Origin of the sequence: Hymenobacter glacieicola (assembly GCF_014640315.1) — a bacterium.
In the GTDB taxonomy this organism is placed as follows: Bacteria; Bacteroidota; Bacteroidia; order Cytophagales; family Hymenobacteraceae; genus Hymenobacter; species Hymenobacter glacieicola.
In genome coordinates this window covers 159,313-216,983 of record NZ_BMGS01000002.1, presented here as the reverse complement: position 1 = coordinate 216,983, position 57,671 = coordinate 159,313, and the positions used below count along the sequence as shown (strand labels likewise).

Here is a 57,671-nt window from a genome sequence, read left to right as displayed (position 1 = left end):
CTGTAGCTGGCGGGCTTGGGTGTCTTCCTGCACGGCCCGCATGTAGATGCTCCAGGCGGTTTTCTTTTCCTGTCGCAGGGTGGAGAGCAGCAGGCCGGCCTGCTCTGCTGCGGTGCCTGCTAGGGCGTGCTGCGTCAACAGGTGGTCGTAGAGGTGCTGCGCCCCAGCGTGCCGGTTGGCAGCCTGGTAGTACTCGGCGCGGGCAGTGGTGAGCTTGTTGGAGAGCATGGCAGTGAAGGATGAAGGGTGAAGGATTAGGCCGTGGCGCGGCACAGAAAGCGCCAGCCGCTCAGACCCTGTATTTCGTAGTTGGCAGTCACGATGCGGTAGCACAAGCGACCTTTAAAATCAATGAATAGGGCAGTCTGGACAGTCATAATTCAAGCGGCTTCTTTATCGTAGTGAGCGGATTGTTGTAGCGTAATTGCTTTTTCCAGGCGGGTGTATTCCCAGTCGATTTCGGCCCCGCGGAGCCGGACTAAATGCGGCTTCAAGCCTACCCGCTCATCCCGGCTTACCCGCTTGTCTCGAATGAGCGTGAGCAGACGGTTGTAGCCAGGCCCATCCAGTGGCTGATTCATCCGACTGGCTCGAACCTGCTCTTTTAGCCGATGCACCAGGGCCTGCTTTTCGGCAATGCCCAGGAAGGGCAGCCGCTCCCGGGTGGCCTCTACCCGGCCGGCCGGCAGCAGCGGATTGCTCAGCCAATAGGTCAGGGCGGCATCCGTCTGGGAATAGGTGCAGGGCACGGAGACTTGCTGAGCAGGGTCAAGGGCGGAAGCGAGACGCATGGAGTTAAGAGGCTATCCGCATCGGGGCGGCTGGGTACTTGTTGAGGCGCAAGGCTTGCTTATAGTCGATGCAGGACTTGCGGGAATAGCTCACTGATCGGCCGTGGGTGCTGTACTTGAGCAGGGTGCCAGGGCGCTTGCGCTCCTCAATGAGGGTAGTGCGCGACTTAATGCCGGTGAGCTTGAGGGCCGTAGTGGTATCTACCTCGTCATCAGTAGTTTCCACATAAGCTTTTAACCTTTCTGCTAGCTCATCTACGCGGGTAGATAGCTGCTGAAATTCTTCTGGGGTGACGAAGGAGAGAGTAGCCATTAGGGAGAGGCTTAAGCGTTGATCTTCTTTTTGGAAGTGCGGCGGTGTAACTCTTTCTGCACTACAAAGCGGGTTTCATCAGCCAATTCAGGCTCTTCTTGCACGATTTCGTGTGCGCGGCGGTGTAGCTCTGCTTCTGGAGCGAGTTGCACCGCATGGGGCGGCAAGTGCTTAGTTTCCACCTCCGTCAACTGGGAAAGATTAACACGTCCAGTTAGGTGGGGCAGGCTATTCACGCAGTAAGCAGGGTTAGCGAACTGCCGAATTGCTTCCTCAGAAACAATGATTTTACCATCTACAACCGCGGCTTTTAAACGGCCGATGGAAACATACTTTTTGATGGTGTTCTTGCTCAGCTTGAGGCGTTTCTGCAAACGATCATCGTAGTCCAAGCCAGGAGTCATCTTATCCGAGAGATAGAAAAGCCGCCCGAGCACTTCCTCTTTGGCAATCCGATCAAGCATAGAAGCATGCTGCTCAGTAGCTGGGATGAGGTCGAAGCCAGGCGAACTGGCGGAGAGAGCGAGAGCAGTCATCATGAAAAAGGAGTAATGAGTTGGAGACGCTTTGTGATTATTGGAGAAAGTTGGAGATACAGGGCAAAAAAATTAAGCAGCTCGCTCCACTTGGGCAGCCTTTTCAATTAGCCATTCCTTGTGAATATCCTTCATAGTTACCTTTTCACCATTCAACTGACGACGAAGGCATTCATTCCGAATAGCCTTGTTGACTTGCTCCGGTACCTCCACCTTCATGATGATAGGCTTGTCTACTTCTAAGGTTCCCATGATGGTCTATTTTGGTTTGGTTTGACAAGTTTATTGGTAATACTTGGAAATACCTAGTAATGTTTGGAAGTAATTTCTAATAACTCCAAGTTATCTCTAGCATTGCGAAGGCATACCCCCGCTTTCGCCATGAAAACACTAGACGAACACTCTACACAAGCGACACGACTAAAACAGCTACGCCGCCTAGCAGGGCTATCCCAAGAGGCTGCAGCAAGGCAAGTAGGCGTTTCTGACGCATCTATATCCTTATATGAGAAGGAAGAAACGATGCAGATTAAAATGCCAGTCCTGAAGAAGCTGGCAGAGATTTATCATACCACGCCTGAGTACATTGAAACCGGAGTACGGACGGGCAAAGAATCCTTTAATAGTATGCCTACACGCATTCTTATCAAAGACCAACGAAATAACCCTCTAATACTGCTAGTGCCACATAAAGCGGAGGCTGGTTATCGGCAGAATATGAATGACGAGAAGTATCTAGGTCAGCTGGATACTATTTCTCTACCAGGCTTTACCGGAGGTGATTTCCGTGCTTTCGAAGTAAGTGGCACCAGTATGGAGCCAACCTTCAGCCCTGGCGACTTGGTTATCTGTGAGCACATTGAACGGCCTGAAGACATTCAAGATGGTCAGGTATATGTCCTGGTGACCACCGAGGGCATTTGCATCAAGCGCGTAACTAACCTAGTTACCAAAAAAGGCTATCTCATTATTGAGTCAGATAATCCACAGTTTAAACCTGACATCATTCAACCCGAAGAAGTGCTGGAGATGTGGTTGTACCGAAAGAAATTGACAGTTTAGATTGTTATATATGACTCTACTGCAAGTAACGTCTGCTGATATAATTGTTTGGAGGGATATACTACTGCCAATATTTTATGTTGGCGGTGTTATATATGGATCTATAATACTAACTAAACAGGTAGCAGCTCTGAAAGAGCAAGTAAACTCTCAAAAGGAAATTATTGATAGAACGAAAACTTATTTCGAAATATTCGATCTCAATAAGATAAAAGAGTATGCTAAGCTAACTGAAGAGAACGCACAACTCAAAACCGACAAGGTATTGGAGGAGTTGAACAAGAAGATAGAAGAGAAGGAACAGCGGGCCAATGAGCTAGAGGAGAAGCATTCTATACTTTTGACTTCTAATCAGAAGCTTGAAGAAGAGCTATATACGCGAAGGCAAAAGATGGAGAATGCTTTGTCAGAAATGGGGAGGAGGATGTTAGAAGTTGAACTGAGAAGTACATTTCCTGAATTTTATGCTATAACTCCATATTCGAATTGGCAGCAGGATACAGGAGGTAGATTCGGCAAGGATGTTCAGTCCTTAGTTTGCCAGTTCATAGATGAAACATTTCCGAACGAAGACAATGTACTTACACCTGTAATAGATCAAAATAATAGATTGTTCAACTATGTAAAGGATAGAAATGAATTCTTTGCTGATTGCTATAATAAAGATTCGAAAAACTTAGAACGTGCGTTAGTTCAACGTGTCTATTTTCAGAAGCTTACGCAATGGGCTGCTGATTATTTGAAAATTAGGAAGTTTCTAAAAGAGCAAAGTATCTGATGCCGGCTACTTTCAAAATAACGCTGGCTCACAAAGCCAACGCCGATGGGCTATTCCCGGTGTGGCTGCGCATCACGGCCAACCGAATCGTGCGGTATGCCCCCGTAGGCATTGAACTACTGGAAAAGCAGTGGAACCCTGCCGGCAAGCTGGAGAAGGAGAACTGGATCAAGACCAGCCACCGGGAGGCTAGCCAGTTGAACGAAGACCTGGTGCAGGTGCTGGCTGATGCCAAGCGCCTAGCCAAGGAGAACCCTACGGCCACCGCTGACGAGCTAAAGCAACTCTTTCTTACCCGGCATCAACCGAAACCCCAAGCTCCTGCTGTTACCACTGACTTTGTAGCCTTCATGCAGCAGAGCTTAGAGCAGGTAGACAAGAAACTATTTGCCCCAGCTACCTACGAGGCCCGCGCAGTAGTCATTAATAAGCTGGCGCAGTGGCGCCCAGTGCTGCCCTTTGCTGACCTCTCGGAAGAGTTGATGGCTGAGTATGAGGAACACCTGAAGGAACTGGGCAACAACCCCACCACGCGGAAAAAGAACCTGAAGATGGTGCGGCTCTACATCAAACGCGCCATCAAGCAGAAGCTGCTCAGCCGGGACCAGGACCCGTTGGAAGACTACGTGATGCCCAAGGCTACCCCGAAGCGCGTGTGGCTGACGGACCAGGAGCTAGCTGCCTACGAGCGGGTACACTTGCCTCAGATGCAGCACCTGGCCCGGCTCACGTACCTGATGTGCTTTTACCTGCATGGGAGTAGGGTAGGGGCCGTGCTGCGCTTGAAGTGGAAAGACCGGCAGTTCGGCCGGGTATACTTCACCATGGATAAAGGCGACACGGAGAAGTCCGTAGCGGAGTCGGCCCAGCTCACGGCCATTCTGGATTCCTTGGTGCCGGAAGGGGGAGCCAACCCCAACGCCTACATTCTGCCCTGGTTGGATAGCAACTACGACCAGCTGCCCGAGCGGGACCAACTGCAGCGCATGAAGAAGGCCACGTCCAAGCTCAATAAGAATATCAAGATGGGAGCCGAGAAAACCGGCATCACCAAAAAGCTCAGCACGCACTCTTCCCGTCGTACCTTGGCCACGGAATCCGACCGGGCCAACGGCGGCGACCTGGGCAAAGTCGGTGCCATGCTCGGGCACAAGCAGCGTAGCACCACCGAAATCTACGTGGACCGCTACAACAATGCGGAAGTGGATGAGGCCGCCGAGAACGTGTACAAGCGCCGGCCCATGCCGCTGCTTAAGGCTGGGTAAAACAAACAGGTAAAACAGGGGTAAAACAAACCCTGAACACCACCGAACACCAAGGGCTAACTCGAGCCGCGAACCTTCGTCGAGTACCTGAACACGGCATGTTCAGTAGGGATGTTCAAATCGAGTGGTACAGTTGGGCCCACCAAACCGGACTTACCACGCTTTGCTGTGGTAAGTCCGGTTTTATGTTTGCTGCTGGTAGCTGATAACGAGGAGATTACAGCGAGAATTGTGTTTTGGCGCCCGGTTCGATAAAGGCCAATTTCAGGTGCGAAGGCAATGCCGTTTGGATGGACCATGTGTTGGAGTTTTTGGCGGGTAATCAAATCTGATTTCTCCCACATAATGAGTAGGTTAGCCGTCATTTCGACAGCGAAATCAGTGTAATTTTCCAGGTTCGATAAGTTTGAGCCCAAGCTTTGGTAAGTAGCTTGCAAAGGCTCTAGTTCCTCGGCTATAAGTTTGCGGCTGTACTTCTGGTAAGTAGCCTGGTCGAGTTCCCCGAGTGCGTAGCGATTTTCCATCTTCTCCAGCTTGTTTTGAGCTTGCTTAAGGGAAGTTTCTATTGCTTTCCTCTCTAGCGCGCCTTCTTGGTTAAGCTGGGTAAAGACTGTAACCGTTAAGGCTTTTAGGGGCGCTATCAAATGCGGGAGGAGCGTATACTCGCGAAGGAGGTCCCGATAGGCCGTATGAAGTTGACGGGCACCAATGTTGAGCTTGCACCCAACTGTATTGCATTTGTAGTACCAAAGCTTTTTTGCTTTGACTTCATACCCGGTGAGCGGTTTGCCGCACCGATGGCAGCGCACATGATGCTTCAGTGGCAATGGCGAAATCTCCTTCGCGTGTGCATGCCCATTCTCCCATTGTTTTTGAAGCCTGTTCAGTTGGAGAAACCGTTCAGGCGTAATCAGGGCAGGGTGACGTCCTTCGATTACGGCGCCATCAAGGCTACTATGGCGGATATAGCCGCAGTAAAAGGGATTTCGGAAGGTTTGTCCCAATAGGCCCTTCGACATCTTTACACCCCGCTTACGCAACCAGGCTAGTAATTGCGTGTTGCTGAGGCCATCTAGTAGATTCTCCTAAACTGGATTTGACAAATCTTGCTGGATGACAACTGCAAGCCCGTAGCATTTACCCTAGAAGAATAATCGATACACAAAGTTACCTTCGCTACGTAGTTGCTCTCATCACCCCATATTACTCTTTAGTGAGAATTTTTCAGTTCATCTTCCTACTATTGGCCATGCCGCTAAGTGGGAAAGCGTTCGTTAGCGACAGCCTACTTACTGAACTGAACCAGGAGTTGGCGCGCCGGCCACAATACGACCGACAGTACTGGGAGCATATTACCAAGCTAACTACTGACTTCTACGCGCACCGACCAGTAGATGCCACGAAATTCCAGCTAGGCCAGCGGGTATATGAAGCGTATAGCGCCTTCAAGCACGATTCCGCTTTTGCCTACTCTCAGCACCTTATGCGCATCGCGCAGCAGCTTAATAACCGGGAAAAGTTGGTAGCAGCGAAGCTTAAGCTGATAAACACACAGCTCTCGGCCGGCTTGTTTAAAGAAACATTTGATATTCTGGCACCTATCCGCTCCCGCGACCTGACAGTGGCGGAAAGGTTGGAGTTTTACGCGCTGAATGTACGGGCCTACAATGAGTTAGGCAGTTACAACCAAGATGAGGTGTACCAACCCATCTATCGGGTGAAAGCGCGGGCTTATACGGATAGTATGCTGCAGATTAGCCCAGCCGGCTCTTACGAAAGCCTGACCGCTCAACTCTATCTGGCCAAACAGGCAAACGACTTACCGACCGGCAGCACGGTGTATCGGCAATTACGGCAGCTACCAAACCTTACCCTGCACCAATTAGCCATTAGCGCGACCAATACAGCCACCCTCTACCAAAGTGTTGGCCAGGAAGATAAAGCCTTCGAGTTACTCTTGGTAGCAGCCATTGCCGATATCAAATCGTCAACCAAAGAAACGGCTGCTCTGGCTCTAGTAGCTAATTACAGCTACCAAAAGGGCGACCTTACCAATGCGTACGCTTTTATCAAAGCCGCTCAGGAAGACGCTGCTTTCTATAACGCCCGTCAGCGCCAGTTGCAGAACAACAAGTTTGCCGCCGTCATCGACGGGCGCAAGGTGGACATCATAGAGAATCAACGAAAGTCCTTAAAAACATACGCCTTACTGGCCACTGGCCTGGCTGGGCTGGTTGCTGCGTTTGCGTTCGTTATTTTCACCCAGTTGAGTAAGCTGCGCAAAGCCAGTCGGCTAATTGCGGCCACGGTGCAGGAACTGCGGGACCGTAACAGCGTTCAGCAACAGCTAAACCTTGAATTAAACCAGTCTAACAGCAACCTCGCGGCCGCGAACGCCAAATTGGTGGAAGACAATAAAATCAAAGAAGAGTATATAGGCTATTATTTTCACTACAACACCCACTATCTCAACGAACGGGAAGCCCTCAAAAAGAAGCTAGCGACTTTGCTAGAAACCAAACAATTAGCGGGCATTCAGCGGCTTATTGATGGTATTAATGTCAAACGGGAGCGGGGGGAGTTGTTCAAGGACTTCGACGCCAGCTTCTTGCGGCTATTTCCCGATTTCATCAAGCAGTTTAATACTTTATTTAAGGAAGAAGACCGCGCTCAACCAGATGAAGGGCAGTTACTCACGGCGGAACTAAGGATTTTTGCCTTGATACGTCTCGGTATACAAGACAGTGAGCAAATTAGCCGCATGTTAGGCTACTCGATTAATACGATATACGTCTATAAGACCCGGGTGAAAAACCGCGCCATCGTGCCTAAAGAGGAATTCGAAGCCCGAATTCAGGCCATTCAAGCCTTTTGACCCAAGGAGGTAGGCTCCTAACCCGATACTACGTTGAGTAACAGCCAAGGGCTGTGCCTGGAAAAAGTACAATAGTTATATAGCAGCCCGTAATTAGCGGCTAGAGTTTACATGAACCAGTCAGCCTTAACGACTCACGCTGTGCTCCTCCACCTAGGGCAAAGGGATTAGTAAATTACTTACCGTTAAAATCAATGAGCCTACCGGCCGGCATCGCGGTACCCCTAGCCGGATGACTACTGAATCTGTTCCTGCCCTGGACTCTGCCAGTCGTATCGTTACCCCATCCGTTGCTCACTCCTGCATCTCTTCTTTGCCGATAGTCTACGCATAGTAGGGCTCTAATTTGCAGGGAGCTTGCGCCGACGCACCCGGCTCCTTGGTCCGACATTCCAGGTCGGGTGACGGCTATGTGAGAGGGCTTTACCTTCCCCCTGCTACCTCCGGGCATCGGTATTTACATGACACCTAACCTGTGTAATTACTGCCCTACCAGGAAGAAATCCTGACCTTACTTTTTTGTAAGCGCTATTACGCAACTTGTTGATTTACAATATAATTACATAGAAAGATGCCTATATTTTCTATACTTTACCCTTACTGTTTCTTAGTGATTCGCGTGGAAGCTTGATTTGTATAAGTAGAGCAGCCGATAGGAAGGCCATTGGTTCCAGACCGTGCGCCGCCTGGCAAAAAATGCCTCGTACTGTCCAGTCCTACTGGCTGCCCTTGATGCTCACTACGTTTCGGCCTTCCCTGTCCATCTGGCTTTTTCATCTCCTTCTGGCTACTGCTATCCCTACTACCTGGACTGGCTGAGAGCGCTTCTCTTCAACGCGTTGTAGTACCCTCGGATTGAGTGTGAAAAGGGGAGGGCTGCGTTAGACTTTTGCCTGGTCACCTCAATTATTTCTCAGAATTCCCTTGGTGCTGACTGTGGAAAAAACAATGGTAGCGGTCAAGCAAGCCGCGGAAATGCTAACGGCGGAACAGAGGCTCTGATATTAACTGCCGAAGGGGTATTTCCTGGTAAAGTACAGAATGTAGAGACTCATCGCGGTCAGTTGATTTCAAAATAATTGCCCCACACCTAGCCCTTAGTATTCCCACCTCCAATTCCCCCACCAATGAAAAAGAACCAGTACTACTTGCGAGCCGGAGCACCTCTTAAGGTATTCGCGCTCTTGGTTCCACTGGCACTGCCCCAGGCCATACTAGCAACGCCCGCCCGGAGTACTAAGCTACCGGCTCTGACGGTAACCTCCCGTTCGGCGGCAGATATACCAGTTTCGGGTCGGGTTACCCAAGCCAACGGGCAAGCTCTACCCGGCGTAACCGTGGTGGCGAAAGGTACTGCGCTGGGCGCTTCCACTGACGGCAACGGCAACTTCTCGCTGACTGTACCAGAGGGTAGCGTGCTGGTGTTCAGCTCCATTGGCTTTGCCTCGCGAGAAGTGACGGTAACAGGTCCGACGCTAAACGTGGTGCTGCAGGAAGACACTCAGTCGCTGAAGGAAGTGGTGGTGGTAGGCTACGGCACCCAGCGCCGCGAGGATGTAACCGGCGCTATTGCCTCGGTAACCGAGCAGGAAATCAAAACCCAGCCTGTAACGGGCCTCGATCAAGCCATGCAGGGCCGGGCCGCCGGCGTGCAGGTGTCGCAAAACAGCGGGGCACCGGGCGGCGGGGTATCCATCCGGGTGCGGGGCGTGGGCACCGTGGGCAACTCCGAGCCGCTGTACGTGGTGGACGGGGTGCCCTTTTACAGCGACGGGGACGGTCAGAACGGCAACTATCTGAACCTGATCAACCCCAACGACATTGCCTCCATCGATATTCTGAAGGATGCTTCGGCTACCGCTATCTACGGCTCGCGGGGCGCCAACGGCGTCGTGATTATCACCACCAAGCGGGGCAAGGCCGGCCGCACCAACATCAACCTTGATGCTTATTACGGGGTGCAGCAGGTGGCTCGCCGCGTGCCCCTGCTCAACGCGGCCCAGTTTGCGGAGCTGAGTAATGAGCTGCTGACCAATGGTGGGCAGCAGGTGAACAGCCAAGCCTCGGCCGGTAGCGCGGCCACCACCCCCGATTACAGCAACCCGGCCGCGCTAGGCCAGGGCACGGACTGGCTAAAGGAGATTTTCCGCACCGCACCTATTCAGAACTACAACCTGAACATCAACGGCGGTAACGAGAAAACGCAGTTTGCGCTGTCGGGCGGATTTTTCCAGCAGGACGGCACCATTATCGGCTCCAACTTCAAGCGCTACTCCCTGCGCCTGAACCTGGACCACCAGCTTAGCACTCGCATCAAAATAGGCAGCAGCCTGGGCCTGAGCCGCACGGAGTCGCGCATCGTGACCACCGACGAAGACACCCAGAGCGGCCTCGTATTCTTGGCGCAAACCCAGCTGCCTACCTTGCCCGTGTACCGCAACGGCACGTTTGCCGGGCCGGTGGGGCGCATTCAGTTCGTGGGCGACCGGTCGAACCCCGTGGGCCGGGCCCTGACGCTCGACAACAACCTGTACCGGAACCGGCTGCTGGGCAACACCTACGGCGAGCTGGAAATTGTGAAGGGGCTGCGGTTCCGGACCAACCTGGGCATTGATGCCTCCTTCCGGGAAAACTCATTTTTCGAGCCTTCCTACACCTGGGGTAGCATCGTGCACCCCACGGCCTCGCTGGGCCAGGGCCAGGCGCGCGAGCTGGTGTGGCTGACGGAAAACACCCTCACCTACAACCGCACCATTGGCGACCGACACGCCCTGACGCTGCTGCTGGGGCAGTCGGCCCAGAACTCGGAAAACCGCTACCTCAACGGCTCCGACAATGCCTACCCCTACAACACCTTGCAAGCCCTGAGCTCCGGCAGCGGCACGTACTCGGCTTCCTCGGGTGAGTTTGGCTGGTCGTTGGTGTCTTACATGGCCCGCGTCAACTACAGCTTCGCCGATAAATACCTGTTTACGGGTACCGTGCGGGCCGACGGCTCCTCGCGCTTCGGGCCGGAAAACAAGTACGGCGTGTTCCCATCGGGCTCGGTGGCTTGGCGCGTGAGCCAGGAAGAGTTTCTCAAGGACGTAAGCCAACTCAGCGACCTGAAGCTGCGGGTAAGTTACGGCGTAACGGGCAACCAGAACATTGGGCTCTACGAGTACGCTACCCTGCTCAGCGGCACGCAGCGCTACGTGCAGGGCAACAACATCGTGCCGGGCGTGGTGCCTACATCTTTGCCCAACCCCAACGTGCAGTGGGAACCCAACAAGCAGCTAGACTTCGGCCTGGACCTCGGCCTGCTGGACAACCGCATCGTGTTTACCGGCGACATCTACGACCGCCTGACCACCAAAATGCTGCTGAATCCGCCCGTAACGCCCTCTAGTGGCTACCTGGGCGCGGCCACGGTAAATGCCGGCAAAGTGCGCAACCAGGGCTTGGAGCTGGCCCTGAATACACGCAACCTGACGGGGCCTTTCACCTGGAATACCAACGCCAACATCAGCTTCACCCGCAACAAAGTGCTGGAGCTGATCAACAACCGGCCTATCATTTCGGGCGGCATTCTCACCCAGTCGGTAACGCGCACGGCGGTGGGCCAGCCCATTGGGGCCTTCTTTGGCTACGTGACGGATGGCATCTTTCAGACCACCGACGAGGTGCGCACCCACGCCATCCAGCAGCCGGGCACGGCCGCCGGCGACATCCGCTTCAAGGACCTCAACAACGACGGCATTATCAACGACCAGGACCGCGCTTACATCGGCAGCCCCATCCCGAAGTTCACGGCCGGCCTGACCAACACGTTTGCCTACAAAGGCTTCGATTTGAGCGTGTTCCTGTACGGGGTGTACGGCAACAAGCTGTTCAACGCCAACCGCATCTTCACCGAGGCCATGTCGGGGGCGGCCAACCAAACCACCCAGGTGCTGGACCGCTGGAAGTCGGCTGCCGAGCCCGGCGACGGTCAGACGCCGCGGGCCGTCTTCGGCGACCCCAACATCAACTCTCGCGTGTCGGACCGCTACATCGAGGACGGCTCCTTCCTGCGCGTGAAGAACGTGGCCCTGGGCTACACCTTCCCGGCCAAGTGGCTGGGCACTAGCACGGTGCACGCCCAAAGCCTGCGCCTCTACGCCACGGCCCAGAACCTGCTCACCTTCACCAAGTACTCGGGCTTCGACCCGGAGGTCGGCTCGTTTGGCCAGAGCAGCCTGCAAACGGGCGTCGATAATGGCGCCTACCCCGTGTCGCGCACCTTCACCGTGGGCCTCAATGTGGGCTTCTAATCTTCCCAATTCCCACCCCGCACTTGCTTACTGACATGAAAAAGATAGTTCCCCTTTTCGGCCTGGGCTTGCTGCTGCTAAGCACTGGCTGCGACAAGGACTTTATTGAAAAGCAGCCGGCCAACGACCTGGCGGCGGAAAACTTCTACAAAGACGAAGCCGACGCCCAGCGCGCCCTCAATGGCGCCTACCACGGCCTGCAGAAGTCGGGCTGCTACCGCTTGCGCCTGTGGACCCTGGACATTATGGCCGGCAACAGCATCGTGGGCGCCGGTGGGGCTAGTGATGGCCTCGAAACCCAACAGTTGGCCAACTTCTCGACCACCACCTCCAACCCCGGCGTGGCCGATATCTGGGGTACGCACTACCAAACCATTCTGGCCGTGAACGTGGTGCTGGAGCGGGTGCCGACCATCAGCATGGACGCCGCCAAGCGCGACATTATTCTGGGTGAAGCACGCTTCCTGCGGGCCTTGTCTTACTTCAACCTGGTGCGGCTGTTCGGCAACGTCCCCCTGATTCTAACCCAGCAAACCACCCGCGAGAGCCTGAACGTGCCCCGCTCGCCGGTGGCGGACGTGTACCGTCAGATTGAACAGGACCTCACGGCGGCCGAGCAGGTGTTGCCCGTCACGGCGGCCATCGTAGGCCACGCCACGCAAGGAGCCGCCAAGGGCCTGCTGACTAAGGTGTACCTGACCCAGAGCAAGTGGGCCGAGGCCGCCACCAAGGCCCAGGAGGTAATAGGCCTAGGGAAGTATTCCCTAAATTCCTCGTTCTCCGCCAACTTCGACCCCAATGCCGAAAACGGCTCGGAGTCGTTGTTCGAGGTGCAGTACGCCTACGACCCCAACAGCAACGGTTTCAGTGGGGCTGCCGTGTGCAACATGCGCAGCGAGTTCATGGCCCCGCGCAGCTCCAATATCACCTCGGGCGGGGGCTTCGGCTGGAACCAGCCCACAGCCGAGTTCGTGAGCCAGTTTGAGGCCGGCGACCGTCGCAAGGCCCTCACGGTTTTCTCCAACGGCGACCAGCTGGGCAGCTACACTTATTCCGCCAACAGCTCTATCACGGGCTTCAACACCCGCAAGTTCGTGGTGCCGCTGAGTTCGGGCGTGCAAACCGGCTTTGCAAACGACCCCCTGAATACGGTGGTGCTGCGCTACGCCGACGTGCTGCTGATGCAGGCCGAAGCGCTCAACGAGCAGGGCCAAACTGCCGCTGCCCGCACGCCTCTCAACCAGGTGCGCGCCCGCGCCGGCCTGCTGCCCCTGACCACCGCCAGCCAGACTACCCTGCGTGACGCCATTATGAAGGAGCGCCGCCTTGAATTAGCCTTCGAGAACGGGGAGCGGTGGTTTGATTTGATTCGCTCCAAGGACAACAGCGGCCAGATTCGGGCCCTGTCCTTCCTGCGCTCCTTGGGCTCGCCCAACGACCAGTACGGCGTGGGCCGGGGCAACATCAGCGAGAAGTATCTGCTGCTGCCCATCCCGCAGAATGAGCGCGACAACAACTCAGCCATCGACCAGAACCCTGGCTATTAAGCATCTGGCGGTCAGCCCGGCCATTCCCTGGTTTTTCGGAGGTGGGACAACGAAGAACCGGCCCGTGGGAGTGCGTCGGCTGGCTTAGCCATTCTTTTCTCTTCTTATGCTGAAGTATGTACGCGGCACCATGCTGCTCCTGGGGTGGCTGGCGGCTACTGCCGGGCAGGCAGCTCCGGGCGGAATTATCGGCCGCCTCGACACGGACAAGGCAGCCTACGCCCCCGGCGCACCGGTCCGTTTTACAGCCGACCTCCAGCCTGCCGGCGTCACGCAGCTGGTGGTGAGCTACTACCACCTGAGTACGCTCCTGAACCAGCAGCGCGTAGCCGTGGGCGGCCGCAGCGCCCAGTGGACCTGGCAGCCACCGAAAACCGACTACCAAGGCTACTTGGTGAAGGTGGAAGCCCGCAACGGCGCGCAGGTGCTGGACCAGGCTACCACGGCCGTAGATGTCTCCTCAGATTGGCGGCGGTTTCCGCGCTACGGCTTTTTGTCGAAGTTCGGGAAACTGTCGGCTGGCCGGATGGACAGCGTGATGCAGCAGCTGACGCGCTACCACCTCAACGGCCTGCAGTTTTACGACTGGGGCGACAAGCACCACCAGTCGCTGGCCGGCACCCCGGCCGCCCCCGCCCCCGAGTGGCGCGACCTGGCCAACCGGCCTACCTACCTAGCCACGGTGCAGGGCTACATCGAGCGGGCCCACCGGGCGGGCATGAAAGCCATGTTCTACAACTTGCTCTACGGAGCCTACCCCAATGCCGCGGCCGATGGCGTGCGCCCCGAGTGGGGCCTCTATAAGGACAGCCTGCACGCGAAGCGGTACGCCTTCGATGGGTTTCCCAAGGGCTGGGAAGCGACGGGCCTCGACATGCAGGACCCTGGCAACGCCGGCTGGCAGCGCTACCTCCTCGCCGAGATGGACAAGGTGTACGCCGCCCAAGGCCTGCACTTCGACGGCTGGCACGTGGACCAGGTGGGCGACCCGGGCCGACTCTACACCTACGCCGGCCAGCATACGGACCCCAGCAAAGCCTTCGGCGCTTTCCTGGTGGAGGCGAAAAAGGCCCAGCCCACGCGCCCCCTGGTGATGAATGCTGTGAACCAGTGGGGCCAGGGGCAGATAGCCCAGGCGCCGGTGGAGTTTCTGTACTCGGAGTTGTGGACGGGCAACGAGCAGTACCGCAGCCTAGGCCAGGCCATTCAGTACAATGACTCGTTGGCACCGGGCAAGCGCACGGTGCTGGCGGCCTACATCAACCGCGACAAATCCAAGCAGGCGGGCTTGTTCAATCCCGCTAGCGTGCTGCTGGCTGACGCCGTAATTTTTGCCTTCGGAGGGGCTCACATCGAGCTGGGGGAGCACATGCTCGACACGGAATACTTCCCCAACAGCAAGCTGCAGCTCACGCCCCAACTGCAACGCCAGGTGCAGGCCTACTACGATTTCGCGGTGGCTTACGAAACCCTGCTGCGTGGGCCCAGCCGGACGTTCACCCCCGTGGCTATTGGCGGCGACGCGGCCCTGGCCGCTTGGCCGCCACAGTTCGGGCACGTGGCTGCCGTCGGGGCTAGGGCTGAGGGCCGGCGGGTAGTGCACCTGCTCAACTTTACCAATGCTACTACCCTGGAGTGGCGCGACAACCAAGCCCAACAGCCCGTACCCACCCTGCGCCGCAACGTGGCGGTGCAGCTGGCGGCTCCCACGAAAATCACCAAAATCTGGGCTGCCTCCCCCGACTCGGGGCAGGGGGTTCCGCAGTCCATTCCCTTCACGCAGCAAAACGGGCAGGTGCGCTTCACGGTGCCCAGCCTGCAGTACTGGACCATGCTGGTCCTAGAATCTTAGCTCTAACCAATTCTCACCCGCATTTCCCACCTCATTTTCATTTGGTCTCATGAACACCCGGTTGATTTCCTCCAGCAGCCTCTCGCGCCTGCTGTCCCTGAGCACCGCCTTGCTGATCCTGCTGGTCACGGGCCTGCTGGCCAGCTGCCAGCAGTACGATGACTACGCGCCCGCGCCCGCCACGGTGCAGACGCTGAGCGTGTCGACCACTACGCCCACCCTCAACCAGGCCAACGCCGACAATCAGGCCATTGCCTTTACCTGGACCACGGGCACCAACGAGGGCACGGGCGCTGCCATCGACTACACCCTGCAGCTGGCCGTAAAGGGCACCAACTTCGCCAGCCCCGTGGAAGTGCCCATGGCCCGCGGTACTACCTCGCAGGCCTACACCAGCAACGCCTTCAGCACCCTGCTGCTCAACCGCCTGAACCTGGCCGCTGGTACCAGCCGCGAGATTGAAGTGCGCGTGAAGGGCCAGGAAGCCAGCAACCAGAAAGCCCCGACGTACTCCAACGTGGTTACCGTTACGGCTACGCCCTACCAGCCCCTGACCAACCTCTGGATTGTGGGTGACGCCACGCCCAACGGCTGGGATATCGGCAACGCCACGCCCCTGGTGCGCAGCAGCACCGATGCCTCGGTGTTCACCTACACGGGCAACCTGAAGGCTGGCGAGTTCAAGATTGCCACGGCCAAGGACTTCAACGCCCCGTTCTACCGCCCCACCACCAACCACCCGCCGCTGACGGCCACCGCCGTGCAGCTCTCGGCCGGCAACCCCGATAACAAGTGGGAAATTACCACCGCCGGGGCCTACACCATCACGCTCAATGTGCGGACCATGACCATTTCCATCGTGGGCTTCACGCCACCCACGGCCCTGTGGATGGTGGGCGACGCCACGCCGGCCGGCTGGAACATCAACGCGCCGACCCCCATGACGCGCAGCAGCACCAACCCCAACGTCTTCACCTACACGGGCCCCTTAACGCCCGGCGAGTTTAAGTTTCCGGTGGCTACCGGCAACTGGGGCACCGACTACTACATGCCCCTGGTAGACCAGCAGCCCCTGACTGACACCGGCGTGGACTTCGTGCGCGGCGGTAGCCCCGACAAGAAGTGGCGCGTGACCGTGGCCCGCACCTACACAATTACCCTCGACACGTTCGCCAAGACTATCATTATTAAGTAGTCTATCAGGCAGCAGCTCTTGCGTGTCAGGAGCTGCTGCCTATCTAGTTTCCACCCAAGTTTGCTACTCCTATGCCAGCTTCTACCCTAAGAACTTCCCCCGTGCCGCTTCCCGTCTGGCGGCGCGCCTTGTGTGGGGCTGCGCTCCTGCTCAGCACAGCTGGCGCCCACGCGCAAACTATTAGCGCGGTGCAGTCGGACAAAGCTCGGTACGCGCCGGGTCAGGCCGTAGCATTCAACGCGACCATCGACGCGCCTCAAGCAGGCCTTACACTGGAAGTAAAGTATCTGCATGGCCTAGGCGTAGTAGCGCAGCAAACCGTAACCGCGGCCAACAGCTCGGCCACGTGGTCGTGGACGCCGCCCGCCACCGACTACCAGGGCTACCTGGTGGCCCTGACCCTGAAAAACGGCGCTACGGTGCTGGACGAAACTACGCTGGGCGTGGACGTGTCGTCGGATTGGGCGCGCTTTCCGCGTTATGGCTTTCTCTCCGAGTTTGGTCCGAAAACCAGCGCCCAGCTGGATGCCATGGTGCAGCAACTCAACCGCTACCACCTCAATGGCTTGCAGTTTTACGACTGGATGGATCAGCACCACCGGCCTCTGCCCGGCACGGCGTCAGTTCCCGCCACCTGGAACGACCTGGCCAACCGCCCCACGGCGCTGGCTACCCTGGCCGGCTACATCGACCGGGGCCACGCCCGGAACATGAAATCGTTGTTCTACAACCTGGTATACGGAGCCTACCCCAGCGCTGCGGCCGATGGCGTGAGCGACACCTGGGGCCTCTACCGCGACGCTAGCCACGCCAACCGCTACACTATTGGCGGGCTGCCGGGTAGCTGGGAGGCCAGCAGCCTCAACGTTCTGGACCCGGCCAATGCGGCCTGGCAGAACTATCTGCTCAACGAGCACGGTAAGGTATATGACGCTACCAGGCTGAGTTTCGATGGCTGGCACATGGACCAGGTAGGCGACCCGGGCACCGTGTACACCTACGGCGGGCAGGTAGCTAACCTGCCCACGGGTTTCCGGAGCATGATCGACGCCGCCAAAGCGGCCCGGCCAGCCAAATCCTTGGTGATGAATGCGGTAAACCAGTTCGGCCAGAGCCAGATTGCGCCCGGCCCGGTAGATATCGTGTACACGGAAATGTGGACCGGCAACGAAGAATACAGCAGCCTTGGGCAGGTGATTCGGGATAACGAAGCCGCGGCGCCCGGCAAGCGCAGCGTGCTGGCCGCCTACGTCAACCGGGGCCGCTCGGGTAGCACGGGCTTTTTCAACGATGCCAGTGTGCTGCTGGCCGACGCGGTGATTTTCGCCCACGGCGGATCCCACATTGAGCTGGGGGAGCACCTGCTCGGCAACGAGTATTTTCCCAACAATAACCTGCAGATGTCGGCCCTGCTGCAGTACAACCTCACCGCTTATTACGACTTCCTGACGGCCTACCAGAACCTGCTGCGCGGGCCCGACCGCACCTTTGCCTCCGTGGCCCTGACCGGCACCAACGTGCAGGCCTGGCCACCGGCGCTGGGTAAGGTAGCCGCCCTGAGCACCACCGTCGGCGGCAGTCAGGTATTTCACCTGCTCAACTTCCGTGATGCCCGCACCCTCAACTGGCGCGACGACAACCAGGTGCAGCCCATTCCTACCCCCGTCACCAACCTCAACCTCAGCTTTCCGCTGGGCACGGCCGTTACCAAGCTCTGGGTGGCCTCGCCTGATATTAACCGCGGCCTGCCCCGCCAGCTCACCTTCACGCAATCGGGCGGCACGGTTTCTTTCCAACTCCCAGAGTTGAACTACTGGACCATGGTAGTAGCGGAAACGGGCACCGTAACGGCCGCTGCGCCCGCGCCTAAGCCGGAGCTGGCCTTCACCGCTGCCCCCAACCCCTTCCACGGCACAACCACCCTCCGCTTCACCCTACCTAAAACCGAAGCCATCGAGCTGAGCGTGTACGATTTGCGCGGGCGGCTAGTCGCCCGGCTGCGGCAGGGTATGCTGGCGGCCGGAGCCCATGAGGTAGCCGTGCCGGCCGAGGCCGTGGCGGCCGGCGTGTACGTGTGCCGGCTGCAGGCGGCCTCCGGCACGGTTACCCAGCGGCTGGTCAAGCTCGACTAGCCGCGGATTTCTTCGTCGCACCGGCGCCGAGGGCTTTTGCGCCAGTAGGCCGGGTGCTTTCACGCAGTTGCTTATTCATGAAATACTCCTTTTTGTCGGCTGGCTTGGCGCTGGGGCTAGTGCAGCTTATGGCCTGCCAGACCCCCAAACCCATGGGAAAATCTACTGCAGCCCAGCCCGGGGCGTCGCCACCCGCCCCGGCCGCGCCCATCTGGCAGTCGGCGGCCTACGCCCTGTATCCGGATAGCGTGGTGCAGGGCCAGTTTGTGGCGCGGGCCCAGTCGCGCACGGCCCTGACTTCCAACTACCAAAGCCCCACCAATGCTTTCCAGGACCCGCGCGTGACGTTCAAGTTCAGCCTCAATGGCAAGGACAACGAAATGGCGCCCGGCCAGGACCACCTGGTAGTGGCCCTGCCCCAAGCCGGTAGCGCCGCCGTGGAAACCCCGCTGCTCACCTTCGGAACGCGCTTCATAGACCAGACGCTGGTACCCGCCAACACCTACCTGGCCCCGAACACTCCGCTGAAAATCCGCCTCGACCTGCGCCCGGTGCTGATGGCTTTTCGGGAGCATGGTTATTACACCACTTACAAGGGCGAAAAACTCTATCAGCAGGATTTCAAAAAGGTGTTTGTGGCGGGCTCCGTGGCTCCGCTGAGCTGGGACTTCGATAACCTGGTGAACAAGCCAGAGCTAGAGTTGAAAGACCCCGATGGAGATGGCATCTACGAGGTTACGTTGCTGCTGAATCAGCCCACCCAGGCGCCCAGCACCGCCGGGCAGTGGCAGCAGATGATTAATACCGATGACTTCCCACAGTATCATTCCGACTACCCTCTGCTGGATGCGCTCTACAACCTGGGCCTAGAGGAAGCCCGCCGTGCCGTGGAGCCGGACAGCACCTTCCGCACCGGCAAGGAGTGGGCCGGCGTCTGGACCCGCGACATCAGCTACTCTATCATCTTGGCCCAGGCCATGCTGCAGCCCAAAGTAGCCATGAACAGTCTGCTGCGCAAAGTCTCTAAGGACGGCCGCATCATTCAGGATACAGGAACGGGCGGGGCCTACCCCTGCTCCACGGACCGCATCATCTGGGCCACGGCGGCCTGGGAAATCTACAAGGTGACGGGCGACGAGCAGTGGCTGCGCCGGGTGTATCCCATCATCAAGCACTCTATCGAAGACGACCAGCAGAACGCCTACGACCCCGTAACCGGGCTGGTGCGCGGCGAGTCGTCGTTTCTGGACTGGCGCGAGCAAACCTACCCACGCTGGATGCAGCCGGTGGACATTTATCAAAGCGAAAACCTGGGCACCAACGCCGTGCACTACCAGGCCAACGTGGTACTGGCCCAGATGGCCCGCCAGCTGGGTCAGCCGGCCGTAGCTGCCAAGCATGAGCAGGTAGCGGCCCGCATCAAGCAGGGCATCAACCAGCATTTGTGGCAGCCGGAGCGGGGCTACTACGGCCAGTACCTCTACGGCCGTACCCACCTAGTTCTCTCGCCCCGGGCTGAAGCACTAGGGGAGGCCCTGGCCGTGTTGTTTGACGTAGCTGAGGGGGAGAGGGCCAGCCAGGTAGTGGCCCGCACGCCAGTTACACCCTACGGTATTCCGTGCATCTCACCCCAGATTCCTGGCCTGCCGCCCTACCACAACAATGCCGTGTGGCCCTTCGTGCAGAGCTACTGGGCCCTGGCTGCCGCCAAAGCTGGCAACGAGCAGTCGGTGCTGGAAAGCATGGCGGCCGTGTACCGGCCGGCAGCTTTGTTCCTCACCAATAAGGAAAACTTCGTGGCCAGCAACGGCGACTTCGCGGGCACCCAGATTAACTCTAGTAACATGCTCTGGAGTCTTTCGGGCAACTTGGGGCTGGTGTATAAAGTGCTGTTCGGCCTCGATTGGCAAGCTGACCGGCTGGTGTTCCGGCCCTTCGTGCCCCAGGCCTTGCGGGGCACCCGCACGCTCACGGGACTGCGCTACCGGGGCGCGGTGCTAGATGTGGAGCTGCAAGGCTTCGGCAATCAGATTCGCACCATCACCCTCGATTCGCAGCCGCTAGCCGAGGATGCAGTACCCGCCTCCCTCACCGGCCGCCACCACGTGCGCATTGTGCTGACGAATCAGGCGCCGGCACCTGCCCCGGTATATCGGAGCCCCGTGGTATTCTCGCCCGAAACGCCGGTAGTGGCCTACGAGGCCGGCCGCCTGCGCTGGGCACCGGTAGCTGGGGCTACGGCCTACCAAGTACTGCGCAACGGTCAGTTTGCGGCCCGCACGACCGAAACCGAGTTTGCGGTGCCCGCCGGCGCCTACGCCGAGTACCAGGTAGTAGCCCTGGGCCAGAGTGGTCTGGAGTCCTTTGCCAGCGAGCCGCTATCCGTACCCGGCACCGCCTTCAGCCACTTGTATCAATTGGAGACGGTGGCCCCCAAGGCGCAGTTGCCCTACAAAGGCTTCACGGGAGGCGGTTTCGTGGAAACGACCAAGACCAAAAACAAGATCCTGACCATTCCCGTCACCGTGCCGGAGGCGGGACTCTACGCCGTGGATTTTCGCTACGCCAACGGCAATGGCCCCACCAACACCAACAACCAGTGCACCATCCGCACGCTCCGGCTCGGGAGTCAGCAGCTGGGCACAGTGATATTGCCTCAGCGTGGGGTAGGAGAGTGGTCGAATTGGGGCTTCTCCAACCCTGTGCTGGTGCGCCTATCCAAAGGCTCGCACCCGCTAACGCTGGCATTCGAGCCAGCCAACGAAAATATGAATGGTACAGTCAATCAGGCTATGCTTGACTACGTGCGGCTAACCAAAGTGCAGTAAGCACCAACGCAGTGAATCGCTACTCTCCGGCCGTTTTGGGTGAAGGAAGAATGTTCACCAAAGTAGCATAGGTGCCATCCGCTAGAAGCATTTATAGCTCACCAACGGCTTGTGGGAAGGCGGTTGAGTGGGCTGCAGCAGGAGAAGCAGGTGGGTTAGGGGCCACCTGCTTTTTCCTGCTGCTGAAGTCGCCTGGCAACCCTCACGTATCTTATTCCATTTATCTGATTTCATGCTCCACGGCTGCCCTATTCCTGCCTCTACTCTTCCCAAACCGCCGGCCACACCGTTCGGCACCGAAGCCCTGCGCTACACCTCAGCCTTGGCTTCCTTGACGGTGAGGTTTATTACCTGTTTCAATGACATCCTGATTTCCTACCTAAAGAACATCTTCTAGCTCAGCAACACCCGGGTCAACCTGATTCTCCATTATGTAGTACGGGCTGAAGGGGCACACTCCTAGGTGGTTATCCGCATTCGATTGACTATAAAAACGATTCTCCAGTATTGTTCAAACGGGGGCTGTGCTGAACAACTTCGTTCAGCACAGCCCCTATTAGCAGAAGGGTTGAGCATACCGCCCAGAGGCTGCCACTAAGCGGCGTCCTGCTGCGGTGCCTCCGGTGCAGAATCTGTTGCTATTTCAGCGACTAGGCTTTCCTCCATGAGGCGGTGGGCATAGTAAGCGGCGCGTTGGCGTTGGTATTCTTCTTCGTCGAAATTGGGGGCGGGAGGGGCTATTGCGCCCAGCAGCTTGGCAGATAGCTCTGCCGGCAAGCTGCCGAGCAGGTCCGGCACCGGTTGGGCTTTTTGCTGCCGGTGTTCTGCTTCAATTCGCTGTGCCTTGCTGTCGAAGTACTTCTCTAGCACCTCCATGACCTTGGGCCCGGACAGCGCGTTGTAGAAATTGTGCCCGCTCCATTTCGCCTCTTTCAGGGCCAGCATCACGTCCTTGAGGCTGTCGTGCGAGTACTTCTGCAGGATCATTTCTGCCGTTTCGATCAGATCCGGTGCTTCCATGCCGTCCTTAATCTTGAGCGAATCCTGAAAGGTTTTGAGCAGAAATACGACCAGCGTTAGTAGCAGCTTCTCACCTAAGCGGTCGGCTTTGCGCAGCTGAAATAGCTTGGGGGCTTGGTGAGCTATGGCTGGGGTAAGGCTGGATTGAATATCGATGAGCAGTAGCTTCATCTGGGCCAGTGCCGGGCTCTGGCCGGTGGCGATGCTAACGACCGTATTTTGTTTCAAAGTATTGATCAACAGCTGCTCCGACGTCGGCGAGGGATTCGTGGTGGTGGGAGCGTTTGGCGAAAGAAGAGGCTGAAGCGTAGGCATGGGAAGAAGAGGCAAAAGAGGAAGAAGTAGTTTTGAGTTTTTGGTCTTTGGCGTCGCGCAACATCCAATTGCACATCATTGGCAGCCAATTGGCATTGCGCGCATCCTTACTTTCTGCCCAGGTGCGGATGACTTCGTGGTAGTAGTGCAGATCGGCGTGGGCGTAGTCAGTGCCTTGCAGCGCTTCGACAAAAGCATCAGCATCGGCATAAGGGCTCTCGGCAAAGGGATGCTGCGGAGCTGACTTGGGTTTGGCCCGGGCGGCCCGCGCTTGTGAAGAAGGGGGGACGGCCGCAACGAGGGGGGATGAAGGGCTAGTTGTCAGAGGCGAAGTAGTATCACCTTCTTTCCCAATTGCTTCATCTTGAGCGTGCGTCGCAGATTCAGCTGCCACACCCCCGGTAGGGGTTAGATGGATATTTGCTTTGGAATTTACCCTGGTATTTATGCCGGCAGATTTCGCAGGCACTTCCTGCAGATTCCGCAGGGAGTCGTTGCGGATTTCGCGGGCACCAGCAGCAGAATCCGCAGCCACTTGCGCTTCGCTTGCCTGCGAATTCTGCAGGGATTTTCCCGACTGATTATCAGTCAACAGGTTGGGCAAGGTAGGCGTGAGCTGGCGCTTGTGGCGGGCCTTAGGGTCAACCGTACGGGCAAGTAAGCCGTGCTCGTGGAGCTGCTTGATGGCGTCGCCGACGGTGCGCAGGCCAATGCCGAGGCGGGCGGCGAAGTGTTCGTCGCTGGCGAAGACGTGCTTCTTCACTTTATAGAGGTCGATGACCTCGGCCAGGATAAGTTTGGCCGTCAGCGTAATGCCTTCCAGGGCCAGCACATCAGCGGGCACGATGAGGGCGCGGAGCTTGGTAGCCGTAGTGGGAGAGGGGGTGGTCGTCTTCATTACGCGACGCCCTCCTGCTGCGAAATGGTAAAATCGTCAAGATTGACGAGGCGGCTAAAGGCCGCTATAGCTTCTAAATCCTGGCGCCAATAGTTCGATATTTCACTATCTGGGCCCACCAAATGGACTGTACCTCAGGTAGTAGGTACAGTCCATTTTTTGTGCTTGTTCTGCCGCGTGTTCCAGCAAAGGCAAGGAGGAAGCGGAACCCTTGAAAGATATCACCGGCTGTTAGGGCGTTAAGTGTTGAAAATCAGTTGTGTGCGGTAAGTGGCAAAATAAATTATAGCTCAGGCATTCCAGGAAAACCGGGTAACTATCACACTTATACTCCGGCCAAGACCTACGGCCATCGTTCCGACAGTTCCTCTGGTGCCGCATCCGGCACCTATACCTACACGATTAAGTGCATCGTAAAGGCCGACCAGCGGGGTACTGGTACAGAGAGGATTCTGATCCTTACTTCCTCTTGCCTCACGCCTGGTAACGGAAAGAAGCCGTAGAACGGTAAGCGTGGGGTCATGCAACTGCTGGAGCTGGTGAAACATTCACCGGCTTAGTACGCTCTACTAGTAGGGGTACGGAACCCAGTAAGGTTGCCAACAAGCTTCAGGAAACGCCGTACCACCTCTTACCCACCGCGAACCAAACAAATGAAGTCAACCTTTGTGCTCCTAGCCGCGCTGGCGGCTTTTCGTTTGCCGGCACCGGCCCAGACCGTCACTGCCCCGGCCCCATCGCGCGGGGCCGCCGACCAGATTGCCACCAAGCACGGCCCGCTGACGGTGCAGCCTATCACCCACGGTAGCGTGGTACTTACTTGGCGGGGCAAGACCATCTACGTGGACCCCACTGGCGGGGCGGCGGTGTACGCCGGGCTGGCGGCGCCTGATCTGGTACTGATTACTGACATTCACGGCGACCACCTAGACCCAAAGACGCTTTCGGGTCTGACCCTGGGCAAGGCCCTGCTGATAGTTCCGCCAGCGGTAGCCGAAAAGCTGCCGGCCCAGTACCAAGCGCGTGTGCGCCTGCTGCGCAACGGCCAGCGGCTCGATACGCTGGGCCTGACCGTATCGGCCATTCCGATGTATAATCTACCCGAGGCGGCCGACGCCCGGCACCCCAAGGGCCGGGGCAACGGCTACGTGCTGGGGTTGGGCGGTACAACCGTGTACCTGTCCGGCGACACAGAGGACATTGCCGAAATGCGTGCTCTCCGGGACATCAATGTGGCCTTCGTGTGCATGAATCTACCCTACACCATGGACGTGCAGCAGGCCGCCCAGGCGGTGCTGGCTTTTAAGCCGGGCATTGTGTACCCGTACCATTACCGCGGCCAGGACGGCCTGAGCGACGTGGGCCGCTTTGAGAAGACCGTGGAGGCGGCCAACCCGAAGATTGACGTGCGACTGCGCAACTGGTATCCGGCGGCTCCGTAAGCTGCTGCCACTACAAAGAACGTCCCGTTGAGCCCCGGACTCGCCGGGACGTTCTTTGTGATGCTCCGTCCGGCTGGAAGCGGAAACGAAAGACCGGTACTGCCAGCACCCCAAGCTGCTGAGCTTGCGGAACGGCTCTGGCAAAAAGCCTTATTTGGCCAGCTAGGTTGGCTTTTTGGCTACTATCTTAATTTCCACCAGCAGCGTGGGCAAGTTCAGCGCCGCCACGCCAATCATGGTGCTGGGTATCAGCATCGGGTCGGGGTACACCTCGCGGCCCAGCTTCTGCCGGGCCGCAAACCCGGTTGAGTTGTCCAGCACGTATATTACCTCGTCCACGACGTCGGCCATGGTCAGGCCAAAACCGGCCAACAAGGTGCGGATGTTAGCGTAGGCTTGGCGCATCTGCGTTTCCATATCGCCGGCTACGAGGCCGTGCTCGTCGTGGCCTATTTGGCCGGAGAGCCACACAGTGCCGTCCTGCTTTAGGCCCTGGGCGTAGCCGTATGGGAGTTCCCACGGCATGCCAAGCGAGAGGGTTTCTTTTCTCTGCGGTTCCATTGTGTTAACACATAAGGCTGATGCCCCAGCAGTCCGCTTTAGGAGCCAGGGTAATCAAGCTCGGGGCCTGCTAAGCCAGGGGTTATTTGGCAGCCGTAACTTCCAACTCTAGTTTCAAGGATGGATAAGCCAGCCCTGCCACCTCCAGCAAGGTGCTGGCTTGCTGCATGCCGTGCCGGCTTACCCACCCGGTAAATGTGTCTAGGCACGCGAGAAATTCCGCCGCCGAGGTGGTGTAGATATTTAGCCGCACCACATCCCGTCCCTGATACCCTGCCACCCGGAGCACTTCTTCCACATGTTGCATTACCTGAAGCAGCTGGACTTGCATGTTCCCGGTGCTGGGTTCTCCCGTTGCGTCCAGGGCAGCCTGACCGGCGCAGTAGAGGGTACGGGTACCGTGTTGTACTTCAACGGCTTGGGCGTAGCCCACTTTCTCCTGCCAACGCCAGGGACTTGTTACGTGCTTTTCCATTTTGATTAAGTTGCTGGGTATGCCCGGGCGAAAGCAAGCTGGCTTGCCCCGCGCACCAGGGTGAAGTGACCCGGCAAAATTCGGCAGCAACGTCCCGGTCCCGGCGTGCGCTAGCGCACGAATTTGCTGTGCGCTAGCGCACACTAGGAAGTGAGGCGGCTGAGCGTCTCGCGCGAGACGCCCAGGTACGAGGCCAGCAGGGTTTTGGAAATTCGCTGCCCCAAGGCGGGGTACTTCGCCAGCAACTGTTCATACCGCTGCTGGGCGCTAGTAGTCAGCAGCGACAGGAGCCGTTGCTGGGCGGCAATCGAGCCCAGGGCCGCCTTGTGCAGAAAGAAGCGCGCCAGCTGGGGCAGGTCCGCGCAGAGCTGGTGGTAGTCGGCCAGCGAGAGGGCCAGCACCTGCGTATCCTCTAGGCATTCCAGCGACAGGGTAGCCGGGGTTTGGGTGTAGTAAGCCCCAAAGTCACTTTCCCACCAGTCTTCCATGGCAAAGGAGACAATGTGCGGCTTGCCGGCCTGATCGGTGTACACGAGCTTTAGCAGCCCTGACAAGACGAAATAATGGTACTTAACCGGTTCGCCGGCCTGGATCAGGAATTGGTGCTTGCGAAAGCGCTTGGGCGTGAAGCGGGCGAATACGGCCGCAAACTGCTCGTCCGTGAGTGGGACTATTTTTTCCAGGTGCTCCCGGAGTTGTTGTTGCATGAGGGCGGAGGACAAATGCTAGAGTAGCCAAGGATAAACAAGCGAGTAACACGTTAGTGCACGAAGCCGCCGCGAAACCCACGGGGAGGGGTACCCGCTTAGGCGCGGCCATCGTGGTAGGCAACCCACCCGCGGAAAGTAAACCCGGCATAAAACAGGCTGATATCGGTGAAGCCGGCTTCCCGCAGCAGTTCTTCGTCCTGCTGGGGGGAAAGCACCGGCAACCGGGCGCGGATGGCAGCAGCGGCCTTCTCGGCCTGGACGGGCGCAACCCCGGCCGCTACGGCAAAGGCGGCGTAGCGGGCGAGCCACCGCTGTGCCTGGTCCGGCTGTTGGGAAAAGCTGTGGTGGGCCACCACCAACGGGGCCCCAGGCTTGAGCCGCTGCCGAAGCTGGCGCAGGGTATCCAACCGCTGTTCCGGACTGAGAAAGTGCAGGGTCAGCAGGCAAGTCGCGGCATCATACAATTCGGCGGGCGCCGTGTCGATGTAGCCTTCGTGCAGGCGCACCTGGGCCAGGAGCGGCCCGAGGGTAGCCCGGGCCAGCTGTAGCATTTCGGCCGAAGGGTCGACGCCCGTAAAAAGCCAGCTCGGTTGACTTTCCGCAAAAGCCTTCAGCTCTAGTCCCCCGCCGGCCCCGAGGACCAATACCTGACCGTGGGGCGGTACGCACTCAGCCAGCAAGAGCAGGGCCATACGGTGCAAGTCGCCAAAGCCCGGTACCAGGCGGGGCGGTCCTTCGGCGTAGCGCGCGACGGCTGCGGGATCAGAAAAGGGCAGCATGATTCAGGTGGAGGGCGTCGTTAACAAAGAAAAGAGCGGGAAGATACTCCTGCTGTCAGAACAGAGTTGCCCGCCAAGCAAGGTTGGCTTGGAAGCGGGGCGCCACGGCAAGTATAACAGCGGCTGGGCTGGGTAGGGCGCTGGGCTTCCTTCAGACTGGGGCAGCGGCAACGGCTGGGAAGCTCGCCTAAGGGCTAGAGGCCCCTGCTTGCGCTACCTGTTCAGCAACCAGGCCGGAGAAGGTTGAGTACTTGATGAGCTACTCCACCGAGGGATTCGTGCTTTGCAGGTTCTCAGGATTAGCAACCGAGAGTGGAATCCGGAGCGGGGTGCAGGGCCTGGAAGAGCAAGGGGGCGGCCGCTTCGAGCAGGGGTAGCAGGGAGGGCATCTCTTGGCAAAGGTCCAGATCGTAATGGCACAAGGTGCCGTAAATCTGGCCCTGCTGGTCGCGGATCAGCACACCGCAGTAGGATACGACCAGCGTATTTACTTCTCGGGCCCGAGGGTCGAGCGGGGCATTCCACAGTTGCAGGGAGGCCTGCTGCCGGCCCACCAAGGAGCAAAACGCCTCGGCCAGGGGCACGTCCGTACCCTGCTGCACGCGGGCATCGTAGCGGTCCACCAGCAGCAAATTACGGCTCAAGCTTCCCTCAAAGCGGTAAATGCCCGTGTAACGATGCGGCGTATACCGGTTGAGGTAGCGCAGGGCGGCATGCACGCCATCCTGGTGCAGCACGCGGGTAAAGGCATCCAGGGTAGGAGCCGAGGCCGGGGGAGGGCAGGGAGCAGCAGGAAGGGATACCATGACAGCAAATAACAGCAAATCCTTTCTGGCAGCGGCCAACGCCTTCCCCATAGTTTCAGTTCCCTCTGACCTAGCGGGGCATCCCCTTGGCAAGCTTTCTACCTTTTTCTTACGCAAAGCCGTGCAGATCAATGAGTGTTTCCTATTGGGATAAACAGAACTCTCCTGAGTAAAGCAAGTCCTGTCCTCTGTGCGACGGGCAAGGCAGCGGCAGGTACAGATATACCAAGAAGGGGTTCTGCCCAAGCTGGTTTTCTACCCCCGGGCGGCTGCCCACGTTGTTGACCACGCACTTGACCACGTAGGGCCCAACCCCGGCGCCTGCCACGTGACTGGGCAGGCGCCGGAACATTGCAAGGAGTTGCGGGGTGCGACTTTGCTCAAAGCTCAACCCGTTGTCCTCTAGTCGTAAGAGTTCCACCTCGGCGGCGGGCCTGCGGCACCTTCACTACGTCGCTCAGGTGCTCGATAGTAGCTGGAACCGCACTACGGGCTCCTTCATCATGCCCGGCCGGGGTCCCACGTTGTGGGGGCCGCACCTGGTTAGCCACTACAACTAGGCGGGTTATGCCGCGGAAGGAGCTGGTAAGGGCAAACGCAGGCGCACATAGGTGCCGAATTCAGGCGAGGAGCCCAGGTCTACGGTGCCGCCCAGCAACGCCACCCGGTCCCGAATTGTGCGCAGGCCAAGGCCGGTACTCAACGAGGCGCCGGGCGCAAACCCCACGCCGTTATCTTCGGCCCGCAGCAGCACATGCCCCGGCACGGTTTCCAGGGCCAGATGCGCCTCAGTGGCGTGGGCGTGCTTCACCACATTCTGGGCCAGCTCCTGGGCCATGCGATACACGGCCACTTGCAGGGGTAGGGCCAGGGGGTGCTGCTCGTCCAGCTCCACGGTGCAGGTAAAAAGCAGGTGCGGACCGCTCAAGCTCCGGCAGACCTCACGAAGCCCCGCCGCCAAGCCGAACTCGTGCAGCACGGCGGGCACCAACTCGTGCGAGAGTGTGCGCGTCTGCCGGATGGCGTCGGCCAGCAACCGGTCGGCCTGGCTCAGGGCCTGGGGCGCGGGGCCCGCCAGCAGCTGGTTGAGCTGCAGCTTGGTGGCGTACAGGGTTTGGCCCACGCCGTTGTGCAGGCTCTCGGCCAGGCGCCGACGCTCGGCCTCCTGAGCGTCCAGGACTGCATGAAACAAGGCCTGTTGCTGGCTCAGGCGCAGGTGCAGGTTGTCGGCTTCAAGGCGCTGCACTTCGCTAATATCCAGGTCTACGCCCAGCACCCGCTGCGGCTCGCCGGCCTCGTTGAGCACCACGGAAGCCTTCACCCGCAGTGTTTTTACGTGGCCGGCCACCACTAGGCGTAGCGTTTCCCCGAAGCCGGTGCGGCCGGTGGTCAGGCCCTGCACAAGGCGCTCGGCCACAGGCCGGTCTTCGGCCAATGCAAAGGCGAGGTAGGTTTCCGGCCGGACGGGGCTCCCCGGTGGCAGTCCAAAGAGCCGGTACATACCCGCTGACCACAGAAATTCGCCCGTGCGGCGGTCGTAGTCCCAGGAACCCAGGCTGGCCACTTCCTCGGATTGCTCAAGCAGCTGGTAGGACTTGGCCTGCTGAAGCTCGGCTTCTTTGCGGGCCGTTACGTCCTGGGCCACGCTCAAAATCTGAGTGGCCGCGCCCGTCGTGGGGTCGCGCTGAAACACGCTGCCGCGCACGGCAAACCAGCGCCAGGTACCGGTGTTAAACTGCGCCCGGTAGCTGCATTCCGCAACTTGGTGGTCGGCCAGGGTTGCGGCCCGAGCAAAGTAGTCCGGCAGCAAGGCCGCGTCGTCGGGGTGCATGCGCAGCAGGGCGGCTTGCTGCTGCACGGGTAGGTTCAGCAAGGTTCCGCGCTCAAAGCCGGAAGCCTCATGCAGGTCCTTGTTCACGTACACAATAATGCCCGATGGCAGGTCCGTTACCGTCATCAGGTCGGGCAGGGTTTCATTGACGCGGGCAATGAAGTGGGCTTGCTCCTGGTTTTTTTCCTCGGCCAGCTTGCGTTGGGTGATGTCCAGGTTGGTGGCAACCAAGCCATCGTCTAGCTTCACGAACTGGCAGGCGTACCACTTGCCGAAGCCTTCGTAGGGGTAGTAGTATTCCAAGCCGGCCGGCTCGCCGGTTGCCAGCACGCCCAGCATCAGGTTGTAGAGGCCGGTGAGCTTAATACCGGGGAACTCCTCGGAGTACAGCTTGCCGACCAGGTCGGTGCGACCAGATTCTTTGGCCAGCTCCCGATTGGCTATGGCAATGCGGAAGTCTAACAGGTTCCCGTTTGTGTTACGCACGGCCCGCAGCACCGACATGGATATCAAGCTGGTGTCGAACACCGACTGCAGCAGCTCCTGGTTTTCGCGCAATTCTTGGGTGCGCTCGGCCACCTCGTGCTCCAGCCAGGCCTTATCGGCGACCATGGCCTCCTCCGCCAGCTTCAGCTGGTGAATGTCGGTGGCCGCGCCGAAGCAGTCGCCTACCTGGCTCTGCTCGTCGTGGAAGGACAGGGCCTGCACCTGAAACCAGCGGTACTCGCCCGCGGCGGAGCGGATACGGTGTTCCTGCTGCAGGGGCTGCCCGCTCAGCACGGCCTCGCGGTAGCGCTGCGCCGAGGAGGCCCGGTCGTCGGGGTGAATGACGTCGACCCAGCCGTACGCGGCGGCTTCAGCCGGCGTCTGCCCGGTGTATTCGTACCAGCGCTGGTTGTACCAACTGGTCTTGCCCTCGGCGTTACTACGCCAGAGCAGGTCGGGCACCAGGTTGACTACCGTGCGAAACTGCTCCTCCGACTGCCGCAGCGCTTCTTCGGCCTGCTTGCTGGCCGTGATGTCGGAGGCCGCGCCAAACCATTCCACCAGGGCGCCGTGCTCGTTTAGCACCGGTACGGCCCGCGAAAGTGTCCAGCCCACCGAGCCGTCGGCGCGCAGCACGCGGTGTTCCAGTTCAAAGAAGTGCCGGCCAGCAATGGCGGCCTGCACGGCGGCCTGCACGGCAGGTTGGTCGGCCGCAGGGATGTACTGCGTCAGCCAAGTGGTGCTCGGGTGGTGGGTTGGTATCAGGAACTCCTTATCCTGCAAGCTCCGCATCCGCTGCCAGTCGGCGTCCATGTGGTAAAGCGTGTCCGCGCTGGCCGTCACAAAGGCGCGGAGCTGCTGCTCACTTTTTCGCAGGGCTTCCTGCACGCTGGCGCGCTCCACAGCCCCCCAGATGCGTTCGGCCACCTCCTCAACCAAAGCTACTTCCTGCGTCGTCCAGGCCCGGGGCGCATTTTGGTTGGTGACAAAGGTGGCCACTAGCTTGCCCTGCTTAAGCAAGGGCACCACCACGGCGGCCCGGATGGCGTTGCCGCGGTAGGCGGCCCGGTCCTCGTCGGGTAGCACTGGGTCGGTGTCCACGTCGTGGCAAACCCAGGTTTGACCATCCAGCAGCCAGGGCATGGGCCAGTCGCCGAGTGGGTAGCGCCGCGCGTGGCTCGGGGCACCGGACCGGTGATAGTACCAGGCCACGACAAACTGCTGGGCAGCTTCGTCGATGTCGATGTAGTAGGCGCGGTCCACTTCCAGGTGCTCGCCCAGCAGGCGGGCAGCGGTGGTTTGCACCGCCTGCGAATCAGGTAGCGGGCGTAGCGCATCGCTGACCTGCAGCAGAAAGGTCAGCTGCCGCTCCCGCGCACGCATAGTGGCCTCGCTGCGGGCCTGCAGCACGGCCGACCAGGTGCGCGCGGCGGCTTCCTCGAGCAAGCTCAACTCCTCCTCACGCCAGGCGTGGGCCTGCGGGTAGTGGATGAAGAGCACGGCAACAAGCTGCCCGTCCTTGAGCAGAGGCACGTTGACGGTGGCCCCGAGCTGCAGCGCCGCATGGGCCGCTTTTTCCGTCTCGGTCAACTCCGGGTCGTGGGCAATATCCGGACGAACAAGGGTGCGCCCTTCCTGAAGCGCATGCAGCAGCTCCGGCCCGTAGTCGAGGTGGCGGCCTTCGAGGCTGGACACGCCAAGCTGGGTGTAGTTGCGCGTCACGACGATGGGAGCAGTATCGCCCTGACTTTCCGCGTAGCCCACGCGGCTGGCTCCCAGGTACTGGCCCAGGGCACAGGCGGCCTGGTACTGCATGTCGGCCGGGTCGGTTAGGGGGCGCAGCTGGTCACTGAGCTGGAGCAGAAATGCTTGCCGCTCCTCCTGGCGGGTGCGCAGGGCGGCCGGGTCAGCCCCGGAACGTTCCAACTCCCAAGCCCGGGTAGCCGCCTCGGGCCCTGCAGCCCCGGCCGTGAGGCTGAGCAGCAGCCCGCTGCCCACGCGCCGGCTCACGAGGTGCAAGCGGTTCGAGTGACCCCCGAGCGGGTAGTAGAGCTGAACACTGTGCGGCTCGTTGGCCAGAAACGCCTCGTGCAGGGCAGCCTGGCTTCCATCCGTCGGGCTGCCGGGAAACAACTGCGCAAAGGTGGCCGAGGGCTGGGCCGGCAAGCCCAGCAGGCGTTGTGCCGCCGGGTTGAGGTAGGCCAGGGCCAAACCCAGTAAGGTGCCCACCGAATTATACTCGGGCGTGCAGAGTACCAGGCCAGTAGGCGAAAAGTCGAGCACCGCCGAGAGCAGCGAATCTAAGGGAAACAGGTCAGAGAACGGCAAGGGAGAGGCTGCAAGCATGGCAATAAGAAGAGGGCGATAAAAACATACCCTATCAAGAGCACCCTGCCCGTCTGTAACGGATAAATAGGTAGTAGCGCCCAACTACTTCTCCTACAGCGCGTAATTTTCCAAAAGTACGGAGGAAAAGCTGCGAGTAGTGGGCCGAATGCGGAATCTTAAATGATGGCCGGAGGAGGTGCATTGCTGAATTAGCAGCCACTCCCTGGAACCAGCCATGCCTTATTATCTCTTACCGGAAACTGACAACTTATTTTCAGAATAGGACAAGAGGCAACGTAGGCAGCCCGATTACAACAATGCCGGGCCACTGGGAGACGGGTGGCGGTAGCTGCAGGGTGCCTCCAGCAACGCCAAGCCGCTCATGATGGGCAAGTTCATATCCAGCAGCAGGAAAAGAATCTGCGCTCCTTTGGTCGATAACCTGCTAAGCAATTCCCTTAAGTACCACCAGCCTGACCCGGCGCCCCACGTAACCATCCGCTGCCAGGCTCAGGGCGGCCATGAAGTGCTTGCAGTACAGGACAACGAGCTGGGACTGGATGTGTCACAAAGCCGGAACGAGCTTTTCGCCGTGTTTCAGCGCCTGCATACTCACGTCGAAGGCGCGGAGCTTGGTCTGTACATGGTCAAGAAAATCGTGGGAAACTTAGGGACGTACCGGGGTAGAAAGCCAGCTTGGGCACGCCACCACATTTCGCGTGTATTTCCGACGCTAAAACCGGACTTAACACATGGTGCTGTGCTAAGTCCGGCTTAGGTTTAGTGGCTGACAGAAAAGGCGTTGCAGCCACGATGACGTTCTGGTGGCCCGTTTGATACAATCCGGTTTCAGGGGTGAAGGCAGCGCCGTTTGGCTGAATTATGCGTCACGGCTTCTGGCCGGAGAGTACAGCCGGGGTTTCCTTTGAACACGTAGGGTAGCGGTTATGGCCACCGCACATTGCGGTGCCCTGTTCAGGGGTGATGAGCAAAGTTACCGGGTGGGACTGGGGGTAGCCTGCAGCCGGAGCGTGGCGCCCTGCAAGCCCTTGCCCGACGCCTTGAACTGCACTTGTCCGGCCTGGTCGGTGGCTTGCACCACGGCCACCAGCATGCCCTGGAAGGCTTTCATGCGCGGCTCGTGGAAGGGCTGCAAGTTCGTTGGGTCGCCGTTGGCCACGGCCCGGAAACGGCCGGCGCCGCCCACGCTAAACTGCAGCTGGGTAGTGGCTTCGGGGCAGAGGTTGCCCTGGGCATCTTCCACCCGGGCCGTGATGTAAGCCAAATCCTGCCCGTCGGCCGTGAGGCTGGTCCGGTCAGCCACGAGCTTGATGTGGTGGGGCTTGCCGGCAGTGCGCACCTCCTGCTCGGCCACGGCTTTGCCCTGGGCATCGTAGGCTACTACCTTAATGCTACCGGGCTGGTATTTCACCTCCGGCCACATCAGGCGGTAGCGGGTCTGGGGCTGATCGGAGGGACCTTTGGTTTGGCGGCCCTGGCTTTGGCCGTTCACGAATAGCTCGGCCGAGGGGTAGCTGGTGTAGCAAAACACGGGCGTAGTCTGGCCTTCGCGGCCGGGCCAGGTCCAGTGCGGCAGCAGGTGCAGGGTAGGGGCGGTGGCGTTCCAGCGGGCCCGATACAGGTAGAACCGGTCCTTGGGCAAGCCGGCCAGGTCCAATATGCCAAAGTAGGAGCTGTGCGAGGGCCAGCTTTCATCGTAGGGCCAGGGCTCCCCGAGGTAATCAAAACCGGTCCAGACGAACTCCCCCAGGGTATAAGGCAAGTCGTCTTGGGCGGCAAATTCCTCATCCGGGGTCTGCGACCAGTTGCTGGCTTCCAAGTCATAGGAAGAGGACTGGTTATCCGGGTACTGCTTGTCCTTGGCTTTCACCACCGGAAACTTATACACGCCGCGGCTGCTCACCGTGGAAGCCGTTTCGGAGCCCAAAATTAGGCCCTGGGGTAGTTTGGCCTGGGCTTCGGGGTAGCGGTGGGGCTTGTAGTTGAAGCCGGCCACGTCGAGTACCGCGGCAAAGTTGTTTTTCAGCGCGTCGTCGAACTTGTCCATGCCCAGGGTAACGGGGCGGGTAGGGTCCTCGCGGTGCACAATGTCCTGGAGGCGCCTGGCCAGCTTACCGCCGTCGGGCATGCCCTGGTCGGGCACCTCGTTGCCGATGCTCCACATAATCACGCTGGGGTGGTTCCGGTCGCGGTGCACCATGTTCACCAGGTCCTTTTCGGCCCACTGATCAAACAGGCGGCTGTAGCCGTTCTTGACCTTGGGCGTTTTCCACTCGTCAAACGATTCCACCATCAGCAGAAAGCCCATTTCGTCGCAGAGCTGGACTAGCTCCGGGGCGGGCATGTTGTGGGAAGTGCGGATGGCGTCGCACCCTAGGTCCTTGAGCAATACCAGCTGCCGGCGCAGGGCTGCCACATTGATGGCCGCGCCTAACGGGCCCAGGTCGTGGTGGTTGCAAACGCCCTTGAACTTGCGCGGCTGCCCGTTCAGCACGAAGCCCTTGCCGGCCTCAAAGCGAAAGGAGCGAATGCCAAAGCGTGTCTCGTAGGTATCCTTCAGCTGGTCGCCGGCATAGAGCTTAGACGAGGCCGCGTAAAGCACCGGGGTTTCCGGCGACCATACCTGCGGCTTCGGTACCACCAGGTTCTGCTCGAACTCCTGCCCGTCGGTGGCCGTGAGCGGGGTGCTCAGGGTAGCTACTACCTGCCCCTGGGCATCCCGAATTTCGGTATCGAGGCGCAGGGGCTGGTAGGCCTGACCCGGCGTTTCTACCGTGGTGCGCAGCTTCACTTTAGCGTAGTCGGCCGTGATGGTGGGGGTAGTCAGGTAGGTGCCCCAAACGGGAATATGCACGTCGTTGGTGACGATAAGATGCACGTTGCGGTAGAGGCCGGCGCCGGGGTACCAGCGCGAGGCTTCGGGCAGGTTTTGCAGGCGCACGGCCAGCACGTTGTTGCCCCCGGGCTGCAGGGCCTCGGTAATATCGACGGCAAAGGAGTTGTAGCCGTAGGGCCAGGCCCCCATTTCCCGCCCGTTCACAAATACATGAGCGTCGCTCATGGCCCCATCGAAGAGGAGCACGGCCCGCTTGCCAGCCCCGAAGCCCGGCACCTGCAGCTGCCGCCGGTACCAGCCCGTCCCGATGAAGGGCAAGCCGCCGGTGCGCCCGGCCTTGGTTTTGGCTTCCTTCTCGTTATTCTGCTCAATCTTAACCGTTTGCAGGTCGTTTTGGGGGCTGAACGGGCCGTAGATGGCCCAGTCGTGGGGTACGCTCACGGTCTGCCACTTCGCGTCCTTGAAATCCGGCTTGGCCGCGTCGGGCTGCTCGCCCTTGGCAAATTTCCAATCCGTGGTCAGCAGGTATTCCTGGCGGGTTTGCTGGGCCCAGGCAGGCAGCGAAGAAGTCAGCAACAGGCCCGTTACCAGGCCGGGCAGGGCATACCGCGTAAGTAAGTTGTTCATGGGTAAAAAAGGTAAAGTAGCCCGGGGGGCTTTGCGGAAAGGAATGGCAGGAAGGGGTGAGTGGCGCTGCTACCCCCGTATCAGGTGGGCAACTCGGCTACCGGCTCGCCGCCCCGGTGCAGCTTGGCGTACTCGGAGGGCGAGAGGTTGAACTGTTTTTGGAACATGGTGCGAAAGTGCTTCAGGTCGAGCATGCCCACCTGGTAGGCCACATCCGACACCCGCATGGGGGTAGCGGCCAGCAGCTGGGCGGCCCGCTTCAGGCGGATGTCGCGGATAAACTCTACCACCGAGAGGCCCGTGAGACTTTTGATGCGGCGGTAGAGAAAGGTCTGGCTCATGCCCAACTCCCGAATCAGGGCCTGCACGTTGAACTCGGGCTCCATGAGGTTGTTTTCCACCACTTGCATGGCCTTTTCCAGAAACAGCTTATCGGCCTCAGGAATAACGATTTCGGTGGGCTCGAGCAGCACCTGGCGCTGGTAGAACTCGCGCACCCGGGCGCGGTTGCGCAGGATGGCCGCCACCGTGGCCCGCAGCACCTTGGGGTCGAAGGGCTTGCTGACGTAGTCGTCGGCGCCGGTTTCCATGCCCTCCAGCACGTGCACGGCGGCCGTGCGGGCCGTGAGCAGTACCACCGGGATGTGCAAGGTTTTGGGGTGCTGCTTAATCAGTTGACACAGCTCCAGGCCGTTGCGGCGGGGCATCATAATGTCGCTGAGCACCAGGTCGGGTAGGCGGTTCTGGGTTAGCTCCCAGCCTTCCACCCCGTCGGCGACGGCCGTTACCTCGTAGTCGGCCGCGAATAGCTGGCCCAGGTACTGGCGCAGGTCGTCGTTGTCTTCCACAATGAGCAGGTGGCGGGACGCGGCCGGCAGTTCGGTGCTGGTCTCCTCTACTTCTTCGCTGAACTCGGCAGGAAGGTGGTATGCGGGTAGCGCCGGCCGCTGGGGCTCGGCAGCCGCGGCCACCACGTCGGCGTCGGGCAGGTGGGCGCGGCCGAAGGGCAGGCGAATGGTGAAGGCAGTGCCCTGGTTTACCACGCTGGTCACGTGAATCTCGCCGTGGTGGCGCTCCACAAACTGCTTGACGAGGGAGAGGCCAATGCCGGTGCCCAGCATGCGCAAGGTGTCCGTCTGGGCCGCCTGGTAGTAGGCGTCGAAAATGTGGTGCAGCTCGGTGGGCGTCATCCCGCTGCCGCTGTCGGCTACCTGCAGCTGCAAGTAGTTATCCACCAGGCCGTCGGGCCCGAAGTGGGCTTCCTGCTCGGGCTGGCCAACCACGGTGGCGGCCAGCGTGACGTTGCCGCCTGCGGGGGTGTACTTAAAGGCGTTGGCTACCAGGTTGGTAAGAACGATTTCCAGCTTGCTGGGGTCGAAGTACAGGGGCACGGGAGCGGGCGGGGCCAGCAGGGAGTACGTGAGCTGCCGCTCCTCGGCCTTGTGCCTGAAAATCAGGAATACTTCGGTCAGGAAGGCAACGGCGTCGGCGCGGCAGGCGCGCAGGGGCACCTGGCCGGCTTCCACCTTGCGGAAATCCAGCAGCTGATTCACCAGCTCCAGCAGCTTGTGGGCCTGCTTGTGCAGGAGCAGGATGTTGCCTTTCTGGCTGGCAAAGCGGCTGGCGGCCGTCAGCAGCTCCTCCACCGGCCCCAGCATTAGGGTCAGCGGGGTGCGCAGCTCGTGCGAGACGTTGGTGAAGAAGCTCAGTTTTAGGTCGGTCAGCTCCTTTTCCTTTTCCACCCGAAACTGCTCCAGGGCCAGCTTGCTTTTCAGCCTCTGCTGGGCCATTTCTACGCGGCGGTACAGCAGAATGCCGGAGGCTGCTACCACCGCGTAGAGCACGTAGGCCCACCAGCTACGCCACCAGGGCGGCAACACGCGGAAGTGCAGGGTGGCCGGCACGCGCGACCATTTGCCGTCCCCGTTGCTGGCTTTCACGCGGAATGTGTAGCTGCCCGCGGGCAGGTTGGCGAAGCTGGCCGTGCGCTGACCCGGAGTGGCCCTAACCCAATCGGGGTTGTAGCCTACCAGCTGGTAGGCGTACTGGTGCTTTTGGGGAGTGGCGTAGTTTAGCCCCACGAACTCCACGGAGAAGTCGTTTTCCGCCGCCCGAATGGTAATGGTTTGCGGGTGGGTTAGGGCTTTGGTGAGCAGCACGCGCCCGTTTACTTCCTGGCCCACGGCCACCGGCTTGTTCACCAGGCGCAGGCCAGTAATGCGAACTACGGGAGGGTAGGGGTTGGCCTGAATGTCCTGGGGGCGGAAGTAGTTGAGGCCGTTGATGCCGCCGAAAAACAGGGTGCCGTCCTGGGCCCGGGTGGCCGCGCCTACTTTAAAAGAGTTGCTTTGCAGCCCGTCGGCCACGTCGTAGCGCAGGTACTGGCGGGTGCGCGGGTTGAGGCGGTAGAGGCCCGTGCCCCCAATCCAGAGGTTGTCGAACTCATCAAGCAAGATGCTTTCCACGTCCGATTCGGGTAGCCACTGGCGGCAGCGCTCCACCGTTTCCCTACCCTGGGCGTCGCGCACAAGCCGGTGCAGGCCCCCGCCCAACGTACCAATCCAGAGCGTGCCCTGCCGGTCCTGAAGCAAGGGCCACACGTAGTTGACGCTCAGGCTGCGCGGGTTGCCGGCCTCGTAGGAGAAACGGCGCAGCAGCACCAACGAATCGGCCGTCACTTGCAGCTTCAGCAACCCCACGTTGCGGGTACTAACCCACAGCACGCTCTGGCGAGCATCGTAGAGCAGGTAAGTGCACTGATCGGTGGGTAGGCCCCGGCCGAGGCGGTAGGTGCTCAGCAGGCGGCCGTCGGCGCCGAGGCGGTGCAGGCCGGTATTGATGGTAGCCACCCACATCGTGCCAAAACGGTCCTGGACCATGCTTTCCACGCTGGGCGTGACCTGGTCGGGTTGGGGAGTCAGGGCCGAGAGAGGGGCCAGCAGGGGCTGGCCAGCGTGGCGACGCAGGGTGTACAGGCCGCGGTTGCGGGTGCCCAGCCACAGGGTGCCGGCCTGGTCCTGCACCACGGCGGCCACTTCCACGCCCTTGTCCTCGGCTGAGTTGGGGCCACTAAGGTAGTTGCGGTAGGTTTTGCGGGTCAAGTCGTAGGCACTCACGCCGTTGCGGGTGCCAATCCAGAGCAGGTTGCGGGCTTCTTCTTTATAGATGGTGTTGATGTAGTTGTTGGGCAGCGTGGGCTCCGGGCCCACCTGTTGCTGCAGGTGGCCAAAGGGCTTCTGGCGCAAATCCACCTTGTTGAGGCCGCCGGCCGGGGCCGCCAGCCACAGCACCTGGTTCCGGTCCTCGAAAATCTGGTGCAGGCGCTCGGACTGCAGGCTGGTCGCGTCGCCGCGAATGGGCAAAAACAGGTTGCGCTTGGCCGCCTGCACCGGCAGCCGGGCGCCCTGGGTGGTAGCGGCCGGCCACTGATAGAGGCCGTAGTCGGTGCCTACCCACAGCTGCCCGAAGGTATCTAAATGAATAGCGTGAATGTCGCGGGTAGGCTGGGGAAGAGGGTGCGCTGCCAGTGCCCGAAGAGCCAAGCGGTTGGCCCTCTCTACCCAGAATACCTGCTGATTGGTCCCAATCCACAGGTCGCCGCGGCGGTCCAGGTGCAGGCCCCGCACGGTGGCAAAGGGCAGGGGTGCGCGGGCCGCTGTTAGCTGGGCCGGCAGGGTTTTTCCAACGTGGAGCTCCCGCAAGCCGGCCCCGAGCGTACCAAACCAGATTTGCCCTTCCCGGGAGGCAGCCAAGCTCAGCACGGGGTAAGTGGTAGCGCCGCTTTCGGCCAGGGCCACGGCCCGCAGGCTGGTTACGTGGGCCTGGGCATCCACTTCCAGCACGAACAGGCCGTCGTGCTCAGTGCCTACCCACAGCCGGCCCTGGGCGTCGGAGGTTAGGGCAATGACGTCGGCTTGGGCCAGGCGGCGGGCCAGGGCGGCGTAGGCAGCAGGGGCCTTTGTGTCGTGCAGGCTGCGGAACCGGTCGTGGTTGGCGTCGTACCAGCTCAGGCCCGCGTTTTCGGCCCCAGCCCAGAGGCGCCCGCCCCGGCCCACGTGCAGGGCATGAATGCGGCTGCCCGCAATGCCGTTGGAGGGGTTCACCGGCAGGGTGTAGGCCTTCAGGGTGTAGCCGTCGTAGCGGTTGATGCCGCGGTTGGTGCCAATCCAAAGAAAGCCCTCCTGATCCTGGGTTACGGCTTCGGCGTCGGAGTGCAGCAGCCCGTCGTCCACGGTCAGGTGCTCGAAGCGCAGCCGGCCGGGCACGCTCTGCGCCCAGCCGGCTGCTACCGTCCCAAGAATCAATAAAATACAAAAAACGAAATACTTCATTCGTTGTAGTAAGGGAGCAGACTCTCTATCAAGTGTAGGAATCGAAGATAAGACATAAGCGCAGGCAGTGGTAGCAGAAGCCCGGGCGAAACAGTAGCCGCATTGTGAGCCTCAGTAAAGCAGCTGGGTCTACAAGTAAGGAGGGGTAATAAGTTATTAGTCAATAAATTAAACTTGAATTGTGCTAAGGCTGCGCGTTTAGGAAAAAGCAAAATTCGTTTAAAAGCCCCGAAATAATACTGGCTCACACTGGAATACCCCCGCTTTTAAGTTGAAATCCCCCTGTCTTTGGGTAGGCCGAAAGGTCATATTTGTTTCCGTCGCCTAGCTGCTAAGTGCGGTCAGCTTGGCTTCTCATAGGGCGCTTGAATTAGTACAATCAGGCGCCGAACCTGCCCTGCAAGCCTACCCTTGCCTGACTCTGATTTCCAGGCCCGCGCCGCTGCCATCCAGAACGCCCGGAATCGTTTTCGGGTCCGCCGGTAGTCACCCGGCCACTGGCCTTTTCGGGCCTCTGATCCTTCCTGCCTTCCCGTCCACTGCTAACGCCTCAGGGCCTATGAAAACTATCTACCCCGGAAAAAGTACCTGGTGTACGTGCTCCTCTTTCCCCTTGCGGTGGGGCAAAGCTACGCCCAGCCCACAACCACCATCACCGGCCGGGTAACCGACGAAACCGGATCGGGTATTCCTGGCGTCACGGTTCTGCTGAAAGGCTCCGCAACGGGCACGGCTACCAGACCCGACGGCTCGTGCTCGGTGCAGCCGCGTAGGAGGTAACAGCCAAAGTGGGTACTCTGACCCGACGGTTGATATGTGCCCTGCAGAAAAACAGCACGTCCTGCTGAACTGGTCGAAGCATCTCTACCGCTGGCTAACCAGTAGCCCTGCGTCAGCACAACGAAACAGTAGAGATGCTTCCTGTCGTCAGCATGACAATACTCCTGCCCCCCAAACCAGAGCGTTATGCTTCGGCAAGCGCAGCATAACGCTCTGGTTTGGGGGGCAGCTGTTCGCCTACCCTAATACCCTGGTTCACGTGATTATTACCCCTGGTTACTCCAGAGAAGCTACTTTCGAAGCCGCTTTGGGGTAGCAACGTGGCCTACTACCCAAATCCCACCACCCATGAAAACATCATTTCTCCTGACCGGTGCCCGCCGACTGCTGCTCGCGGGGACAGCCTGGTGCGCTACGCTGCTATTTTCCGCTTCGGCCACGGCCCAAACCTTCGCCAAAGGCGCCGACACTGGCTGGCTGCAGCAGATGGAAGCCAACAACTACCTGTTTTACAACTACCAAGGCGTGCGGCAGGACTGCTTTCAGATTCTGAAGGACAAGGGCATCAACTCCATCCGCTTCCGGGTGTGGGTGAACCCCTCCATGGTTGATTGGGTAAATGGGCACTGCAGCCCCTCGGAAGTGGTGACCATGGCCACGCGGGCCAAAAACCTGGGCTTCCGCATCATGATTGACTTTCACTACAGCGACTCTTGGGCCGACCCGGGCCAGCAAACCAAGCCCGCCGCCTGGGCTAACCACTCCTTCTCGCAGCTGCAGCAGGACGTGTACGACCACACCTACAGCGTGATGAACGCCCTGAAAGCCAACGGGGTAACACCGGAATGGGTGCAGGTAGGCAATGAGATACCCAACGGTATGCTCTGGCCCGAGGGCAGCACCTCCAACTTCGCCCAGCTCACCCAGCTCCTTAACAAGGGCTACGACGCGGTGAAGGCCGTGAGTGCCACGTCCAAGGTGGTGGTTCATCTGGACAAGGGCAACGACAATGCCCGCTTCCGCTCCTTTTTCGACCGCCTCACGTCCAACGGCGGCAAGTACGACGTGATTGGCATGTCGTACTACCCCTACTGGCTTAACCAGGATTACACCACCTCCATCAGCAGCCTGCAGTTCAACCTTCAGGACATGGCCAGCCGCTACGGTAAGCAGGTGGTGGTAGCAGAAGTGGGTGGCGACTGCGCCGCGGCACCCCAGAACGTGTACGACATGCTGGTGGCCGTGCAGAACGCGGTGGCGGGCGTCCCGAACGGCAAAGGCCTGGGTGTATTCTACTGGGAGCCCGAGAGCTACCGCAGCTTCAGCGGCTACCAGCTCAGCGCCTGGGGCAACGATGGCAAGCCCTCCTCGGCCCTGAATGCTTTTCTGGTAACGCCCACTGCGCCTGCGCCTACGCCCCCGAGCACTAACCTGCTGGCCAATCCTGGCTTCGAGGCCAACGGGGCCGGCACCCAAACGCCCACCAGCTGGACGAGTTGGGCCAACACCACAACCAACTACGCCGCCGACAAAACCGAAACCGGCGGCCAGGCCAGCACTTACCGCCTCACCCACTGGCTTAGCGCCGCCTATCAGGTAAGCACCTACCAGCTGAAAACCGGCCTGACCAACGGCACCTACACCCTCAAGGCCTGGGTGCAGAACGGGGGCGGCCAGAAAGCCTGCCAGCTCTACGCCAAGAACTTCGGGGGCACCGAGAAAAACCTGGCCCTCCCCGTCTCGACCACCTGGGCCCAGATTCAGATTACCGGCATTCAGGTAACGAACGGGCAGTGCGAAATCGGTTTGTGGTCGGATGCCAACGCCGGCAACTACTGCAGCCTCGACAACGTGGAGCTGACGCTAAACACCAGCTCGACCCTGCGCAGCACTACGTTGTCTGCGTCGGACCCGGAGGCCCCGGCTACCCACCTGTACCCCAACCCCGTAACCGACGAGCTTACCCTAACCCTGCCGGCCGGCTCCGCGGCTACCACCGTGCGCATTTACTCCCTTACAGGAAAGCCCATGCTGACGCAGACGCTCCGCGGCGTGGCCCGCAGCCAGCGCCTGAACGTAGCGGGCCTAGCCGCCGGCCTCTACCACGTTCAGCTGGAAGGCGGTGGCCGAACGGAATCTTACAAGTTCGTGAAGCGCTAAGGCGAGGCTTGATTCAGCCCCTAACGGCAACAGACCTGTGCTCCCCAACGGGCACGGGGCCGTTGCCGTTAGGGGCTGCTTTACTATGGTTCCGGCGCCCTCATTAGGTCGGGCCCCAACCGCCGGGAGACGGGGGGAAGTAGCCAGTAAATCAAACCAGATAAGAGAGGTAGAAATGAGGGTCAGGGTAGGGGAGGGGAAAGCAAACGCTTGGACTGGTACCGAGGCTTCTGCCCAGGAAATCAGGCGCTAAACTGATATGCCCCCGCAAATAGCCCAGAATACCCCCGTGGCTGGCTGGGCAAGGATTCTAGTATTGCAGGGCGCTGGCGGCCCTAAATGGTCTGCCGTCGTCCGGGCCTCTCAAGGGGCTCTTGTGCCGAGCTGGCCTCGGCATTTTGCGACCTACTTTCTGTTTTCCCACCATGTCCCTAGCTACTTCCGTTGCTACTGCTTTTGCCGAGCGTTTCGGCACCACCCCTGCCCTGCTGGTGCGGGCCCCCGGCCGCGTTAACCTGATTGGGGAGCACACCGACTACAACGGCGGCTTTGTGCTACCCGCCGCTATTGACAAGGAAATATTTTTTGCCGTAGCCCCAAATGAGTTGGGCCTCATTCGCCTGTTTTCCTACGACAAGCAGGAGCAGCACGAAGTGGCCCTCCGCGAAGCGCCCCTGCAGCCCGGCCCCCTTGCCTGGGCCAACTACCTGCTCGGCGTGACGGCCCAGTTACAGCAGCGCGGTCTGGCGGTAGGCGGCTTCGACTGCGTGTTCGGCGGCACCATCCCGATGGGGGCGGGCCTGTCGTCCTCGGCGGCCGTGGAGTGCGGGTTGGCCCTAGCCCTGAACGAGTTGTTTAACTTTGGCCTCAACCGGCTGACCCTGGCTCAGGTGGCCCAGAAAGCGGAGCACGAGTTTGCCGGGGTGCGTTGCGGGCTCATGGACCAGTTTGCCTCCCTGCTCAGCCAAGCCGGGCAGGTCGTGCGCCTGGACTGCCGCTCCCTGGAGTACGAGTATTTTCCTTTCGATACCCAGGCTGCCCAAGTGGTGCTCTGCAACTCCGGTGTTAAGCACAACCTGGCCGACTCGGAGTACAACCTGCGCCGCCAGCAGTGCGAGCAAGGCGTAGCCGTGCTGCACCGTTACTACCCCCACGTCCAGAGCCTGCGCGGTGCCACCCTGCAACAGGTGGAGGCCCACCGGGCCCAGCTCGGCGACCTAGTGTACCGCCGCTGCCGCTATGTCATCGAAGAAAACGAGCGGGTGCTAACCGCTTGCGCCGAGCTGAACGCCGGCAACTTGCCCGCCTTCGGCCAGCAGCTGTACGCCTCCCACGCCGGCCTGCGCGACGACTACGAGGTGAGCTGCCCCGAACTGGATACGCTGGTGGAGTTGGCCCGGGTCGTGCCGGGCGTGTACGGGGCCCGCATGATGGGCGGCGGCTTTGGCGGCTGCACCATTAACCTAGTAGCCCCCGGACAGGTCGAGGCATTTCAGGCTACCATGGCCGCTGGGTTCGAAGCCCGCTACGGCCGACCCCTGGAAATGTACCAAGCCTCCATTGTGGCGGGCGTAAGCGCGCTACCCCAGCTTACGGCGGCTTATTAATCCCCTGGCTTCTATGTCCGCTCTCGACCTCGCCCAGCATCCGCACCGCCGCTTCAACCCGCTTACCGGCGAGTGGCTGCTCGTGTCGCCGCACCGCTCCCAGCGCCCCTGGCAGGGCCAGCAGGAAGCGCCCGACCGCTCCCAGCGCCCGGCCTACGACCCCACCTGCTACCTCTGCGCCGGCAACACCCGCGCCAACGGGGCCGTCAACCCAGCCTACACCGGCACCTTCGCGTTCGACAACGACTTTGCCGCCCTCACCCCCGACGCGCCGGCCGGCACCGTGGAAATGGGGGGGCTGCTGCGGGCCGAGGCGGAGTCGGGCGTGGGCCGGGTCATCTGCTTCTCCCCGCGCCACGACCTGACGTTGCCGGAAATGAGTACGCCCGACATCCGCCGGGTCGTGGACGTGTGGGCCGAGGAGTTTGCGAGCCTGGGCGCCCGGCCCGACATCAACTACGTGCAGATTTTCGAGAACAAGGGCGCCGTGATGGGCTGCTCGAACCCGCACCCGCACGGGCAGGTCTGGGCCCAGCGCACCGTGCCCGGCGACCCGGCCAAGGAAACGGTACAGCAGCAGGCCTACTTCCAGCAGCACGGCCGCAGCCTGCTGGCAGACTACCTCGAGCTAGAGCTCAACGAGCAGGTACGCATCGTCTTGGAAAACGAGCACTTCGTGGTGCTGGTCCCCTTCTGGGCGGCCTGGCCCTTCGAGACGCTGGTGCTGCCGCGCCGGGTGGTGCAGGACGTGACCCAGCTCACGGACGCGGAGCGCGACCGTTTCGCGGACGTGATCCGCCGCCTCACCATCCGCTACGACAACCTGTTCCAGACGTCCTTTCCCTACTCGGCCGGCTTGCACCAGCGCCCCACCGACGGGCAGCAGCACCCGGAGTGGCACCTGCATATGCACTTCTTTCCGCCCCTGCTGCGCTCGGCCACGGTGCGCAAGTTCATGGTCGGCTACGAGCTGCTGGCCAATCCCCAGCGCGACATCACCCCCGAGTACGCCGCCCAGCGCCTGCGCGAGCTGCCCGAGGTGCATTATAAGCAAACCACCGCCTAGTTGTCAGTATTTGCAGTTTGCGGTTCGGGCTAAAAGCCCAGCTGTATTTGGGCGGATTCTTATGGGCTTTGCCCTCATGCTCATGGTGGGCGTGAATCTGGCCAGTTTAATTATTACTCCCTAAGCCCAGCACATCACTACGCGCCTATTCCAGGGTAGCCCCAAACTCCGCTGCTGCTTGTGCTTGCCCTGCTGCTGCTGCTTTCAGCCCTGTACGTCAAGTTCTGCTGGCTCCAGCGGCCGGCGTCGGGCAGCTGCCGCTGGCCTTCCCATTTTCCTTATTGCCATGGTAACGCTCAAAGACCTCGCCCAGCAGCTGAACCTATCCGTAGCTACGGTTTCCCGCGCCTTGGCCGGGCGCCCCGTGCTGCACCCGGCCACCATGCAGCGCGTACAGGCCCTGGCCGCGGAGCTGGGTTACCGCCCCAACGCCTCGGCGGTGGGTTTGCGCAAGGGACAGAGTAAGCTGCTGGGCGTTATCGTTCCTCACCTCGACCACGCGTTTTTTACACGCGTGCTGGCGGGCATTGAAAGCGCAGCCGGACAAGCTGGCTACCGAATCATGCTGTGTCAGTCGAACGACGAGGCCAAGCAGGAGCAGCAGTGCCTGCGCCGCCTACTGAGCGCCAGCGCCGATGGGGTTCTGGTGATGACGGCCCGCCGGCACGAGAGCCCAACCCCGGTGGTGGCGCGGGCGCGCCACGTGCCCATGGTGCTCATCAGCGCCCAGGCGCCAGCGGGCTTCGCTGGTCCCGTCGTCAGCAGCTACGACCAGGCCGGGGCTCACCACGCTACCCGTCACCTGCTCAAGCAAGGCTACCGCCGCATTGCCCACGTAGCCGGCCCACCCACCGATGCATTTTTTTGTGAGCGCCGCCTGGGGTACGAGGCGGCCCTGCGGGAGCACGGCCTGGAGGTGGACCCGCAGTTGATAGTTACCGGGGAGGCCAGCGTGGACGGCGGCGCCCAGGCAGCGCACCAGTTACTAGCCCGGACCAGCCGCCCAGATGCCCTGTTCGCCGCCAGCGACCTACTGGCCGCAGGGGCAATGCAGGCCTTGAAAAGCCAGGGCTTGCGCATACCGCTGGACATAGGGCTGGTTGGCTTCGGCAGCGAATTGCTTTCCCAGTTCACGGAACCCGCGCTAACCACCATCGACCAGCACGGGGCGGCCCTGGGGCACCGCGCTACCCGCCTGTTGCTGCAACTGCGTGCGGGCAGGAGCCAGCCCGAGGCTGCCCTGCCCGCTACCTGCCAGCCGAGCCTGCTCGTTCGCCCTTCGTCCGCGCCCCGGGCTGCGGTTGTGCTGCCCCTTGATGCCCAGGCCACTGCTAGCCTAGGGCTGTGGAATTTAACGGCGTAGCTACCTCACTGGGGCTGCCAACAACGGCTTGTGGCCCGCCGGCCAAGGAGGCACGACTTTGAGCTGGACTTGTCGGTGCTGTTTCAGTCGGGCATTCAGTACTACGTAGAGACGCCCGCGGGCATGGCGGCCCAGCCAACTTACGTGCAGGAGTCTCTGCGTCAACTGTCCCCACGCTGGGCCGATGTGCGCCTGTTTGATGGGTTTCCGGGGCAGTACGCCGTGTTGGCCCGCCAGGCACCGGATAAACGCTGGTACGTAGCCAGTATTAACGGCACGGACCAGCCCAAAACATTGTAACTAGACCTTCTGCCACTGGTAGGTACGCCTGGCGGCCGATAGGCAAGGATGCGCCAGGCTGTTTTCTGAAAAAGCTGTTGAGGTAAGTGGGTAGCCAGAGCCCAGGTTATACGTAATTTCGCTTACCGTCCAGTTGGGGCGGGCAAGCAGCTTGGCCTGCGTCATCGGCCGCTCATTGCTGTGGGCAGTGGAGGCCACGGCTACTTCTTATTTATAGCTGGTGTATTCCTGTTCAGTCACGGACCGGCCCCAATTCACAATGCTCTTTTCGGTGTTGACGTTCAGGGCAATGTGGGTCATGGCCTGCTGGGGCGAGGCCCCGTGCCAGTGCTCCACGCCGGGCTGGGCCTTCACCACCTCGCCTTTGCGGAGCAGCCGGATGGGCTGGCCTTTCTCCTGGTAGTACCCCAAACCCTCGGTGACCATCAGAATCTGCCTGGCGGGGTGGGAGTGCCAGTTGGAACGCGCGCCGGGAGCAAAGCTGACATGGCTGCTCACGCAGGTAAAGGCGGGGTCGTTCTGCACCAGGGTATACACGTGCACCTCGCCAGTAAAGGTGGCGGCGGGCCCCCGTTCCCCTTTCGGAAAGAGGGAGCCAGATGCGGGGGCTGGTTTGGCGGCTGGTGCTTTTGGGGCCGTTTGGGCGAAGCTGGCCAAACCAATTCCCACGGTCAGCGTGGCGGTAAGCAGTGCAGGGCGTAGCACACAAGTCAGGTTAAAGGGGATACGAGGGGTAGTAAAGCAGGCCCCAACCTTACAGGTGCTGAACCACCCGGGCCGGCACGCCCGCCACAATGCTATTGGCGGGCACATCTTTGGTCACCACGGCGCCAGCGCCCACAATGGCGTTTTCCCCGATGGTCACGCCCGGCATCACCGTTACGTTGGCGCCAATCCAGGCCCCGCGCTTCAGGATGATGGGTCGGGAAATGGTGCTGCGCCGCTGCCCCGGCTCGGTGGGGTGGGTGGGGGTAATAAGATTCACCTTCGGGCCAACTAACACGTTGCGTCTAGGGTGATGCCGCCACGGTCCATAAAGGTGCAGGTGTGGTTTACGAACACGTTCTTCCCAATTTGGATGTTGTGGCCAAAATCGGTGTAGAAGGGTGGAATCATGAAAAATGTCTCGTCTATGGGCTTGTTAATCAGCTGGCTAAACACGCGGTTCACCTACTCATTGTCATCCACAAGCATGGCGTTCAACTCCGAGGTAAGGTGAATAGCCCGGCGGATAATGGCGTAAATCTGGGGGTAGTCCGGGTCGTCGAGGGAAATGACCTCACCGGCCAGCTCCCGCTCAAAAATGGTTCGGGCGTGGAGTTCCATAGGGTTGTTGGTTAACCAAGCAGTAGGCCGGCAACGAGTGGGCCGGTGAAAACTTACATCCGTTTTATAGGCCCGGACGCCTGCCCGAACGGCGGGCCCGGCTCCGTTTTAAGCCACTTGACCACGCAGGGCCACCGTGCACGAAGCTCCAAGGCGGCCTGGTATTCCTGCCTCGTACGTACGGCCCATCAGATGGGCGATGATAGCGGCTGCAAAGTTCAGCTGAAGCGCCCCGAGGCCACTATTGGGCGCGGTGGCCCTCCCGCACAAACGGCACTGCGGTTCCTCACCTCGCATACTGGCCATTCTCGCCTTCGGCTTGGCTGTGTACCACTCGCAAGAATTGCTACCTGCTCCACAACCGGCAAAGGTTGGCCCAGGCCCGAAAACAGCCGTCATAAGAATGAAAGCTGCCAACGTTCATTCCAAAGTACACCCTGACAAAGCCAACTAAACGCCCCCGGGCGGCCGCTCGTCATGTGGATGTGAGGAAGGCAGCTTACGGCACTGAATCTGTAAGCGGACTAATATGCGTATGTTAGGAACCCACTGCCCCTACCATGCCTCGCCACCCTCGCAAACCCCCACCAGTAGTAGACGCTTCAACTCTTGGCTGGCTGCTGCTGGGCCTAGGCGCGTTGCTGCTCAGCGGCTTGATTTGGCGTTTTGGCTGGTAGTTATCGGCAGTAAAACCGCAGCAAGGCAAGGGCGCTTGTGCGCTGTGTTGGCGGGTGACTACAATGCTAAGTAACTGGTGAAAGCCCGAGAAACTGAGTAGGGGTAGGCGGTCAGCAAGTGTTGAGGAAATTATTGAACTTTAGCCTGCTGAGCCGCTATCTACAAGCGCAGCAGCTGTGTTCCTCATGCGTACTTTCTCCCAGGCGGGGCCTTTGCTTGCGCGTTTTGTCGTTTTCCTCAGCCTGGTGCTGGGAAGCGTAGCCTGCGCCCGAAAAGCGGCGCCGCCCCGGTACGTCATCGGGTTTTCGCAGTGCACTAACGGCGACGCCTGGCGGCAGGCCATGCTGGCGGGCATGAAAAAGGAGCTGAGCTTCTACCCCGAGGTTGATTTTCGCCTGAAGGATGCCAAGTACAACAGCGCCCTGCAGGAGCAGCAAATCAAGGAGTTGCTTGCGGAAGGCATTGACCTGCTGATTGTTTCGGCCAACGAAACCGAGCCGGTAACCCCCATTGTGGAGGAAGTCTACAACCGGGGTATCCCGGTGGTCATCCTCGACCGGCGGACTACCTCCAAGCTGTACACGGCCTTTGTGGGCGGCAACAACGTGGAGGTGGGCCACACGGCGGGCAACTACGCGGCCAGCTTACTGGGCAAGCAAGGGCAGGTGCTGGAAGTGCTGGGTGCCCCGGGCTCCTCGCCGGCCACCGACCGCCACCAGGGCTTTACCCGGGCCCTGGCCGCCTACCCCGGCCTGCAGCTCGTGGCCCAGGTGAACAGCAACTGGGAGCGTCCTTCGGTACTGGAGCGGCTGCCCGCCGTGCTGCGCGCCCACCCCGGAGTCGACCTTATTTTCGCCCACAACGACCGGCTGGCTCTGGGTGCCTATCAGGTGTGCAAACAGCTCGGGCTGGAGCAGCGGGTGAAAATTGTGGGCGTAGATGGGCTACCCGGTCCGCGCGGTGGCATTGAGCTGGTGCAGGACGGCATAATCAAGGCAACCCTGCTGTACTCGCCCGGTGGGGAAGAGGCTATTCGCACGGCCCTGCGCATTTTGCGCCGGGAGCCTTTCAACAAGGAAAACATCCTCAGCACCATGGTCATCGACTCGACCAACGTGCTGACGATGAAGCTGCAGACCGAAAAACTGGCGAGTCAGCAGCAGGACATCCAGCGCCAGCAGCAGCTCTTGCAGCAGCAGCGCGCTACCTATGCCGGCCAGCAGACGGTGCTCTACGTGCTGGCTGCGGCCTTGCTGGGGGCGGCCCTGCTGGGGCTGCTGGTGTGGCGGGCGTTCCGGGCCAACCGCCGCATCAATCGGCAGCTGGAGGAGCAAAACCAGGAAATACTGTCCCAGCGCAACCAGATTCAGGAGTTTGCCGAGCGGGCCCGCATCGAAACCGAAGCCAAGTTGCGCTTCTTCACCAACTTCTCCCACGAGCTGCGCACCCCGCTGACCCTGATTCTGGGGCCGGTGGAGGAAATGCTCACCAGTGGCCCCGCCCTACCCCCGGCTCAGCGCCACGACCTGGGCCTGATCCGGCGCAACGCCCAGCGCCTGCTGCAGCTCGTGAACCAGCTCATGGATTTCCGCAAGATTGACGTAGGCAAGATGCCGGTGCGAGCCACCGAGGGCAACCTGGTGGCCTTCGTGCGCGAAATCATGGACGTGTTTGAGCGGCCCGCCCGCCAGCGCGGCATCAGCCTCCGCTTTCTGCCTGCCGAGCCTACCGTGCTGGTGTGGTTTGATAGCAACATTCTGGACAAGGTACTTTTCAACCTGCTCAGCAACGCCCTTAAATTTACGCCCGACCGGGGCCAGATTACGGTTAGCCTCCAGCCGCTGCCCGCCGAGCGTATGGTGCAGGTGAGCGTGGAGGACACCGGCGCGGGCATCTCGGAGGCCGACAAAACGCACATTTTCGAGTGGTTTTACCAGGGGCAGCAGTCCGCGGCCCGGGGCTCCGGTATGGGGCTGGCCCTGGCCCTGGGCCTCACCCGGTTGCACCAGGGCCAGCTCACGTTCAGCAGCCAGCCGGGCCAGGGCAGCACCTTCGTCGTGACCTTGCCGCTGGAGCTACCGGCCGCGTTGCGCTCCGGAACCAGCCCCGCCTTACTACCCGCCGCGTTTGTTCTCGACGAAGATTTTGCTGCCCCAGCTTCGGCCACCGATGCGGAGGTAGGGCTGGCGCAGGCTAATGGCAGCGAAGCCCTGGTGCTGGTGATTGAGGACAACCCCGAGGTCAATGCCTTCCTGACCCAGAAGCTGCGGCCCCATTTTCAGGTTAGCACCGCCACCGACGGGGCCACTGGCCTGCGCCTGGCCGCCGAAACCATTCCCGACCTGATTGTCTGCGACGTGATGCTGCCCGCGCTCAGCGGCCTGGAGGTGGTAGCCCAGCTTAAGGCCGACTGGCGTACTTCCCACATTCCGGTGGTGCTGCTCACGGCCCGCAACGCCCCGGAGCAGCAAGTAGAAGGCGTACAGGCCGGCGCCGACCTCTACCTCACCAAGCCCTTCAACCCGACTTTTCTGCTCGAAAGCCTGCGCACCCTGCTCAGTAACCGCGAAAAACAGCGCGAGCATTTCCGCCGGGAGCTGTCGGTGAACACGGCCACGGTGGCCCCGCAGCGCGTGGATCAGAAGTTCCTGGCCAACCTCACGGCCATCGTGGAAGCCAACCTCAGCCGCTCCGAGCTGAGCGTGGAAGACGTGGCCCGCAGCCTGGGCATTTCGCGGGTGCAGCTCTACCGCAAGGTAAAAGCCGTGCTCGGCACCGGCGTCACCGATTTCATCCAGGGCATCCGCCTGACCAAGGCCCGCCAGCTCCTGCTCAACGACGAGCAGACCATTGCCGAAGTAGCCTACCAGCTGGGCTTCTCCTCGCCGTCCTACTTCTCCACGTCCTTTAAGGCCCGCTACCAGGTCTCGCCCTCCGAGTTCCGGGCCATGCACACCCCGGCGGGGTAGCGTCTCGCTTGGTGGGCTGCATCAGGTAGCGCCGGGTTTGTTCTGTTGGCTAAAGCCCACTCGGTACGTTCATCTCCTGGCCAGCTTGCTAGCTGCCTGCCATAGCAGGTATCAAATTCTAAAGTCGGGTATCAGGAATGATAACGGGTAGAAATATTGTAGTAATGAATCGTGAGTAATAAATTGACAATCAGTGATATAAAATTAATAAAGTGCTTGATCTAAATGTAAAAGACATTGAATGAATTGAGCAAGCGTAGGCTACCCTCTTGAGGGATATTTGAGGAAATGCTCGGCGCTGCAAGCGCGGGCCGTTTGGTAGGTACCGTCGTCCTTCTGCCCCGCGTTGTAGCTGCACGACGAAGGACGGAAGTTGACGGCGGTACTTCAAAACCTGCTTCCCGATTCACTCCTTGAATTCTCTGTCGTGAAAAACAGCAACGTTTTCTTCTGGTCCCTGGTGGTAGCGCTGGGCGGCTTCCTATTCGGCTTCGATACGGCCGTTATTTCCGGGGCCGAGAAGGCCATCCAGCAGGTGTGGAGCCTGAACCCCGTGGAGCACGGCTTCACCATTTCCATTGCCCTGATTGGCACCGTGTTCGGGGCTATTTTCGGCGGTATTCCGTCGGATAAGCTGGGGCGGCGCCAAACCCTGATCTGGATTGCGGTGCTCTACTTCGTGTCGGCGCTGGGCGCGGCCCTGACCAACAGCTGGGTGGCCTTCATGGTGTTCCGGTTTCTGGGCGGGCTGGGGGTAGGCGCTTCGTCGGTGACGGCGCCGCTCTACATTTCGGAGGTGTCGCCGCCGGAGTCGCGGGGGCGCATGGTGAGCATGTTCCAGTTCAACATCGTGCTGGGCATTCTGGTGGCCTACCTGTCTAACTACCTGCTCACGGGGGTAGGGAGTGAAGACTGGCGCTGGATGCTGGGCGTGCAGGTGCTGCCGGCGGCCGTGTTCTTCCTGCTCCTGTTCCGGGTGCCAGAAAGTCCGCGCTGGCTGCTTGGGCGGGGTAGGGTAGAGGAAGGGCGCCAAGTATTGCAGCTCATCAACCCCGCTCAGGCCGACCAGGACGTGGCCAGCATCCTGACCACCAACGCCGCCGATGAGGCCCTGGGAGGCGGCCACTCCCTCTTTGCGCGCCAGTACCGTGGCCCGGTGATGTTGGCCGTGCTGTTTGCCGTGTTCAACCAGGTGTCGGGCATCAACGCCATTATCTACTTCGCCCCGCGCATTTTCGAAATGACCGGCCTGGGTAAGGGCTCGGCCCTGCTGTCCTCGGCCGGACTGGGGTTGGTGAACTTCGCCTTCACGCTGCTGGCCCGCCAGTTCATCGACCGGTTCGGGCGCCGCAAGCTCATGCTTATTGGCTCCTATGGGCTGATTGTAACGCTGGGGCTGGTGGCCTGGGCCTTCTACCGCCAGGATTTCAGCGCCCTGGGCGGCATGCTGGTGCCGGTGCTGCTGTTCGTGTACATTGCTTTTTTCGCCTTCTCACAGGGGGCCGTTATCTGGGTGTTCATCTCCGAAATCTTCCCCAACACGGTGCGCGCCAAAGGCCAGGCCCTGGGCTCCTCCACGCACTGGGTTATGGCGGCCCTCATTGCCTTCACTTTCCCGTATTTCGCCGAAAAGCTAGGCGGCGGCAACACTTTCGCCTTCTTCTGCGCCATGATGGTGCTGCAGCTGCTGTTCGTGTGGCGCCTGATGCCCGAAACCAAGGGCACCAGTCTGGAGCAGCTCGAAAAGACGCTGGTATTGCATTGATATAGAGCTTAGAAGTGAGAGCTAAGACCTAAGCCATGTTGTTCAGCACTACCTCATCGGCTCAATCTTCTGCCAGCTCGATCTTCGGCTCCTACTTTTTTCCCAAGAATCTAAGCTCTAAGTTCTAACCTCTCATGTCTAATACAATCGTCTGCTTTGGTGAAGTGCTCTGGGACGTGCTGCCGGCGGGTAAGCAGCCGGGCGGCGCGCCCTTCAACGTGGCCGTGCACCTGCACCAGCTGGGCCTGCCCGCTGCCCTGATCAGCCGCGTCGGCGACGACGAGCTGGGCACGGAGCTGCTCGACTTTATTGCCTCAAAGGGGCTTGGCACCGAGCTGGTGCAGCGCGGCAAAACCCACCTGACGGGGGTAGTAAAAGCCAACGTCGACGACGCCCAGGAGGTCACCTACAAGATTGTGCAGCCCGTGGCCTGGGACTACATCCAGTACAATACGGGCCTGGAGCAGCTGGTAGCGCAGGCCGAACTGTTCGTGTTTGGCTCCCTGGCCGCCCGCCAGGCCGGCACCCGCGAAACCCTGTACCGCCTGCTGGAACACGCCCGGTTCAAGGTTTTTGACGTAAACCTGCGCCCCCCGCACTACTCCAAAGAAGGCATCCGGTACCTGCTCGAGAAAGCCAACCTGGTCAAGATGAACCACCACGAACTGGTCGAAATCATGGCGTGGTTCGGGCAGGAAACCGAGCGTGCCGCCGCCATGCAGTGGCTGGCCGAGCGGTTCGAGCTGCAAGCCGTGTGCGTGACCTGCGGCGCCGACGGGGCCCTGCTCTGGACCGGCGACCAGCTCTACCGCGCCCCCGGCATTCCCGTCGAGGTAAAGGACACCATCGGCAGCGGCGACGCCTTCCTGGCCGCCCTGCTCAAAGGCTGGCTGGCCGGCACCGAGCCCGGGGAGGCCCTGCGCTTCGCCTGCGCCACCGGGGCCCTGGTAGCCACCCACCAGGGCGCTACCCCCGCCTTTACCGAACGCGACGTGGCGGAACTGCTGGCCGCGCAGCCGGTGTGAAAATCAGTGGATTGTTGCCACTCATAACAACGTTTTAGGCTAAGTGTCATGCTGAGTGGAGTCGAAGCATCTCTACCGCTTCGCTATAATGCTATATGATTAGCCAGAGGTAGAGATGCTTCGATTACGCCTCCGGCTGCGCTCAGCATGACATTTCTGTGCTATCTGACTTCTCTTCCCACCCCTATGAAAAAGACCTTTCTCTTGGCGCTTTCCCTGGCCAGCCTCACCGCCCTGGGCCAAACCCAGCCGGCCGCGCTCCTGCCGCCCGCCACCCCGCAGTACCGTCCGGCCTACCATTTCAGTCCGGCCCGGATGTGGATGAACGACCCCAACGGCTTAGTGTACTACCAGGGCACCTACCACCTGTTTTTCCAGCACTACCCCGATGCCATGGTGTGGGGGCCCATGCACTGGGGCCACGCCACCAGCAAAGACCTGGTTACCTGGCAGGAGCAGCCCATTGCCCTCTACCCCGATAAGCTGGGCTGGATTTTCTCGGGCAGCGCCGTCATCGACGAGAACAACACGGCCGGTTTCGGCAAGAATGCCATGGTGGCCATTTTTACCCACCACAACGACCCCGAGGAGAAGAAAAAAACCAACCGGCACCAGTACCAGAGCCTGGCCTACAGCCTCGACGAGGGCAAGACCTGGACCAAGTACGAAGGCAACCCCGTGCTCCCCAACCCCGGCATCCAGGACTTCCGCGACCCGAAAGTGAGCTGGAACACGGTGGCCAAAAAGTGGGTAATGACTCTGGCCACCAAGGACCGCATCACGTTCTATGCCTCGCCCAACCTCAAGCAGTGGACCAAGCTCAGCGAGTTCGGCGAGAAGGTGGGCGCCCACGGCGGGGTGTGGGAGTGCCCCGACTTGTTTCCGCTGACGCTGAACGGGAAAACCCACTGGGTACTGCTGGTGAGCATCAACCCCGGCGGGCCCAACGGCGGCTCGGCTACCCAGTACTTCGTGGGCCAGTTTGATGGCAAAACCTTCACGCCTACCACCACCACCCAGAAGTGGGTGGACTGGGGCAAGGACGACTACGCCGGCGTAACCTGGGCGGGCACCGGCGCCCGCAAGCTGTTCCTGGGCTGGATGAGCAACTGGGAGTACGCCAACCAGGTGCCCACCTCGCCCTGGCGCAACGCCATGACCGTTCCGCGCGACCTGGCTTTGCGGCAAGTCGGCCCGGAAATCTACCTGACGTCTCAGCCCGCCAAGGAGGTAGCCGCCGCCCTGCAGGCTCCCCAAACCCTACGGAACCTGACGGTAAAATCGGAGCTGAGCCTGGCCGGTCAACTCCCGGCCCCCGGCCCGCAGTTCCAGCTCAAGCTCAGCACCCGGCAGCTCCAGGACATGGCCGTGGTCTTAGCGAATGCGGGCGGGGAGGAACTGGTTATCGGCTACGACAAGCAGGCCAACCAGTACTACATCGACCGCACCAAGGCGGGCCTGAGTAACTTCGGTGTCACCTTCGCCGGCCGCCACCCGGCCCCGCGCCTGGCCACTGGCCCCGCCGCCGACCTGACCCTGCTCTTCGACGCGGCTTCCGTGGAGCTGTTCGCCGACGGCGGCCTGACGACCATGACGGAAATCTTCTTCCCCCAGCAGCCCTTCACCCAGCTCAAGCTGCGCTCCACCGCCGGCCTGACCGTGGACGCACTGACGTATGCCAAGATAGGCGCGATGATGAA

General features: G+C 60.3%; 43 protein-coding genes and 1 pseudogene (1 of these 44 running past the window's edge). 24 read left to right on the top strand and 20 right to left on the bottom strand.

Features of this window, described 5'->3' with window-relative positions; all coding sequences use genetic code 11:
* From IEW18_RS03940 to IEW18_RS03920, 6 genes are all read right to left on the bottom strand, one after another.
* On the bottom strand, positions 1-228 hold the 5' portion of the coding sequence (locus tag IEW18_RS03940) for a hypothetical protein (protein ID WP_188556527.1). It extends 75 nt beyond the left edge of the window; 228 of the gene's 303 nt are visible here — the first part of the coding sequence; the start codon lies at positions 226-228; its stop codon lies off the left edge, out of view.
* 26 nt (positions 229-254) lie between these two features.
* Positions 255-377, bottom strand: a complete 123-nt coding sequence (locus IEW18_RS21835) for a hypothetical protein (protein WP_262891880.1) — start codon at positions 375-377, stop codon at positions 255-257.
* Positions 378-380: 3 nt separating this feature from the next.
* Positions 381-791 (bottom strand): hypothetical protein, encoded by a 411-nt coding sequence (locus IEW18_RS03935; RefSeq protein ID WP_188556526.1) that lies wholly within the window; start codon positions 789-791, stop codon positions 381-383.
* Positions 792-795: 4 nt separating this feature from the next.
* On the bottom strand, positions 796-1,104 hold the full coding sequence (locus tag IEW18_RS03930; RefSeq protein WP_188556525.1) for a hypothetical protein: 309 nt from the start codon (positions 1,102-1,104) through the stop codon (positions 796-798).
* 11 nt (positions 1,105-1,115) lie between these two features.
* Positions 1,116-1,643 carry a helix-turn-helix domain-containing protein gene (locus tag IEW18_RS03925; protein WP_188556524.1) on the bottom strand — a complete coding sequence of 176 codons (528 nt, stop codon included), beginning with the start codon at positions 1,641-1,643 and terminating at the stop codon, positions 1,116-1,118.
* A 69-nt stretch (positions 1,644-1,712) separates the two neighbouring features.
* Positions 1,713-1,892, bottom strand: a complete 180-nt coding sequence (locus IEW18_RS03920) for a hypothetical protein (protein ID WP_188556523.1) — start codon at positions 1,890-1,892, stop codon at positions 1,713-1,715.
* A gap of 129 nt (positions 1,893-2,021) precedes the next feature.
* Between IEW18_RS03920 and IEW18_RS03915 the strand changes: the two genes are divergently transcribed.
* The 3 genes from IEW18_RS03915 to IEW18_RS03905 are packed head-to-tail and all read left to right on the top strand — an operon-like array spanning position 2,022 to position 4,745.
* Positions 2,022-2,702: a S24 family peptidase gene (locus IEW18_RS03915; protein ID WP_188556522.1), complete on the top strand. Its 681-nt coding sequence runs from the start codon at positions 2,022-2,024 to the stop codon at positions 2,700-2,702.
* Between the two features lie 10 nt (positions 2,703-2,712).
* On the top strand, positions 2,713-3,480 hold the full coding sequence (locus IEW18_RS03910; protein ID WP_188556521.1) for a hypothetical protein: 768 nt from the start codon (positions 2,713-2,715) through the stop codon (positions 3,478-3,480).
* Complete coding sequence (locus IEW18_RS03905; RefSeq protein WP_188556520.1) at positions 3,480-4,745, top strand: site-specific integrase; 1,266 nt, start codon at positions 3,480-3,482, stop codon at positions 4,743-4,745. Before IEW18_RS03910 ends, IEW18_RS03905 begins: the two co-directional genes overlap by 1 nt.
* 56 nt (positions 4,746-4,801) lie before the next feature.
* Here IEW18_RS03905 and IEW18_RS03900 read toward each other — a convergent pair.
* Positions 4,802-5,812 (bottom strand): annotated as a pseudogene (locus IEW18_RS03900) (recombinase family protein); the annotation flags it as partial.
* Between the two features lie 182 nt (positions 5,813-5,994).
* Here IEW18_RS03900 and susR point away from each other — a divergent pair.
* The 8 genes from susR (at position 5,995) to IEW18_RS03860 (ending at position 21,863) form a co-directional block, all read left to right on the top strand.
* Positions 5,995-7,620 carry a SusR family glycan utilization regulator gene (gene susR / locus IEW18_RS03895; protein ID WP_229728611.1) on the top strand — a complete coding sequence of 542 codons (1,626 nt, stop codon included), beginning with the start codon at positions 5,995-5,997 and terminating at the stop codon, positions 7,618-7,620.
* A 1,127-nt stretch (positions 7,621-8,747) separates the two neighbouring features.
* Positions 8,748-11,912, top strand: a complete 3,165-nt coding sequence (locus IEW18_RS03890) for a SusC/RagA family TonB-linked outer membrane protein (protein WP_188556517.1) — start codon at positions 8,748-8,750, stop codon at positions 11,910-11,912.
* A gap of 35 nt (positions 11,913-11,947) precedes the next feature.
* Complete coding sequence (locus IEW18_RS03885) at positions 11,948-13,459, top strand: RagB/SusD family nutrient uptake outer membrane protein (protein WP_188556516.1); 1,512 nt, start codon at positions 11,948-11,950, stop codon at positions 13,457-13,459.
* A 106-nt stretch (positions 13,460-13,565) separates the two neighbouring features.
* Positions 13,566-15,311, top strand: coding sequence for a glycoside hydrolase family 66 protein (locus tag IEW18_RS03880; protein WP_188556515.1), 1,746 nt, complete (start codon positions 13,566-13,568; stop codon positions 15,309-15,311).
* 49 nt (positions 15,312-15,360) lie between these two features.
* Complete coding sequence (locus IEW18_RS03875) at positions 15,361-16,506, top strand: SusE domain-containing protein (RefSeq protein ID WP_188556514.1); 1,146 nt, start codon at positions 15,361-15,363, stop codon at positions 16,504-16,506.
* Between the two features lie 71 nt (positions 16,507-16,577).
* The gene (locus tag IEW18_RS03870; protein ID WP_188556513.1) at positions 16,578-18,638 is read left to right on the top strand and encodes a glycoside hydrolase family 66 protein; all 2,061 of its coding nucleotides are present in this window, start codon (positions 16,578-16,580) and stop codon (positions 18,636-18,638) included.
* A 77-nt stretch (positions 18,639-18,715) separates the two neighbouring features.
* Complete coding sequence (locus tag IEW18_RS03865) at positions 18,716-21,466, top strand: MGH1-like glycoside hydrolase domain-containing protein (RefSeq protein ID WP_188556512.1); 2,751 nt, start codon at positions 18,716-18,718, stop codon at positions 21,464-21,466.
* Positions 21,467-21,698: 232 nt separating this feature from the next.
* Entirely contained in the window at positions 21,699-21,863 is a 165-nt protein-coding gene (locus tag IEW18_RS03860) for a hypothetical protein (RefSeq protein WP_188556511.1), read from the top strand.
* Positions 21,864-22,060: 197 nt separating this feature from the next.
* Here the strand turns inward: IEW18_RS03860 and IEW18_RS03855 are convergent, their stop codons facing one another.
* Together IEW18_RS03855 and IEW18_RS03850 are read right to left on the bottom strand one after the other, a co-directional pair.
* Positions 22,061-22,714 carry a hypothetical protein gene (locus tag IEW18_RS03855; RefSeq protein WP_188556510.1) on the bottom strand — a complete coding sequence of 218 codons (654 nt, stop codon included), beginning with the start codon at positions 22,712-22,714 and terminating at the stop codon, positions 22,061-22,063.
* Positions 22,692-23,699, bottom strand: a complete 1,008-nt coding sequence (locus IEW18_RS03850; RefSeq protein ID WP_188556509.1) for a helix-turn-helix domain-containing protein — start codon at positions 23,697-23,699, stop codon at positions 22,692-22,694. Before IEW18_RS03850 ends, IEW18_RS03855 begins: the two co-directional genes overlap by 23 nt.
* Before the next feature lie 653 nt (positions 23,700-24,352).
* On the opposite strand from IEW18_RS03850, the gene IEW18_RS03845 reads away from it, so the two are divergent.
* On the top strand, positions 24,353-25,141 hold the full coding sequence (locus IEW18_RS03845; protein ID WP_188556508.1) for an MBL fold metallo-hydrolase: 789 nt from the start codon (positions 24,353-24,355) through the stop codon (positions 25,139-25,141).
* A 162-nt stretch (positions 25,142-25,303) separates the two neighbouring features.
* Here IEW18_RS03845 and IEW18_RS03840 read toward each other — a convergent pair whose 3' ends face one another.
* The 5 genes from IEW18_RS03840 to IEW18_RS03820 all read right to left on the bottom strand — a co-directional run bounded on the left by IEW18_RS03840 (position 25,304) and on the right by IEW18_RS03820 (position 28,472).
* On the bottom strand, positions 25,304-25,666 hold the full coding sequence (locus IEW18_RS03840; RefSeq protein ID WP_229728583.1) for a Rid family hydrolase: 363 nt from the start codon (positions 25,664-25,666) through the stop codon (positions 25,304-25,306).
* A gap of 118 nt (positions 25,667-25,784) precedes the next feature.
* Positions 25,785-26,177, bottom strand: coding sequence for a RidA family protein (locus IEW18_RS03835; protein WP_188556506.1), 393 nt, complete (start codon positions 26,175-26,177; stop codon positions 25,785-25,787).
* Between the two features lie 143 nt (positions 26,178-26,320).
* Positions 26,321-26,884, bottom strand: coding sequence for a Crp/Fnr family transcriptional regulator (locus IEW18_RS03830; protein ID WP_188556505.1), 564 nt, complete (start codon positions 26,882-26,884; stop codon positions 26,321-26,323).
* Between the two features lie 98 nt (positions 26,885-26,982).
* Entirely contained in the window at positions 26,983-27,666 is a 684-nt protein-coding gene (locus IEW18_RS03825; protein WP_188556504.1) for a class I SAM-dependent methyltransferase, read from the bottom strand.
* Positions 27,667-27,965: 299 nt separating this feature from the next.
* The gene (locus tag IEW18_RS03820; protein ID WP_188556503.1) at positions 27,966-28,472 is read right to left on the bottom strand and encodes a hypothetical protein; all 507 of its coding nucleotides are present in this window, start codon (positions 28,470-28,472) and stop codon (positions 27,966-27,968) included.
* A gap of 395 nt (positions 28,473-28,867) precedes the next feature.
* On the opposite strand from IEW18_RS03820, the gene IEW18_RS03815 reads away from it, so the two are divergent.
* On the top strand, positions 28,868-29,032 hold the full coding sequence (locus tag IEW18_RS03815; RefSeq protein ID WP_188556502.1) for a hypothetical protein: 165 nt from the start codon (positions 28,868-28,870) through the stop codon (positions 29,030-29,032).
* A 5-nt stretch (positions 29,033-29,037) separates the two neighbouring features.
* On the opposite strand, the gene IEW18_RS03810 is transcribed toward IEW18_RS03815, so the two are convergent.
* Positions 29,038-33,135: a PAS domain-containing protein gene (locus tag IEW18_RS03810; protein ID WP_188556501.1), complete on the bottom strand. Its 4,098-nt coding sequence runs from the start codon at positions 33,133-33,135 to the stop codon at positions 29,038-29,040.
* A gap of 364 nt (positions 33,136-33,499) precedes the next feature.
* Between IEW18_RS03810 and IEW18_RS21985 the strand changes: the two genes are divergently transcribed.
* Entirely contained in the window at positions 33,500-33,895 is a 396-nt protein-coding gene (locus IEW18_RS21985; RefSeq protein WP_373285697.1) for an ATP-binding protein, read from the top strand.
* 216 nt (positions 33,896-34,111) lie between these two features.
* Here the strand turns inward: IEW18_RS21985 and galB are convergent, their stop codons facing one another.
* Entirely contained in the window at positions 34,112-36,601 is a 2,490-nt protein-coding gene (gene galB / locus IEW18_RS03800) for a beta-galactosidase GalB (protein ID WP_188556499.1), read from the bottom strand.
* An 80-nt stretch (positions 36,602-36,681) separates the two neighbouring features.
* Complete coding sequence (locus tag IEW18_RS03795; RefSeq protein WP_188556498.1) at positions 36,682-40,932, bottom strand: two-component regulator propeller domain-containing protein; 4,251 nt, start codon at positions 40,930-40,932, stop codon at positions 36,682-36,684.
* A 597-nt stretch (positions 40,933-41,529) separates the two neighbouring features.
* Here IEW18_RS03795 and IEW18_RS03790 point away from each other — a divergent pair.
* From IEW18_RS03790 to IEW18_RS03765, 6 genes are all read left to right on the top strand, one after another.
* Positions 41,530-41,712, top strand: coding sequence for a peptidase associated/transthyretin-like domain-containing protein (locus IEW18_RS03790; RefSeq protein WP_188556497.1), 183 nt, complete (start codon positions 41,530-41,532; stop codon positions 41,710-41,712).
* 348 nt (positions 41,713-42,060) lie between these two features.
* Positions 42,061-43,872 carry a glycosyl hydrolase 53 family protein gene (locus IEW18_RS03785; protein ID WP_188556496.1) on the top strand — a complete coding sequence of 604 codons (1,812 nt, stop codon included), beginning with the start codon at positions 42,061-42,063 and terminating at the stop codon, positions 43,870-43,872.
* A 425-nt stretch (positions 43,873-44,297) separates the two neighbouring features.
* Entirely contained in the window at positions 44,298-45,479 is a 1,182-nt protein-coding gene (galK, locus tag IEW18_RS03780) for a galactokinase (protein ID WP_188556495.1), read from the top strand.
* A 13-nt stretch (positions 45,480-45,492) separates the two neighbouring features.
* Entirely contained in the window at positions 45,493-46,545 is a 1,053-nt protein-coding gene (locus IEW18_RS03775; protein WP_188556494.1) for a UDP-glucose--hexose-1-phosphate uridylyltransferase, read from the top strand.
* 286 nt (positions 46,546-46,831) lie between these two features.
* Positions 46,832-47,908 carry a LacI family DNA-binding transcriptional regulator gene (locus IEW18_RS03770; RefSeq protein WP_188556493.1) on the top strand — a complete coding sequence of 359 codons (1,077 nt, stop codon included), beginning with the start codon at positions 46,832-46,834 and terminating at the stop codon, positions 47,906-47,908.
* A 30-nt stretch (positions 47,909-47,938) separates the two neighbouring features.
* Entirely contained in the window at positions 47,939-48,208 is a 270-nt protein-coding gene (locus IEW18_RS03765; RefSeq protein WP_188556492.1) for a glycoside hydrolase family 97 C-terminal domain-containing protein, read from the top strand.
* Positions 48,209-48,415: 207 nt separating this feature from the next.
* Here IEW18_RS03765 and IEW18_RS03760 read toward each other — a convergent pair whose 3' ends face one another.
* The 3 genes from IEW18_RS03760 to IEW18_RS21615 form a co-directional block, all read right to left on the bottom strand.
* Positions 48,416-48,913 carry a cupin domain-containing protein gene (locus IEW18_RS03760; RefSeq protein ID WP_229728582.1) on the bottom strand — a complete coding sequence of 166 codons (498 nt, stop codon included), beginning with the start codon at positions 48,911-48,913 and terminating at the stop codon, positions 48,416-48,418.
* Between the two features lie 49 nt (positions 48,914-48,962).
* Positions 48,963-49,193 carry a DapH/DapD/GlmU-related protein gene (locus IEW18_RS21620; protein ID WP_229728581.1) on the bottom strand — a complete coding sequence of 77 codons (231 nt, stop codon included), beginning with the start codon at positions 49,191-49,193 and terminating at the stop codon, positions 48,963-48,965.
* 185 nt (positions 49,194-49,378) lie between these two features.
* Positions 49,379-49,534, bottom strand: a complete 156-nt coding sequence (locus IEW18_RS21615) for a hypothetical protein (RefSeq protein ID WP_229728580.1) — start codon at positions 49,532-49,534, stop codon at positions 49,379-49,381.
* 863 nt (positions 49,535-50,397) lie between these two features.
* Between IEW18_RS21615 and IEW18_RS03750 the strand changes: the two genes are divergently transcribed.
* The 4 genes from IEW18_RS03750 to IEW18_RS03735 all read left to right on the top strand — a co-directional run.
* Positions 50,398-53,181: a substrate-binding domain-containing protein gene (locus tag IEW18_RS03750; RefSeq protein ID WP_188556490.1), complete on the top strand. Its 2,784-nt coding sequence runs from the start codon at positions 50,398-50,400 to the stop codon at positions 53,179-53,181.
* 427 nt (positions 53,182-53,608) lie between these two features.
* Positions 53,609-54,946: a sugar porter family MFS transporter gene (locus IEW18_RS03745; RefSeq protein ID WP_188556489.1), complete on the top strand. Its 1,338-nt coding sequence runs from the start codon at positions 53,609-53,611 to the stop codon at positions 54,944-54,946.
* Between the two features lie 134 nt (positions 54,947-55,080).
* Positions 55,081-55,971, top strand: coding sequence for a carbohydrate kinase family protein (locus tag IEW18_RS03740; protein WP_188556488.1), 891 nt, complete (start codon positions 55,081-55,083; stop codon positions 55,969-55,971).
* A gap of 186 nt (positions 55,972-56,157) precedes the next feature.
* The coding region (locus tag IEW18_RS03735; RefSeq protein WP_188556487.1) for a glycoside hydrolase family 32 protein at positions 56,158-57,671 on the top strand (1,514 nt) is incomplete at its 3' end.

Bases quoted from the DNA above. Each gene is read 5' to 3' on its own strand.
- IEW18_RS21835 (WP_262891880.1), bottom strand. From the start codon at position 377: ATGACTGTCCAGACTGCCCTATTCATTGATTTTAAAGGTCGCTTGTGC.
- IEW18_RS03935 (WP_188556526.1), bottom strand. From the start codon at position 791: ATGCGTCTCGCTTCCGCCCTTGACCCTGCTCAGCAAGTCTCCGTGCCC.
- IEW18_RS03930 (WP_188556525.1), bottom strand. From the start codon at position 1,104: ATGGCTACTCTCTCCTTCGTCACCCCAGAAGAATTTCAGCAGCTATCT.
- IEW18_RS03925 (WP_188556524.1), bottom strand. From the start codon at position 1,643: ATGATGACTGCTCTCGCTCTCTCCGCCAGTTCGCCTGGCTTCGACCTC.
- IEW18_RS03920 (WP_188556523.1), bottom strand. From the start codon at position 1,892: ATGGGAACCTTAGAAGTAGACAAGCCTATCATCATGAAGGTGGAGGTA.
- IEW18_RS03915 (WP_188556522.1), top strand. From the start codon at position 2,022: ATGAAAACACTAGACGAACACTCTACACAAGCGACACGACTAAAACAG.
- IEW18_RS03910 (WP_188556521.1), top strand. From the start codon at position 2,713: ATGACTCTACTGCAAGTAACGTCTGCTGATATAATTGTTTGGAGGGAT.
- IEW18_RS03905 (WP_188556520.1), top strand. From the start codon at position 3,480: ATGCCGGCTACTTTCAAAATAACGCTGGCTCACAAAGCCAACGCCGAT.
- susR (WP_229728611.1), top strand. From the start codon at position 5,995: ATGCCGCTAAGTGGGAAAGCGTTCGTTAGCGACAGCCTACTTACTGAA.
- IEW18_RS03890 (WP_188556517.1), top strand. From the start codon at position 8,748: ATGAAAAAGAACCAGTACTACTTGCGAGCCGGAGCACCTCTTAAGGTA.
- IEW18_RS03885 (WP_188556516.1), top strand. From the start codon at position 11,948: ATGAAAAAGATAGTTCCCCTTTTCGGCCTGGGCTTGCTGCTGCTAAGC.
- IEW18_RS03880 (WP_188556515.1), top strand. From the start codon at position 13,566: ATGCTGAAGTATGTACGCGGCACCATGCTGCTCCTGGGGTGGCTGGCG.
- IEW18_RS03875 (WP_188556514.1), top strand. From the start codon at position 15,361: ATGAACACCCGGTTGATTTCCTCCAGCAGCCTCTCGCGCCTGCTGTCC.
- IEW18_RS03870 (WP_188556513.1), top strand. From the start codon at position 16,578: ATGCCAGCTTCTACCCTAAGAACTTCCCCCGTGCCGCTTCCCGTCTGG.
- IEW18_RS03865 (WP_188556512.1), top strand. From the start codon at position 18,716: ATGAAATACTCCTTTTTGTCGGCTGGCTTGGCGCTGGGGCTAGTGCAG.
- IEW18_RS03860 (WP_188556511.1), top strand. From the start codon at position 21,699: ATGCTCCACGGCTGCCCTATTCCTGCCTCTACTCTTCCCAAACCGCCG.
- IEW18_RS03850 (WP_188556509.1), bottom strand. From the start codon at position 23,699: ATGAAGACGACCACCCCCTCTCCCACTACGGCTACCAAGCTCCGCGCC.
- IEW18_RS03845 (WP_188556508.1), top strand. From the start codon at position 24,353: ATGAAGTCAACCTTTGTGCTCCTAGCCGCGCTGGCGGCTTTTCGTTTG.
- IEW18_RS03840 (WP_229728583.1), bottom strand. From the start codon at position 25,666: ATGCCGTGGGAACTCCCATACGGCTACGCCCAGGGCCTAAAGCAGGAC.
- IEW18_RS03835 (WP_188556506.1), bottom strand. From the start codon at position 26,177: ATGGAAAAGCACGTAACAAGTCCCTGGCGTTGGCAGGAGAAAGTGGGC.
- IEW18_RS03830 (WP_188556505.1), bottom strand. From the start codon at position 26,884: ATGCAACAACAACTCCGGGAGCACCTGGAAAAAATAGTCCCACTCACG.
- IEW18_RS03825 (WP_188556504.1), bottom strand. From the start codon at position 27,666: ATGCTGCCCTTTTCTGATCCCGCAGCCGTCGCGCGCTACGCCGAAGGA.
- IEW18_RS03820 (WP_188556503.1), bottom strand. From the start codon at position 28,472: ATGGTATCCCTTCCTGCTGCTCCCTGCCCTCCCCCGGCCTCGGCTCCT.
- IEW18_RS03810 (WP_188556501.1), bottom strand. From the start codon at position 33,135: ATGCTTGCAGCCTCTCCCTTGCCGTTCTCTGACCTGTTTCCCTTAGAT.
- IEW18_RS21985 (WP_373285697.1), top strand. From the start codon at position 33,500: ATGATGGGCAAGTTCATATCCAGCAGCAGGAAAAGAATCTGCGCTCCT.
- galB (WP_188556499.1), bottom strand. From the start codon at position 36,601: ATGAACAACTTACTTACGCGGTATGCCCTGCCCGGCCTGGTAACGGGC.
- IEW18_RS03795 (WP_188556498.1), bottom strand. From the start codon at position 40,932: ATGAAGTATTTCGTTTTTTGTATTTTATTGATTCTTGGGACGGTAGCA.
- IEW18_RS03785 (WP_188556496.1), top strand. From the start codon at position 42,061: ATGAAAACATCATTTCTCCTGACCGGTGCCCGCCGACTGCTGCTCGCG.
- galK (WP_188556495.1), top strand. From the start codon at position 44,298: ATGTCCCTAGCTACTTCCGTTGCTACTGCTTTTGCCGAGCGTTTCGGC.
- IEW18_RS03775 (WP_188556494.1), top strand. From the start codon at position 45,493: ATGTCCGCTCTCGACCTCGCCCAGCATCCGCACCGCCGCTTCAACCCG.
- IEW18_RS03770 (WP_188556493.1), top strand. From the start codon at position 46,832: ATGGTAACGCTCAAAGACCTCGCCCAGCAGCTGAACCTATCCGTAGCT.
- IEW18_RS21615 (WP_229728580.1), bottom strand. From the start codon at position 49,534: ATGGAACTCCACGCCCGAACCATTTTTGAGCGGGAGCTGGCCGGTGAG.
- IEW18_RS03750 (WP_188556490.1), top strand. From the start codon at position 50,398: ATGCGTACTTTCTCCCAGGCGGGGCCTTTGCTTGCGCGTTTTGTCGTT.
- IEW18_RS03740 (WP_188556488.1), top strand. From the start codon at position 55,081: ATGTCTAATACAATCGTCTGCTTTGGTGAAGTGCTCTGGGACGTGCTG.